The 57,283-nt window shown below is 72.4% G+C and carries 49 protein-coding genes and 1 tRNA gene (2 of these 50 only partly in view); 12 read left to right on the top strand and 38 right to left on the bottom strand.

Annotated elements, in window-relative coordinates; all coding sequences use genetic code 11:
* The 5 genes from lnt to kdd form a co-directional block, all read right to left on the bottom strand.
* On the bottom strand, nt 1–45 hold the 5' portion of the coding sequence (gene lnt, locus ABD948_RS16475; RefSeq protein ID WP_345267789.1) for an apolipoprotein N-acyltransferase. The gene continues 1,521 nt to the left of window position 1, outside the view; 45 of the gene's 1,566 nt are visible here — the first part of the coding sequence; the start codon lies at nt 43–45; its stop codon lies off the left edge, out of view.
* Nucleotides 46–454: 409 nt separating this feature from the next.
* On the bottom strand, nt 455–883 hold the full coding sequence (kal, locus tag ABD948_RS16470) for a 3-aminobutyryl-CoA ammonia lyase (protein WP_345267787.1): 429 nt from the start codon (nt 881–883) through the stop codon (nt 455–457).
* On the bottom strand, nt 880–1,662 hold the full coding sequence (gene kamE / locus ABD948_RS16465; RefSeq protein WP_345267785.1) for a lysine 5,6-aminomutase subunit beta: 783 nt from the start codon (nt 1,660–1,662) through the stop codon (nt 880–882). Before kamE ends, kal begins: the two co-directional genes overlap by 4 nt.
* A complete protein-coding gene (kamD, locus tag ABD948_RS16460; protein ID WP_345267783.1) occupies nt 1,659–3,257 on the bottom strand; it encodes a lysine 5,6-aminomutase subunit alpha in 1,599 nt (532 codons plus the stop codon). Before kamD ends, kamE begins: the two co-directional genes overlap by 4 nt.
* The gene (gene kdd, locus ABD948_RS16455) at nt 3,257–4,306 is read right to left on the bottom strand and encodes an L-erythro-3,5-diaminohexanoate dehydrogenase (protein ID WP_345267781.1); all 1,050 of its coding nucleotides are present in this window, start codon (nt 4,304–4,306) and stop codon (nt 3,257–3,259) included. The genes kamD and kdd overlap by 1 nt, the downstream gene beginning before the upstream one ends.
* A 131-nt stretch (nt 4,307–4,437) precedes the next feature.
* Between kdd and ABD948_RS16450 the strand changes: the two genes are divergently transcribed.
* On the top strand, nt 4,438–5,964 hold the full coding sequence (locus ABD948_RS16450) for a KamA family radical SAM protein (protein WP_345267779.1): 1,527 nt from the start codon (nt 4,438–4,440) through the stop codon (nt 5,962–5,964).
* Nucleotides 5,965–6,137: 173 nt separating this feature from the next.
* Complete coding sequence (locus tag ABD948_RS16445; protein WP_345267777.1) at nt 6,138–7,088, top strand: type IV toxin-antitoxin system AbiEi family antitoxin domain-containing protein; 951 nt, start codon at nt 6,138–6,140, stop codon at nt 7,086–7,088.
* 139 nt (nt 7,089–7,227) lie between these two features.
* Here ABD948_RS16445 and ABD948_RS16440 read toward each other — a convergent pair whose 3' ends face one another.
* On the bottom strand, nt 7,228–7,701 hold the full coding sequence (locus tag ABD948_RS16440; protein ID WP_345267775.1) for an Lrp/AsnC family transcriptional regulator: 474 nt from the start codon (nt 7,699–7,701) through the stop codon (nt 7,228–7,230).
* Nucleotides 7,702–7,805: 104 nt separating this feature from the next.
* On the opposite strand from ABD948_RS16440, the gene ABD948_RS16435 reads away from it, so the two are divergent.
* A complete protein-coding gene (locus ABD948_RS16435; RefSeq protein WP_345268040.1) occupies nt 7,806–8,708 on the top strand; it encodes a 5'-3' exonuclease in 903 nt (300 codons plus the stop codon).
* 4 nt (nt 8,709–8,712) lie between these two features.
* Nucleotides 8,713–9,375 carry an SDR family oxidoreductase gene (locus ABD948_RS16430; protein ID WP_345267772.1) on the top strand — a complete coding sequence of 221 codons (663 nt, stop codon included), beginning with the start codon at nt 8,713–8,715 and terminating at the stop codon, nt 9,373–9,375.
* Nucleotides 9,376–9,418: 43 nt separating this feature from the next.
* On the opposite strand, the gene ABD948_RS16425 is transcribed toward ABD948_RS16430, so the two are convergent.
* The 18 genes from ABD948_RS16425 to ABD948_RS16340 form a co-directional block, all read right to left on the bottom strand.
* Entirely contained in the window at nt 9,419–12,250 is a 2,832-nt protein-coding gene (locus tag ABD948_RS16425) for a DEAD/DEAH box helicase (RefSeq protein WP_345267769.1), read from the bottom strand.
* The gene (locus ABD948_RS16420; RefSeq protein ID WP_345267767.1) at nt 12,247–13,128 is read right to left on the bottom strand and encodes a diacylglycerol kinase; all 882 of its coding nucleotides are present in this window, start codon (nt 13,126–13,128) and stop codon (nt 12,247–12,249) included. The genes ABD948_RS16425 and ABD948_RS16420 overlap by 4 nt, the downstream gene beginning before the upstream one ends.
* 66 nt (nt 13,129–13,194) lie before the next feature.
* Entirely contained in the window at nt 13,195–13,596 is a 402-nt protein-coding gene (locus tag ABD948_RS16415) for a hypothetical protein (protein WP_345267766.1), read from the bottom strand.
* 13 nt (nt 13,597–13,609) lie between these two features.
* On the bottom strand, nt 13,610–14,434 hold the full coding sequence (gene tatC / locus ABD948_RS16410) for a twin-arginine translocase subunit TatC (protein ID WP_345267765.1): 825 nt from the start codon (nt 14,432–14,434) through the stop codon (nt 13,610–13,612).
* Between the two features lie 15 nt (nt 14,435–14,449).
* Nucleotides 14,450–14,746, bottom strand: coding sequence for a twin-arginine translocase TatA/TatE family subunit (tatA, locus tag ABD948_RS16405; protein WP_345267763.1), 297 nt, complete (start codon nt 14,744–14,746; stop codon nt 14,450–14,452).
* An 81-nt stretch (nt 14,747–14,827) separates the two neighbouring features.
* On the bottom strand, nt 14,828–15,823 hold the full coding sequence (locus ABD948_RS16400; protein WP_345267761.1) for a helix-turn-helix transcriptional regulator: 996 nt from the start codon (nt 15,821–15,823) through the stop codon (nt 14,828–14,830).
* The gene (locus ABD948_RS16395) at nt 15,820–16,830 is read right to left on the bottom strand and encodes a helix-turn-helix transcriptional regulator (protein ID WP_345267759.1); all 1,011 of its coding nucleotides are present in this window, start codon (nt 16,828–16,830) and stop codon (nt 15,820–15,822) included. The genes ABD948_RS16400 and ABD948_RS16395 overlap by 4 nt, the downstream gene beginning before the upstream one ends.
* A 21-nt stretch (nt 16,831–16,851) precedes the next feature.
* Nucleotides 16,852–17,853, bottom strand: a complete 1,002-nt coding sequence (locus ABD948_RS16390; protein WP_345267757.1) for an FKBP-type peptidyl-prolyl cis-trans isomerase — start codon at nt 17,851–17,853, stop codon at nt 16,852–16,854.
* 125 nt (nt 17,854–17,978) lie between these two features.
* Nucleotides 17,979–19,340 (bottom strand): Pup--protein ligase, encoded by a 1,362-nt coding sequence (gene pafA, locus ABD948_RS16385; protein ID WP_345267755.1) that lies wholly within the window; start codon nt 19,338–19,340, stop codon nt 17,979–17,981.
* 82 nt (nt 19,341–19,422) lie between these two features.
* Nucleotides 19,423–19,791 carry a hypothetical protein gene (locus tag ABD948_RS16380; protein ID WP_345267752.1) on the bottom strand — a complete coding sequence of 123 codons (369 nt, stop codon included), beginning with the start codon at nt 19,789–19,791 and terminating at the stop codon, nt 19,423–19,425.
* A gap of 102 nt (nt 19,792–19,893) precedes the next feature.
* Nucleotides 19,894–20,685: a proteasome subunit alpha gene (gene prcA / locus ABD948_RS16375; RefSeq protein WP_345267750.1), complete on the bottom strand. Its 792-nt coding sequence runs from the start codon at nt 20,683–20,685 to the stop codon at nt 19,894–19,896.
* A complete protein-coding gene (prcB, locus tag ABD948_RS16370; protein WP_345267748.1) occupies nt 20,685–21,551 on the bottom strand; it encodes a proteasome subunit beta in 867 nt (288 codons plus the stop codon). The genes prcA and prcB overlap by 1 nt, the downstream gene beginning before the upstream one ends.
* Nucleotides 21,552–21,555: 4 nt before the next feature.
* Nucleotides 21,556–21,753: a ubiquitin-like protein Pup gene (locus tag ABD948_RS16365; RefSeq protein WP_345267746.1), complete on the bottom strand. Its 198-nt coding sequence runs from the start codon at nt 21,751–21,753 to the stop codon at nt 21,556–21,558.
* A 75-nt stretch (nt 21,754–21,828) separates the two neighbouring features.
* Entirely contained in the window at nt 21,829–23,337 is a 1,509-nt protein-coding gene (gene dop / locus ABD948_RS16360; protein WP_345267744.1) for a depupylase/deamidase Dop, read from the bottom strand.
* 289 nt (nt 23,338–23,626) lie between these two features.
* Entirely contained in the window at nt 23,627–25,381 is a 1,755-nt protein-coding gene (arc, locus tag ABD948_RS16355) for a proteasome ATPase (RefSeq protein ID WP_345267742.1), read from the bottom strand.
* A gap of 150 nt (nt 25,382–25,531) precedes the next feature.
* Nucleotides 25,532–26,266, bottom strand: a complete 735-nt coding sequence (locus tag ABD948_RS16350) for a glutamine amidotransferase (RefSeq protein ID WP_345267740.1) — start codon at nt 26,264–26,266, stop codon at nt 25,532–25,534.
* Nucleotides 26,266–27,198, bottom strand: a complete 933-nt coding sequence (locus ABD948_RS16345; RefSeq protein ID WP_345268037.1) for a tRNA (adenine-N1)-methyltransferase — start codon at nt 27,196–27,198, stop codon at nt 26,266–26,268. Before ABD948_RS16345 ends, ABD948_RS16350 begins: the two co-directional genes overlap by 1 nt.
* 95 nt (nt 27,199–27,293) lie before the next feature.
* The gene (locus tag ABD948_RS16340; protein ID WP_345267738.1) at nt 27,294–28,439 is read right to left on the bottom strand and encodes a site-2 protease family protein; all 1,146 of its coding nucleotides are present in this window, start codon (nt 28,437–28,439) and stop codon (nt 27,294–27,296) included.
* Between the two features lie 82 nt (nt 28,440–28,521).
* Here ABD948_RS16340 and ABD948_RS16335 point away from each other — a divergent pair, with 82 nt between their 5' ends.
* Nucleotides 28,522–29,439: a RecB family exonuclease gene (locus ABD948_RS16335; RefSeq protein WP_345267736.1), complete on the top strand. Its 918-nt coding sequence runs from the start codon at nt 28,522–28,524 to the stop codon at nt 29,437–29,439.
* On the opposite strand, the gene ABD948_RS16330 is transcribed toward ABD948_RS16335, so the two are convergent.
* The 7 genes from ABD948_RS16330 to metH form a co-directional block, all read right to left on the bottom strand.
* On the bottom strand, nt 29,402–30,451 hold the full coding sequence (locus ABD948_RS16330) for an ABC transporter ATP-binding protein (protein ID WP_345267734.1): 1,050 nt from the start codon (nt 30,449–30,451) through the stop codon (nt 29,402–29,404). The two genes, ABD948_RS16335 and ABD948_RS16330, sit on opposite strands and share 38 nt — an antisense overlap.
* Nucleotides 30,448–31,497 carry an ABC transporter ATP-binding protein gene (locus ABD948_RS16325; RefSeq protein WP_345267732.1) on the bottom strand — a complete coding sequence of 350 codons (1,050 nt, stop codon included), beginning with the start codon at nt 31,495–31,497 and terminating at the stop codon, nt 30,448–30,450. The genes ABD948_RS16330 and ABD948_RS16325 overlap by 4 nt, the downstream gene beginning before the upstream one ends.
* Nucleotides 31,494–32,477 carry an ABC transporter permease gene (locus tag ABD948_RS16320; protein WP_345267730.1) on the bottom strand — a complete coding sequence of 328 codons (984 nt, stop codon included), beginning with the start codon at nt 32,475–32,477 and terminating at the stop codon, nt 31,494–31,496. Before ABD948_RS16320 ends, ABD948_RS16325 begins: the two co-directional genes overlap by 4 nt.
* A 1-nt stretch (nt 32,478) precedes the next feature.
* A complete protein-coding gene (locus ABD948_RS16315) occupies nt 32,479–33,483 on the bottom strand; it encodes an ABC transporter permease (RefSeq protein ID WP_345267728.1) in 1,005 nt (334 codons plus the stop codon).
* Nucleotides 33,484–33,495: 12 nt separating this feature from the next.
* Entirely contained in the window at nt 33,496–35,196 is a 1,701-nt protein-coding gene (locus ABD948_RS16310; RefSeq protein WP_345267726.1) for an ABC transporter substrate-binding protein, read from the bottom strand.
* A 71-nt stretch (nt 35,197–35,267) separates the two neighbouring features.
* On the bottom strand, nt 35,268–35,972 hold the full coding sequence (locus tag ABD948_RS16305; protein WP_345267724.1) for an HAD family hydrolase: 705 nt from the start codon (nt 35,970–35,972) through the stop codon (nt 35,268–35,270).
* A gap of 85 nt (nt 35,973–36,057) precedes the next feature.
* Complete coding sequence (gene metH, locus ABD948_RS16300; RefSeq protein ID WP_425576629.1) at nt 36,058–39,804, bottom strand: methionine synthase; 3,747 nt, start codon at nt 39,802–39,804, stop codon at nt 36,058–36,060.
* A gap of 214 nt (nt 39,805–40,018) precedes the next feature.
* Between metH and ABD948_RS16295 the strand changes: the two genes are divergently transcribed.
* Entirely contained in the window at nt 40,019–40,876 is an 858-nt protein-coding gene (locus tag ABD948_RS16295; protein WP_425576628.1) for a PAC2 family protein, read from the top strand.
* A 39-nt stretch (nt 40,877–40,915) separates the two neighbouring features.
* Here ABD948_RS16295 and mshC read toward each other — a convergent pair whose 3' ends face one another.
* The 4 genes from mshC to ABD948_RS16275 are packed head-to-tail and all read right to left on the bottom strand — an operon-like array spanning nt 40,916 to nt 44,325.
* Complete coding sequence (gene mshC / locus ABD948_RS16290) at nt 40,916–42,154, bottom strand: cysteine--1-D-myo-inosityl 2-amino-2-deoxy-alpha-D-glucopyranoside ligase (RefSeq protein ID WP_345267720.1); 1,239 nt, start codon at nt 42,152–42,154, stop codon at nt 40,916–40,918.
* Between the two features lie 48 nt (nt 42,155–42,202).
* A complete protein-coding gene (locus ABD948_RS16285; protein ID WP_345267718.1) occupies nt 42,203–42,985 on the bottom strand; it encodes an SCO1664 family protein in 783 nt (260 codons plus the stop codon).
* Nucleotides 42,982–43,566, bottom strand: a complete 585-nt coding sequence (locus ABD948_RS16280; protein WP_345267716.1) for a DUF3090 domain-containing protein — start codon at nt 43,564–43,566, stop codon at nt 42,982–42,984. Before ABD948_RS16280 ends, ABD948_RS16285 begins: the two co-directional genes overlap by 4 nt.
* Nucleotides 43,567–43,575: 9 nt before the next feature.
* On the bottom strand, nt 43,576–44,325 hold the full coding sequence (locus tag ABD948_RS16275; protein WP_345267714.1) for an MSMEG_4193 family putative phosphomutase: 750 nt from the start codon (nt 44,323–44,325) through the stop codon (nt 43,576–43,578).
* Nucleotides 44,326–44,388: 63 nt separating this feature from the next.
* Here ABD948_RS16275 and corA point away from each other — a divergent pair, with 63 nt between their 5' ends.
* Nucleotides 44,389–45,369 (top strand): magnesium/cobalt transporter CorA, encoded by a 981-nt coding sequence (gene corA / locus ABD948_RS16270; RefSeq protein WP_345267712.1) that lies wholly within the window; start codon nt 44,389–44,391, stop codon nt 45,367–45,369.
* Nucleotides 45,370–45,412: 43 nt separating this feature from the next.
* On the opposite strand, the gene ABD948_RS16265 is transcribed toward corA, so the two are convergent.
* Entirely contained in the window at nt 45,413–46,246 is an 834-nt protein-coding gene (locus ABD948_RS16265) for an undecaprenyl-diphosphate phosphatase (protein ID WP_345267710.1), read from the bottom strand.
* An 85-nt stretch (nt 46,247–46,331) separates the two neighbouring features.
* On the opposite strand from ABD948_RS16265, the gene ABD948_RS16260 reads away from it, so the two are divergent.
* Both ABD948_RS16260 and ABD948_RS16255 read left to right on the top strand, forming a co-directional pair.
* Entirely contained in the window at nt 46,332–47,285 is a 954-nt protein-coding gene (locus ABD948_RS16260; protein WP_345267707.1) for an aldo/keto reductase, read from the top strand.
* A gap of 4 nt (nt 47,286–47,289) precedes the next feature.
* Nucleotides 47,290–47,526, top strand: coding sequence for a DUF5703 family protein (locus tag ABD948_RS16255; RefSeq protein ID WP_345267705.1), 237 nt, complete (start codon nt 47,290–47,292; stop codon nt 47,524–47,526).
* 331 nt (nt 47,527–47,857) lie between these two features.
* Here ABD948_RS16255 and ABD948_RS16250 read toward each other — a convergent pair whose 3' ends face one another.
* Complete coding sequence (locus ABD948_RS16250) at nt 47,858–49,225, bottom strand: M20/M25/M40 family metallo-hydrolase (protein WP_345267703.1); 1,368 nt, start codon at nt 49,223–49,225, stop codon at nt 47,858–47,860.
* Nucleotides 49,226–49,305: 80 nt separating this feature from the next.
* On the opposite strand from ABD948_RS16250, the gene ABD948_RS16245 reads away from it, so the two are divergent.
* The 3 genes from ABD948_RS16245 to ABD948_RS16235 all read left to right on the top strand — a co-directional run bounded on the left by ABD948_RS16245 (nt 49,306) and on the right by ABD948_RS16235 (nt 56,697).
* A tRNA-Leu gene (locus tag ABD948_RS16245) sits at nt 49,306–49,394 on the top strand.
* A gap of 207 nt (nt 49,395–49,601) precedes the next feature.
* Complete coding sequence (locus tag ABD948_RS16240) at nt 49,602–55,808, top strand: metallophosphoesterase (protein WP_345267701.1); 6,207 nt, start codon at nt 49,602–49,604, stop codon at nt 55,806–55,808.
* 91 nt (nt 55,809–55,899) lie between these two features.
* Nucleotides 55,900–56,697: a helix-hairpin-helix domain-containing protein gene (locus ABD948_RS16235; RefSeq protein ID WP_345267699.1), complete on the top strand. Its 798-nt coding sequence runs from the start codon at nt 55,900–55,902 to the stop codon at nt 56,695–56,697.
* 3 nt (nt 56,698–56,700) lie between these two features.
* On the opposite strand, the gene ABD948_RS16230 is transcribed toward ABD948_RS16235, so the two are convergent.
* On the bottom strand, nt 56,701–57,283 hold the 3' portion of the coding sequence (locus ABD948_RS16230) for a LysR family transcriptional regulator (protein WP_345267697.1). It continues 299 nt past the right edge of the window; 583 of the gene's 882 nt are visible here — the last part of the coding sequence; the start codon falls outside the window, past its right edge; the stop codon is at nt 56,701–56,703.

Below are 57,283 nucleotides of genomic sequence, written 5' to 3'. Positions count from 1 at the left end.
GAGCAGCAGGCCGCTGAGGACCGCCAGGAGGAGGCGTCCGGGCACGTGCCCAACCTACCTGCCGGGGCACGTCCCGCAGGCGGGCGGGAGGACCGTGATCGCCGTCGGCCGTCCCCGAACCGACGGGCTGCCGGGACCGAGACGTTGTCTAGGGCGATCCTGGTCCTCCCGCACCGTCCCTCGTGGGCGCGGACCGACCTCCGTGAGCCGGGACGGACAAGTGCCTGGGTATGGCACCCTCCGGGATCCGGCCCCTCGGACGGCGGTCCGCAGGCCACGACCTGCGCGGGACGACAGGAGCCAAGTCTGCCGTGGCCAACGCAGGTGTCAACCGGCTCCTGACCTGCGCAGACGCGCGTCCTCGCAGGTCAGACGGCCACGTGCCGTTACCCCGTTGTTCAGACTTTTCTCGTCGCGCGTCGGCGTGTCGCGCATGACACGCCGAAGTTCTTCGCTATGCGCCCGGTCGGGGCGGGACGACGACGGTGCCGGTGGCCGTCGTGGCCACCAGCGGGGGCTTCACCACCCGGGCGGCACCGGGCTGCTCGGGCGTGGGGCACCCACGCGCGACCACGTGCACCGCGAGCTCCAGGGTGCGCGAGCGGGTGCCGACCCGGACCAGCTCGCAGCTGATCTCGAGCACGTCGCCAGCGCGCACCGGCTCGCGGAACTGGACGTCGTCGTAGGAGGCGAAGAGCCCCTCGTCTCCGTCGGTGACGATGCACATCTCGGTGGCGACGTCGCCGAACAGGCCCAGGCTGTAGGCGCCGTCGACCAGGTGGCCGGCGTAGTGGGCGTGGCTGTAGGGCACGTAGCGGCGGTGCACGACCCGGGCGCCGACCTCCGGCTGCCCCGGTCGAGCCGGCTGCTGGGAGGCGCTCACGCGGCCGCCCTCGCCGTCACGAGGCGGTGCACGAGGAACGAGGCCACCTCACCGGGGGTGGTACCGCGGCTGAAGACCCGGTCGACGCCGAGCTCGGCGGCCATCGACTCGTCGAACCGCGGCCCACCCACCACCAGCAGCGGGCGCTTGTCCGCCGGGTAGGACTCCCGGAAGGCCGCCGACATCTCGCGGGTGTTGAGCAGGTGGGTGTCGCGCTGCGTGACGACCTGGGAGACGAGCACCGCGTCGGCGCGCTCGGCGCGCGCCCGCTCCACCAGCGCCGGCACCGAGACCTGCGCACCCAGGTTCACCACCTTCAGCTCGCGGTAGTACTCCAGGCCCTTCTCGCCGGCGAAGCCCTTGATGTTGAGGATCGCGTCGATGCCCACCGTGTGCGCGTCGGTGCCGATGCACCCGCCCACCACCACCAGGCGTCGCCGCAGGGCGCGCTTGACCGCCGCGTTGACCTCCTTCGGGGTCATCAGCGGGTAGTCGCGCTCGACCACCTGGACCCGGTCGAGCTCGACGAGGTGGTTGACCCGTCCGTAGACCACGAAGAAGGTGAAGTCGGGGCCCATCGGCTTGGCGTGCACCACCAGGGCGGGCTCGATGCCCATCTTGGCGGCCAGCTGGGCCGCAGCGCCCTCGGCGTGCTTGCTGTGCGGCACCGGCAGGGTGAAGCTCACCTGCACCATGCCGTCGCCCGTGGTGTCGCCGTAGGGCCGCACGACACCGCTGGTGCGGGCCGAGGCCTCGGTGTCGGACTCGGTCGCGCTCATGAGGTCTCCTCCAGCAGCTCGGACGCCGGGTTGTAGTAGCCGCCCGCCTTGCGGGCGACGCCGTCGAGGCCGCGCCCGCCGTCGGCGGGCCGCTTCATCAGGCCGAAGGTGCCGTCCGCGATGGCACCGAGCAGGCCGCCCTCGCTCTCGACGATCCGGTCCAGCAGGTCGATGGACTCCCCCAGCACCTGCCGTGCGCGGGTGCCGATGACGCCGTCGGGCGCGGGGTGGAAGTCCTCGTGCAGCCGACCGGCGGACTCCAGCACGTAGCGCACGTTCTGAAGCGCCAGGTCGCGGTCGCTCAGCCACGGCGTGACGACGGCCTCGGTCATCATGCCGACCAGCAGGATCCCCTGGCCGGTGAGGGCGCCCGCGAGGTTGAAGAAGCCGTCGAGCAGGTAGCCGCGGAAGACGTCGCCGGTCATGTGCCGCGTCGGCGGCATCCACTTCAGCGGCGCGTGCGGGAACAGCTCGCGCGCCAGCAGGGCGTGCGCCAGCTCCAGGCGGAACGAGTCGGGCACCTCGGGGTCGATCTCGAAGGCGTGCCCCAGGCCCAGCTGCCAGTCCTCGAGCCCGGCCTCCTTGGCGAAGTACTCGTTGAGCAGCTGGCTCGTCGTCACGGTGTGCGCGGCCTCGACGGCGTCGGCCGTGGTCAGGTAGTTGTCCTCGCCGGTGTTGATGATGATCCCGGCCCGGGCGTGCACCTGGCGGCTGAAGCGCTGGTCGACGAAGGTGCGCACCGGGTTGATGTCGCGGAAGAGGATCCCGTACATCGAGTCGTTCAGCATCATGTCGAGGCGCTCCATGCCGGCCAGCGCCGCGATCTCGGGCATGCACAGGCCGCTGGCGTAGTTGGTCAGCCGCACGTAGCGGCCCAGCTCCTTGCTCGACTGATCGAGAGCGGCACGCATCAGCCGGAAGTTCTCCTGCGTGGCGTAGGTGCCGGCGAACCCCTCCCGGGTCGCGCCCTCGGGCACGTAGTCCAGCAGGCTCTGGCCGGTGGAGCGGATCACCGCGATGACGTCGGCGCCCTCGCGGGCCGCCTGCTGGGCCTGCGGGATGTCCTCGTGGATGTCGCCGGTCGCGACGATCAGGTAGATCCAGGGCTTGCGGGGCGCGTCCCCGTGACGCTTGATGAGCCGCTCGCGCTCGGTCCGCCGCTTGTCCATGGTGCGGATGCCGGCGCCGACCGCGCGCCGGCTCGCGGATCGGGCGCGCTGGGCGTCGCGGCCCTCGGGCAGGCGGAAGCGCACCGAGCCGGCCCCGGCCTTCTGCGCCAGGGTGGCGAGGTCCTCGGCCTCGCCGCGCAGCAGCGCGTCCCACACCGGCAGGGCGACGCCGTGGGCCAGCCCGCCGTCCTCGTGCAGGTCGGCTCGGACGACGTCGAGCAGGCGGTTGACCCAGGGCTGGCCCTCGGCGTCGGCGCCCTGCAGGCCCGCGAGGCGCAGCGTGGCGCGCTCGACCGACACGGTGGTGTGCTGCTGCGCGAGCTTGACGATGGGGCGGCCGGCCTTGCGCGCCAGGGCACGGGCGCTGCGCACGGTGGCAGGGTCGAGGTCGAGCTTGCCGCGGGGCCGGGTGCGCTTCGTCGTCATCAGTGCAACCGGCTCTCGAACAGGGCGCGGACGCCGGGGCTCTCGCGCAGCAGGGCCAGGGCGTGGTCGGCGTGGCCGGGCACGTAGCCGTTGCCCACCAGCATGGTCACGTCGGCCGCCAGTCCCTCGGCGCCCAGGGCGGCGGCCGCGAACGAGGTCGCCATGGAGAAGAAGACCACGCTGCCGCGCTCGGCCGTGGCCAGCACCGCTCCTCCCTCGCAGCCGGGCACGTCGACGCACACGATCGTGACGTCGGCCGGACCGCCGGCCTTCGCGACGGCGTCGCGCAGGGCGATCGGGTCGCGCGCGTCGGCCACGACGACCTCGTCGGCGAGGCCGGCCCCGCGCAGCAGCGCGGCCTCGGCGTCGTGCGGGACCACCCCGATGGTGTGGCCGGCCCCGGCTGCGCGGGCGGCGGCGAGGCTGAGCGACCCGGACTTGCCGGCGCCCCCGACGACGGCGACGGTGGGTCGCTCGTAGCCGGCGACGACCCGGTGGGTCAGTGCCGGGGCGCCACACACGTCCATGACCGCCAGGCTGAGCCCGGTGGGCAGGTCGTCGGGAAGCCGGGCGGCGATGGAGCGCCCGAAGAGGACGGCGTAGCCCTCGCACGGCACCTGCTCCCCCCGTCCGTCCCAGGCGGCGAGCCCGTCCTCGAGCACCAGCGGCGTCAGCGTCAGGGAGACCAGCGTGGCCACGCGGTCGCCGACCGCGAGGCCCAGCGGTGAGGCGGGGCCGACCTCCTCGACCGTCCCGACCAGCATCCCGCCGGAGCCGGTGACCGGGTTCTGCATCTTGCCGCGCTCGGCGACGATGGCGAGCACCGCAGCCCGGACCGCGGCGCCGTCGACGACACCGTCCGGCCCGGCGTGGGCGGCCGCGAGCTGGCGGTAGGAGGCGGCGTCGAGGTTGAGCCGCTCGACGCGGACGCGGACCTCGTCGGGCCACAGCTCGGGCCGGGTGTCGAGCCGGTCGGCGGCCTGGGGCAGGCGCACGACGTCGTCGAGCACCCGGTGCAGGCCGGTGGGGTCGCTGTCGCGGAGCTCCATCGTGGTTCGTCCTCCCATGTTTCGGGCGTGTGACCGAAGATCTTGCGGCGTGGGGATGTGCGCGCCGGATGTCTTGCGTCTAGTCTGGCAGAGCCGTGGCGCGGCCCACAACCGACGCGCCCGGAGCCTGCATGCAGCCCCTCCTCACCCACCTGGGAGCGACGATGAGCCTCGACACCTCGGTCCACGCACCGCTGGACGCCAGCATCGGCACCAGCACGCCCGAGGGCGCCTCCGGCCAGCCCTACGCCTACCGGCGTCCCGAGCTCGTGGAGCCCGACTGGCGGCGCTTCCCCGGCTGGGCCGGCGTCACCGCGGAGGAGTGGGCCTCGGTGCAGTGGCAGCGCGCGCACTGCATCAAGAACGTGCGCCAGCTGCGTGAGCTGATGGGTGACCTCGTCGACGACCGGTTCTACGCCGACCTCGAGCGCGACCAGGCCGAGCGCGCCACGATGTCGATGCTGGTGCCACCGCAGATGATGAACACGATGGCGCCGCACGCGGTGCCCGCCGGCCCCGGCTCGCTCACCGAGGCGCTCTACGCCGACCCCGTGCGCCACTACATGATCCCGGTGTTCAGCGACCGACGGACCGACTGGCCCAGCCACCCCCACGCCACCCGCGACTCCCTGCACGAGCACGACATGTGGGCCACCGAGGGCCTCACCCACCGCTACCCCACCAAGGTCCTCGCCGAGCTGCTGCCCACCTGCCCCCAGTACTGCGGGCACTGCACGCGGATGGACCTCGTGGGCAACTCCACGCCCGTCGTCGACAAGCTCAAGTTCGTCGCCAAGCCGAACGACCGCCTCGGCGACATGCTCGACTACCTGCGCCGCACCCCGGGGGTGCGCGACGTGGTCGTCTCGGGCGGCGACGTCGCCAACATGCCGTGGCCGCGGCTCGAGGCCTTCCTCACCTCGCTGCTCGAGGTCGAGAACATCCGCGACATCCGGCTCGCCACCAAGGCGCTCGTCGGCCTGCCCCAGCACTGGCTGCAGCCCGACGTCGTCGAGGGGGTGGGGCGCGTGGCCTCCCTCGCCAACTCGCGCGGCGTCTCGCTCGCGGTGCACACCCACGCCAACCACGCCCAGTCGGTGACCCCGCTGGTGGCGCAGGCAGCGGGCGCCCTGCTCGACGCCGGCCTGCGCGACGTGCGCAACCAGGGCGTGCTCCTCGACGGCGTCAACGCCGACCCGCACGACCTGCTCGACCTCTGCTTCGCGCTGCTCGACGGCGCCCGGATCATGCCCTACTACTTCTACATGTGCGACCTGATCCCGTTCTCGGAGCACTGGCGGGTCTCGGTCGCCCACGCCCAGCAGCTGCAGCACCACATCATGGGCTACCTGCCCGGCTTCGCGACGCCGCGCATTGTCTGCGACGTGCCGTTCGTCGGCAAGCGCTGGGTGCACCAGCTGGCCGGCTACGACACCGAGCGCGGCATCTCGCACTGGACGAAGAACTACCGGACCTCGATCGAGGCCGACGACACCGAGGCCCTCACCCGCACCTACGAGTACTACGACCCGATCCACACCCTCCCCGCTGCCGGTCAGGCCTGGTGGGCCCGGCACGGCGACCTCGACACCACCGCCCTCAAGGCCGCCGAGGTCGCCGAGGCATCGCGCCGGACGGCTGCCCTGCAGGCCTGGTGAGGTCGGGCGCTGCGGCCAACTGAGATTTCCCCGGTCGGCCGGGGACTCCCAAGCTTGTCGGCCCACGCGTTGCCCGACAAGCTGCACAACAGGCCGTCAAGTCCGGGCGGGCCGCCAGCGCCCCTGTGGATAGCCGGTTGTGACGACCCCGAACCCACCTCAGGATCCTTCACATGGATCCGGCCCTCGCCTTCCTGTGCGACCAGCACGGGGTCTTCCTGCGTCGTGAGGCCGAGGAGCTCGGCTACAACGACCCTGCCATCGCACGTGCCGTCCGCAGCGGCGAGTGGGTTCGAGTGCGCCACGGCGCGTACCACCTCGGACCAACGTGGCTGTCCGCGGACGAGCGCACCCGTTACGGCATCCTGTGCCGGGCTGCCCTGCGCCAAGCTGACACGGACGTGGTCCTGAGCCACGTGAGCGCTGCCCACGAGTGGGGCTCTCCACTCTGGGACGTCTCGCTGCGAGAGGTGGACCTCACCCGGGTCGACGGGCGTACGGGACGCCGTGCGGCCGGCGTCCACCAGCATCGCGGCGTCCTTGTCGAGGGCGACGTCGAGGAGCGCCACGGCGTCCCGGTCGTCAGCGCGACACGCACGGCACTCGAGCTGACGACAGCGCTCGATCTGGAGCACGCTCTCGTCGAGCTCGACTACCTGCTGCACCACGGGTTGACGACGCCGGAGAAGCTGCGCGCCCGGTACGCCCGGATGAGCCAGTGGCCGCACTCCCTGCGCACCGACCTCGTGCTGCGCCTGGCCGACGGGCGCTCCGAGTCCGTCGGAGAGTCACGGATGCGCTACCTCTTCTGGACTCAGCGAGTCCCGCCCCCGACCCTCAACCACGAGGTCTTCGACCCCCTGACGGGAAAGTCCTACCGTGTGGACTTCGCGTGGCCGGAACTGGGCGTCTTCGTGGAGTTCGACGGCAAGGAGAAGTACCTGCGCCACCGCCGACCCGGTGAGTCGTTGGAGGAGTACCTGCTGCGCGAGCGGGACCGGCAGAATCGCATCTGCGAGCTGACCGGCTGGACCTGCCTGCGCGTCGGCTGGTCGCACCTCGGGACACCCGTGACGACGGCGGCGCGCGTGCGCCGGGCGCTGGGACTCCTCGACGCCGCCTGATCCGCGGCGGCCGGCCGGGCGACTGGTCGGTCTGTTGTGCAGCTTGTCGCCCGACGCGTTGCCCGACAAGCTCGGGAGTACCCGGTCGACCGGGTAAATCCACGGCCACCTGCAACCGGCGCCGCGCCGCAGCGCGGCGTCACTCCCCCGTGACAGGCCGGTTCTCGTAGGGCGTGGAGAGCACGATGGTGGTGCGGGTGGAGACGTTGGCGGCGGCGCGGATGCGGGCGAGCAGGTCCTCGAGGTCGGTGGGCGTGGCGACGCGCACCTTGAGGATGTAGGACTCCTCGCCGGCGACCGACCAGCACGACTCGATCTCACCGATGGCGCGCAGGCGCTCGGGTGAGTCGTCGGGCTGGGAGGGGTCGATGGGGCGGATCGAGATGAACGCCGTCAGCGGCAGCCCGATGCCCTCGTGGTTGACCGTCGCTCCGTACCCCTGGATCAGACCGCGCTGCTCGAGGCGCTTGACCCGCTGGTGCACCGCGGAGGTGGAGAGCTCGGTGCTGCGGCCCAGGTCGGTGAAGCTCATCCGGCCGTCGCGCGCGAGCAGCTCGAGGATCCGGCGGTCGCGAGGGTCGAGGTCACCCGGCGGCGCGGAGGGCTGGCTCACGCGCCCAGGGTAGCCGCGCGCGACCCCGGCCCCGGTCCTGCCCGCGTGGCAGGATGCCGGGCGTGACCAGCCCGCAGACCGGCAGCGCCCGGCCCGACCGCCTGATGCTCCTCGACACCGCCTCGATGTACTTCCGCGCGTTCTTCGGCGTCCCCGAGATCAGTGCTCCCGACGGCACCAACGTCAACGCGGTGCGCGGGCTGATGGACTTCATCAGCCGTCTGGTGGACGAGTACCGACCCACGCACCTGGTGTGCTGCTGGGACGACGACTGGCGCCCGCAGTGGCGTGTCGACCTGGTGCCGACGTACAAGAGCCACCGTGTCGTGGAGGAGGTGCCGGCCGGGCCCGACGTCGAGGAGGTGCCGGACCCGCTCGAGCTGCAGGTGCCGATCATCCGCGAGGTGCTCGACGCGTTCGGCATCACCGTCATCGGCGCCGCCGGCTACGAGGCCGACGACGTGATCGGCACGCTCGCCACCGGTGCCGGCATGCCGGTCGACATCGTCACCGGCGACCGCGACCTCTTCCAGCTGGTCGACGACGCCGCGCAGGTGCGCGTGCTCTACATCGCCCGCGGGGTGGGCCGCCACGAGCGTGTCGACGAGGCCTGGGTGCGGGAGAAGTACGGGGTGGAGGCGGGTCAGTACGCCGACTTCGCGACGATGCGCGGCGACACCAGTGACGGCCTGCCGGGCGTGGCCGGGGTCGGTGAGAAGACGGCGGCCTCGCTGCTGGCGGCGCACGGCGACCTGGCCGGCATCATCGCCGCGGCCACCGACGACGGGTCGGAGATGGCGCCGGGCCCGCGGCGCAAGATCCTCGCGGCGCTCGACTACCTCGAGGTCGCGCCCACCGTCGTCGCCGTCGCCCGTGAGATCGACCTCGACCGGACGGCCCTCGAGCTGCCACGCACCCCGCGTGAGCCCGACCGGGTGGTCGCCCTGGCCGAGCAGTGGGGACTGGAGAGTCCCGCGGAGCGACTCACCACGACTCTCGTAGGTTGAGGGCATGACTCGTATCGCTGTCGTCGGAGGTCACGGCCAGGTGGCCCTGCACCTGCTCTCCATCCTGGGCCAGGCCGGGCACCAGCCGGTCGCGCTGGTGCGCACGGAGGACCACCGCGCCGACGTGGAGGCCCGCGGGGCCGAGCTGCGCCTGCTCGACATCGAGCAGCAGGACGCCGCCGCGTTCGCGGAGTCCTTCGCGGGCTGCGAGGCGGTGGTCTTCGCCGCCGGCGGAGGCGCCGACGGCAACATCGAGCGCAAGCGCACCGTCGACCTCGAGGGCTCCCTGAAGTCGATCGAGGGCGCCCGCCAGGCCGGCATCCGACGCTTCGTGCAGCTCTCGGCGATCAACGTCGACGAGCCGGTGGCCGACGACACCGAGCCGGTGTGGCGCGCCTACGTGGAGGCCAAGCGCGACGCCGACGCCGCCCTGCGCGCCAGCGAGCTCGACTGGACGATCATCCGTCCCGGTGCCCTCACCGACGACGAGCCCACCGGGCTCGTCGCCCTGGGCGCCGAGGTGCCGCGCGCGGAGGTCACGCGGGCCGACGTCGCCGCCGTGCTGGCGGCCGTGCTCGACGCCCCCGCCACCATCGGGCACCAGTGGAACCTGGTGGGTGGCGACGTGCCGGTGGGCCAGGCCGTCGCCGACGCCGTCGCCGGCTGACCCGCCCTGGCGCCTCCGGAACCGGGCCCGCGCCCGGTCACGCTCACTCCGCGAGCGAGCTGTACTCCACCACCCCGCGACGCAGCCGCCGGGCCGCCTCGCGTGCCGTGGCGCGCACCGGGGAGTCGCCCGCCGCGTCGGCCACCTGGCCCGCGAGGTCGACCAGCTGCTTGACCTGCCGCACGAAGTCACCGGCCGAGAGGTCGGAGTCGCCCAGCAGCTCGTCGAGGTCGTCGCCCTCGGCCCACCGGTAGGCCATCCAGCTGAACCCCGGGTCGGGTCGGCGCAGGAAGTCCAGGTGGTGGGCACGCTCGAGCTCGTCGAGGTGCTGCCAGAGCCGGGTCATCTCGGTGAGCACCTCGCGCACCCGGCCACCGGGCACGCGCGGTGCGGAGACGTCGTCGGGCCGGCGTGCCTCGTAGACGAGCACCGACAGCACGGCCGCCAGCTCGGACGCCGAGAGCCCCTCCCACAGGCCCGCGCGCAGCGACTCGGCGGCCAGCAGGTCCATCTCGGAGTAGATCCGGCGCAGGTACGCCCCGCGCGGGGTCACCTCGTCGTCGACCAGGTACTCCAGCGCGCCGAGCACCTCGCACACCCGGTCGAACTGGCGCGCCACGGTGTTGGTGCGGCGCTCGATGCGGCGCTGGAGCGTGTCGGTGTCGCGGCGCAGCTTGTGCCAGCGCTCGGCCCACCGGGCGTGGTCCTCACGATCGGCGCAGCCGTGGCAGGGGTGCGCCTTCATCTCGGCGCGCAGGCGCGCCACCTCGGCGTCCTCGGGATCGGGGGCCGCGCCCGAGCGAGCCGCCCGCGAGGGCGGTGGGTCCACCAGGCCGTGGGTGCGCTCGCGCAGCGTCGAGGCCAGGTCGCGGCGCATCTGGGGGTTGCGGCCGTTGAAGTTGCGCGGCACCCGCACGGTGGTCAGCGCCTCGACCGGCACGGGGAAGTCGATCATCGCCAGGCGCCGCGCCTGCCGCTCGGCCGTGACGACGTAGGGCCGCGGGCCTTCCTCGCTGAAGCCGGGGTCGACGACGACGGCGTAGCCGGCGAACTTGCCGGCAGGCACCTTGATGACGTCGCCGGGCTTGAGCCGGGCCAGCGAGTCGACCGCCTCCTGGCGCCGGTCGGCGCGACGGCTGCGACTGGCACCCTTCTCGAGCTCGGAGATGCGTTGGCGCAGCCCGGCGTACTCCATGAAGTCACCCAGGTGGCAGGTGGCGGCCTCGGCGTACCCGTCGAGCGCGTCCTCGGCCTTCGCCGCCTGGCGGGCCAGACCCACCACGGCCTTGTCGGCCTGGAACTGGGCGAAGGACTGCTCCAGCAGCTCGCGCGAGCGCGCGCGACCGAACTGGTGCACCAGGTTCACGGCCATGTTGTAGGAGGGGCGGAAGGAGGAGCGCAGCGGGTAGGTGCGGGTGGAGGCCAGACCGGCCACCTCGCTGGGGTTCATGCCCGGTTGCCAGAGCACGACGCCGTGTCCCTCGACGTCGAGCCCGCGGCGGCCCGCGCGCCCGGTGAGCTGGGTGTACTCCCCCGGCGTGATGTCGGCGTGGGTCTCGCCGTTCCACTTCGAGAGCTTCTCGATCACCACGGTGCGCGCGGGCATGTTGATGCCCAGCGCCAGGGTCTCGGTGGCGAAGACGACCTTGCACAGGCCGCGCAGGTACAGCTCCTCGACGATCGACTTGAACGCCGGCAGCATGCCGGCGTGGTGCGCCGCCAGCCCGCGGGTCAGCCCGTCGAGGAAGTCGTGGTAGCCCAGCACGTGCCGGTCCTCGAGCGGCAGGTCGGCGCAGCGCTCCTCGACCATCTCGTAGACGGCGTCGCGCTCCTCGGGCGTGGTGAGCCGCACGCCGGCGGACAGGCACTGCTGCACCGCCGCGTCGCAGCCCACCCGGCTGAAGATGAACACGATGGCGGGCAGCAGGCCCTCGCGGTCGAGGCGGTCGATGACGTCGGCGCGGCTGGGGATCCACACCCGGCGGCCGTTGCCCACCTGCCGCGGGCCGCCCTGTCCACCCTGGCCGCCCCGTCCACCGCGCTGGCCCCGCGGCGAGCGTCGGTCGCGGATCTTGGTGGCGGCCCAGTCGTCGCGCGCGACCTTGAGCAGCTCGCCGTTGACCGGAGCACCCTCCTTGACGAACCCCGCGGCGGCGTCGACGTCGGAGGAGGCGAACAGGTCGAGCAGGCGACGACCCACCATCACGTGCTGGTAGAGCGGCACCGGACGCCGCTCCTCCACGATCGTGGTGGTCTCGCCGCGCACGGTGGCCAGCCACTCGCCGAACTCCTCGGCGTTGGAGACCGTGGCCGAGAGCGAGACCAGCGTGACCGACTCGGGCAGGTGGATGATCACCTCCTCCCAGACGGCGCCCCGGGCACGGTCGGCGAGGTAGTGCACCTCGTCCATCACCACGTGGCTGAGGCCCGCGAGCGTCCGGGAGCCGGCGTAGAGCATGTTGCGCAGCACCTCGGTGGTCATCACCACCACCGGCGCCTCGCTGTTGACCACGTTGTCGCCGGTGAGCAGGCCGACCTGGTCGGGCCCGTGGCGCGCCACCAGGTCGGCGTACTTCTGGTTGCTCAGTGCCTTGATGGGCGTGGTGTAGAAGCACTTGGTGCCGCCGGCCAGCGCCAGGTGGACGGCGAACTCCCCCACCACGGTCTTGCCGGAGCCGGTGGGTGCGGCCACCAGCACGCCGCGGCCCTCCTCGATCTCGCGGCACGCGCGCAGCTGGAAGTCGTCGAGCGCGAACTCGTAGCCCGCGGTGAAGTCGCGCAGCACGGGGTGGCTGCGCCCGCGGCGGTAGGCGGCGTAGCGCTCGGCCGCACTGGGCTCGGGGCTGGGCTCGGGGCTGGTCTCGGAGGTGCTCACGACAGCAGGATCAGGGCTCCTGGGACGCACTCGATGGTCAGGGGCAGCGGCGCGAAGCGCTCGCCGTCGGCGTAGCCCACGATGCCGGGGGCCGCCACCGTCACGGTACGCACCCGGTGGTGCTCGTAGGCGGGATGGGTGGTGTGGGTGCCGGCGAACAGCTTGGGATAGGTGCGCACCAGCTGGCGCCGGGTGAGCGGCTTGATGACGACGACGTCGAGCAGACCGTCGTCGAGCACGGCGCCCTCGGTGATGCGCAGGCCACCCCCGAAGGAGGGCCCGTTGCCCACCGCCACGAGCGTGGCGTCGAGCCGCACCTCGCGACCGTCGAGGTCGAGCACGTAGGGCCGCGGTGCGAAGGCCGGCAGCTCGGCCAGGGTGGCCAGGTTGTAGCGCATCTGGCCCCGGGGCCAGCGCATCGTGTTGGCGCGCTCGTTGACCACGGCGTCGAACCCCGCGGCCATCACCGTGGCGAACCATCGGCCCTGGGTGCGGGCGAGGTCGAGGGTGCGGGTGACGCCGGCGACGACGCGACGGGCGGCGGCCGCGGGGTCGTTGCGGGGCAGGTCCACGTAGCGGGCGACGTCGTTGCCGGTGCCCGCGGGGATGACGCCGAGCGGCAGGCCGGTGCCCGCCACGACCTGCAGCGCCAGGTTGACCAGCCCGTCGCCGCCGCAGACCACGAGCGCGTCGACGCCGTCCGCGACGGCGTCGCGCGCCAGGTCGAGCGCCTCGTCGGCGTCGCGGCCCACCAACGCCCGCACCGAGACACCCGCCTCGCGCAGCACCGCCGAGGCCGCCACCCCGTACCGGGCGCCGCGACCCTTGCCGGCGGTCGGGTTGGTGAGCAGGGCGACGGAGCGTGGCGGCAGGGTCACGGGGTGGAGCGTAGTAGTCGGCACCGACGCCCCGACGGACGTGGCGCAGCCGGACCGGGGGCCGGTTCAGCCGCCGATGCGCAGGTGGGCGGCGTAGCGGTCCGGCGAGGCCCCCACCGCCCGGGCCAGGCGGCCCACGGCGTCGAGCAGGCGGTCCGCGGTGAAGCAGGTGCCCGGCACCAGCAGCACCAGCCGCCCGTCACGACGGCCCAGGTGCACCTGGCCGTGGCGCCACGCCTGGTGCGCCGCGTGCCGGGTCGCGTCGTCGGCCACCGGCTGGGGGAAGGCCTCGTCGACCGCGAGCAGGTCGCAGGGCAGCCGCTGCCCCCCGCTCTCGCCCAGGCAGCCCTGCACGCGGTGCTCACCGCGCAGCACCGACTCCGCGGTCCAGGTGACCGCGTCGGTGCCGAGCCAGTCCGGGAGGTCGAAGGGGTCCACCGGCTCCACCGGCGAGGGGCCGGGGCTCACCGGAGGGACGGCGTCACTGGTCGACGCCGGCCAGCAGCTCGGCGCGGCGCCGGGCGCGACGCCGGTCGTTGACCTTGGCGATCTGCTCCGAGATCAGGAACAGCAGCACCATGGGGACGGCCATGAAGGTCATCGTGAACGGGTCCGCCGAGGGGGTCGCGATGGCCGCGAAGATGAAGGTGCCCACGATGATCCACGCCCGGTGGGTGGCCAGCGCCTTGCCGCTGACGACCCCCGCGAGGTTGAGCATCACCACGAACAGCGGGATCTCGAAGGCGATGCCGAAGACCACGAGGGTGCGGCTGAAGAAGGTCAGGTAGTCGTTGAAGTCGACCAGGTTGACCACGTCGTCGGGGTTGAACCCGATCAGGATCTCCAGACCCTTGGGCAGGGTGACGTAGCCCAGCCAGACGCCGACCAGGAAGAGCGGACCGGCGACTGCGGCGAAGACGCGCGTCCACTTCTTCTCCCGCGCGTGCAGACCCGGGACGATGAAGGCCCAGATCTGGTAGAGCCACAGCGGGGAGGTCAGCACGATGGAGGCCAGCCCGCAGAGCTTCAGGTAGAGCAGCAGACCGCCACCGGCACCCGAGGTCGTGGCCTGGGTGGAGCCGTCGGGCAGCTGGTCCTGGGCGGCCAGGTAGGGCCCCTGCACCAGGTCGAGCAACGCCTCGAAGAAGACCAGCGAGATCGCGAAACCCGCGACGATGAACACCACGCACTTGAGGATGCGTGCGCGCAGCTCGCGCAGGTGGTCCGAGAGGGCCATCCGGCCGTCGGCGCCCACCGGGTGGTGGGGCTTGCCGACGAACATCCGGACGACGCCCGACAACGCCACGGGGTCGGGCCGCCGTCAGGGGGTCGTGTCGCGGCGCTGCTCGGGAGCAGGCGGTGCAGCGGGAGTGACGGGTGCCGCCGGGTCGACGGGCGCGGCCGGCAGCTCGGAGGTCGGCGGCAGGGTCGCCGTGCTCGACTCGTCCTTGTCGTCGTCGCGCAGACCCTTGGTCTCGTTCTTGAAGATCTTCAGCGCCTGGCCGGTGCCGCGTGCCAGCTCGGGCAGCTTGGACGCACCGAAGATCAGGATGACGACGGCCAGGATGACCAGCCACTCCGCCCCCTGGGGCATGCCCAGCATCGGGTTGATGTTCATGTCGGCCTCTCAGCTCGAGAACAGGTGTGATGTGACTCTGATCGAACTCCGAGGTCCATCGTACGCACGCATCCTGAGTGGTCAGGAGTAGAGGTCCAGGGCGGCGCTCGCCGTCGCCGCCAGACGGTCGGCGAGGTCGACGGGTGAGACGACGCGCGCGTGGGGCGCCAACCTCAGGAGGAGCCGGGTGACCCAGCGACGGTCGCTGATGAGCAGGTCGACCTCGACGTCGCCGTCGGGCTGGGGCCGGACCGACTCCACGGCGTAGTACTCGGTCACCCAGTGGGCGGGCGGCGCCAGGCGCAGGGTCACCTGCTCCAGCCCCTCGGCGCGGTCGAAGAAGCCGGCCGCGAGGTCGCGCGGCTCGGTCGGCTCGGTCTGCACCGGCGTGTCGAGCACGCGGGCCTCGTGCACCCGGTCGAGCCGGAAGAGCCGGGGTGCCCCGGCGCTGTGGCACCAGGCCTCGAGGTAGCCCACGCCGTCGTGGGTGCGCACCCGGTGCGGGTCCACGACCCTCTCGGAGCGCTCGTCGCGAGCCGGGACGTAGTAGGTCAGCCGCACCTGCCGGCCCCGCTCGGCGGCGTCGCGCAGCCGGTCGGCCAGGGCGGTGAGCGCGAGCTCGCCGTCCTCGGTGCCCGGGTCCACACGCCCCGCCCCCGGCCCGGCCGCCGCCGCGGCCTCCAACGCCGCCAGCGCCCGGTCGACCACCTCACGGGTCTCGGAGTCTGCGGTCTCGCGCAGCGCCCGCAGCGCCACGATGACGGCGGTCGCCTCGGTGGCGGTGAGCCGCAGGGGCCGCGCCAGGTACTCGGCGTTGGAGACCCGCACCATCCCCTCGGCCACGGCGGCACCGTCCTCGGCCTCGATGGCCTCCAGGTCCACGTCGATGAGGTCGTCGGGGTAGCCGCCGGGCAGGCCGACGAGGAACAGCACCCGCAGGTCCTTGAGCAGCTGCTCGGGGCTGACACCGAGCGTCTGCGCAGCGTCGCCGAGTCGCATCTGCCCGTGCACGTGCAGCAACGGCACCAGGGTCAGCAGGCGGGCCACCTGCTCGCGGGCGCCACCGACGCCGCTCACGGCCGCCCTCCGGCCAGCTCGCCGGTGCTGGCGGGAGCCGCGCCCAGCCCACGCAGCCGCTCGACCACCTCCGCGCGGACGCCGACGGGCTCGACCACCACCACGTCGGCGCCGAAGCCCAGGACCTCCTCGGCCAGGCCCACCGGGCGTGAGGTGAGCACCAGTCGGTCCCAGTCCGTCGAGCCGTCCGGACCGGCGACCCCGGGGTGCACCTCGTCGGCGGCGCGACGCAGCGGCCACGCGGCGCCGCTGCGCACCAGCAGGACGGCGGGCTCGCTGGAGCGACCCGGTGCCAGGCGACGCGCCACCTCCCGCGGGTCCACGGAGTCCGGCACCTCGTAGGAGCCGGCCGGGCCGTCGGCGTGGACCTTGCCCTCCACCCGTGAGAGCCGGAAGACGCGCTCGCCGTCGCGGTCGGTGTCGTGGCCCACGGCGTACCAGCGGCCCCCATAGCGGGTGACGCCCCAGGGCTGCAGGTGTCGGGTCGTGGCCTGCTGCTCGCCGGGGCGCCGGTAGTCGAAGCGCAGCGGGACCCGCTCGCAGACCGCCTGCCAGAACACCTCGAACGCCGGCTCGTCGGCGGCCAGGCGGGGCTGGGCGATGTCGAGGGCGCTGGGGTCGACGTCGAGGCCGGCGGCGGCCAGCTTGCGCACCGCCTCGGTGGTGGCCTTGGCCAGCGTGGCGTGCTCCCAGACCCGGGTGGCCAGGCCGACGACGGCCGCCTCGTCGGGCCGCAGCTCGATGGCGGGGAGGGCGAAGCTGTCGGGCAGCACCCGGTAGCCGACCTCGTCGTCGAAGTACTTGTCGGCCGTGCCCACCTCGATCGGCACGCCCAGGCTGCGCAGCTCCTCCTTGTCGCGCTCGAACATCTTCTCGAACGCGTCGGGAGTGGAGTCGGCGTACAGCAGCCGCCGGATGCGCTCCTTGCCCACGTACTGGCGCTGGACGAGCAGCATGATGAGCAGGTTGAGCAGGCGCTCGCTCTTCTCGCTCGTCATGGCGGTCATGACGCCGATCCTGCCAGGTGGCTACTGCGGAGCGGCGTCGCCCGCGCCGTCGCCACCCGCGCCACCCTGGCCACCGGCCTGGGAGGGCGCGGCACCGAGGACGTCGATGACGAAGTAGAGCGTGTCGGTGCCGGTGATGCCGGCCTGGGGGTTGCCGGCCTCGCCGTAGCCGAGGTCGGGCGGGATGGCGACGACGACGCGGCTGCCGATGCGCTGGCCCACGATCGCCTGGGTGAAGCCCGGCACGAACTGGGTGACCGGGCTGGGCTGCGGCTCGGGCTGGGTGTAGTTCTCGTCGAACGGACCGGGGCCGGTGGCGGTCTGGCCGAGGTAGTTGATCCTGACGTCGTCGCCCTCGGTGACCGGGCGGCCGTCACCCTCGGTGAGGGTCTCGACCTGGAGCTCGCCGGACGGCTCGGGGGTCTCGGTGAAGTCGAGGAACTGCGGGTCGCCCTTGCCGGAGATGATCGTGGGGAACCAGTCGGGGCCCTCGGTCACCTCGGCCTCGCGCATCACGTCGACGACGTACAGCACCGAGTCGGTGTTGCCGACACCCAGCTGGGTACCGCCCAGGCCGTCCTGGCCGAAGAAGTCGTTGCTCGTGCCGACCACGACCACCCGCGAGCCGATGGTGGTGCCGATCAGGCCCTCGAAGCGGGGGTCCTCGGCGCTGATCTGCAGCACCTGCGCACCGCCGCCGCCCTTGCCGTAGGTGGTGGAGATCTGCTGCCCGTCGAAGCCGTTGTAGCTGGCGACGTTCGCCTCGATCCAGTCCCCGTCCTCGACCTCTGCACCGTCGCCCTCCACGAGGGTCTCGGTCTCGACGCCGTCGGCGTCCATCCGCTCGGAGAACTCCACCTGGGGCGCCTTGCCGACGTCGCCGCTGATGGTGACGGCGTCGAGGCCCTCGGCCGCGGGCTCGCCCGCGGTGACGACGTCGCCACCGCAGGCGCTCAGGCCGGCGGTCAGTGCGGTGACGGCGAGGAACAGGGCCGGACGGCGCAGGCGGGAGCCTCGGAGCACGGGATCAACTTTCTTGCGGGGCGACGGCTGGTCAGCGTACGGGCGGCGTCGGGCTCGGGGCCATGCCGCCGGGTCACCCTACAAGGGGGTGCTGAGAGGCGGCTGACAGGTGGCTGGCGGGGGTGTCACATGCCGTCGATGAGGCGCTGCACCCGCTCGTCGTAGGCACGGAAGGGGTCCTTGCACAGCACGGTGCGCTGGGCCTGGTCGTTGAGCTTGAGGTGGACCCAGTCGACGGTGAAGTCGCGACGCCGCTCCTGGGCGCGACGGATGAACTCCCCGCGCAGCCGGGCCCGGGTGCTCTGCGGCGGCACGGTCTTGGCCTCGAAGATCTTCAGGTCGGTCGTGGCGCGGGCGACGGCGCCCCGCTTCTCGAGCAGGTAGTAGAGCCCGCGGTTGCGGTGGATGTCGTGGTAGGCGAGGTCCAGCTGGGCGATGCGCGGGTGTCCGAGCGGCAGCCCGTGCTTGGCGCGGTAGCGGTCGATGAGCTTCCACTTGATCACCCAGTCGAGCTCACGGTCGACGAGCCCCAGGTCGTCGGACTCGACCGCCTTCAGGCCGCGCTCCCACAGGTCGAGCGCCTGCTCGATGACCGGTGTGCTGATGCCGCGCCGGTCGACGAAGTCGCGGGCCTTGGCCAGGTACTCGCCCTGGATGTCGAGCGCGGAGGCCTCGCGGCCGTTGGCCAGGCGGACCTTGCGGCGGCCGGTGACGTCGTGGGAGATCTCGCGGATGGCGCGGATGGGGTTCTCCATCGTGAGGTCGCGCATCACCACGCCCTCCTCGATCATCCGCAGCACGAGGTCGCAGGAGGCCACCTTGAGCAGGGTGGTCGTCTCGCTCATGTTGGAGTCGCCCACGATCACGTGCAGGCGGCGGTACTTCTCGGCGTCGGCGTGCGGCTCGTCGCGGGTGTTGATGATCGGGCGGCTGCGCGTGGTGGCGCTGCTGACGCCCTCCCAGATGTGCTCGGCACGCTGGCTGACCGAGTAGGAGGCGCCGCGCGGACTCTGGGAGACCTTGCCGGCACCCACCAGGATCTGGCGGGTGACCAGGAAGGGGATGAGCACGTCGGCCAGGCGGGAGAACTCACCGTTGCGGCTGACGAGGTAGTTCTCGTGGCAGCCGTAGGAGTTGCCGGCCGAGTCGGTGTTGTTCTTGAACAGGTAGATCTCGCCCGCGATGCCCTCGTCGTGCAGCCGCTGCTCGGCGTCGAGGAGGAGCCCCTCGAGGACCCGCTCCCCCGCCTTGTCGTGGGCCACGAGCTCGCGGATGTCGTCGCACTCGGGGGTGGCGTACTCGGGGTGGCTGCCGACGTCGAGGTAGAGCCGGGCCCCGTTGCGCAGGAAGACGTTGCTGCTGCGGCCCCAGCTGACCACCTTGCGGAAGAGGTAGCGGGCCACCTCGTCGGGACTCAGCCGGCGCTGCCCCTTGAACGTGCAGGTGACCCCGTACTCGTTCTCGATCCCGAAGATGCGGCGGTCCACGTGGCGAGCCTACGGGACGCACCCCCGGTCGGGGGTGCGTCCCGTCATCACGCGGCTGCCGGAACGGCGCCGTGCGGGCCGATCAGAACTGGCCGGCCTTCTCGGCGACCTTCGGGCTCTGCTTGCCCTTCTTCAGGAAGCTGATGCCCACGCCGCCCGGGCGCGAGCCGCAGGTCTGGTAGCCGCGCGCCTCGAGGACCTGCCCGTTGCCGAGGGACTGGCGCGTGACGAGCTTGCCGGAGGTGCCGAAGATCTTGTGCACCTTGGTCTTGGTCATGCCCTTCTTGACCTTGCGGTACTCGGCCTTGGTGACGCAGCCCTTGGCGGCGGCGCTGACCGAGGCGGCTGCGGATTCGGGCGCGGCGGCACCCGCCGAGGTGGCGACGGTACCGAGCGCGGTGCTGGTCAGGGCGACGGCGGCGCTGGTGGCGAGCAGGCGACGGATCTGCATAAGGACTCCTGGGGATGTGGTCGAGCCGGACGTCACGCCGGTGCTGACGTGACAGCCGACCCTGCCCCTCCTCACCCGCACCAAACCCCCCGGGCCGGCGGGTCAGCCGGGGGGTGCCACCGGCGCGTCGTCGGAGGCGTCCGTGGCCGGCCCGTCGGGGCCGTCGGCGGCGCCGCCCGGCCCGCTGGAGGTGGCGCCCCGCTCGCCGAGCAGCGCCTGCAGGCGTGCCGGGACGATCCGGGCGAACTTGCGGGGCTGGGAGCGGGTGCGGTCCAGCACGGCCACCTCGAGGTCGTCGGTGGCGATCACGCGGTCCTCGGTCTGGGTGTGGCCCAGGGCCGCGACCGCCACCTGGAGCGCCTGCTCGAGCGTCGCGCCCTCGCGGTAGTGCTCCTTGAGGTGGGCCTCGACGGTCTCGGCGTCGCCGCCCATGACGGCGTAGCCGTGCTCGTCGCCCACCCGGCCCTCGTAGGTGAGCCGGTAGATCTGGTCCTGGGAGGCGACCTCGCCGACCTCGGCCACGAACAGCTCCACCTCGTAGGGCTTCTCGCCGCCGGAGGAGAAGATCGTGCCGAGGGTCTGTGCGTAGGCGTTGGCCAGGCCGCGGCCGGTCACGTCGCGCCGGTCGTAGGCGTAGCCGCGCATGTCGGCCAGACGCACCCCGGCGATGCGCAGGTTCTCGAACTCGTTGTAGCGCCCGACGGCCGCGAACGCGATGCGGTCGTAGATCTCGCTGACCTTGTGCAGCGCCTGCGAGGGATTCTCGGTCACGAACAGCACGCCGTCGGCGTACTGGACGGCGACCAGGGACCGGCCGCGGCCGATGCCCTTGCGCGCGAAGTCGGCCCGGTCCTTCATCAGCTGCTCGGGCGAGACGTAGAACGGGGCGCTCATCAGCGCTCACCTCCCGTGGTGGTGCCGCCGAGCAAGGGGGCGCCGGGGCCGTCGGGGCGGGTCATCCGTCCGGCGATCACCCGGTCGGCCACCTGGGCGACGTCGTCGTCGGTGAGGCGCCGGCCGCCCGCGGCGGTGATGACCCGCACCACCGGGAAGATCCGGCGGGTCAGGTCGGGGCCGCCGGTGGCCGAGTCGTCGTCGGCGGCGTCGTAGAGGGCCTGGATGGTGACCGTGACGGCCTCCTCCTCCGACAGGTCCTCGCGGTAGAGCTTCTTCAGCGAGCCCTTGGCGAACAGCGAGCCCGAGCCGACCGAGAAGAACGCGGTCTCCTCGTAGCGGCCACCCGTGACGTCGTAGCTGAAGATCCGGCCCTGGCCGGCGTCGAGGTCGAAGCCGGCGAAGAGCGGCACGACCGCGAGCCCCTGCATGGCCATGCCGAGGTTGCCGCGGATCAGGGTGGCGAGCCGGTTGGCCTTGCCGTCGAGGCTGAGCGTGCTGCCCTCGATCTTCTCGTAGTGCTCGAGCTCGACCTGGAAGAGCCGCACCATCTCCACGGCGATGCCCGCGGTGCCGGCGATGCCGACCGCGGAGAACTCATCGGCGGGGAAGACCTTCTCGATGTCGCGCTGGGCGATCACGTTGCCCATGGTGGCCCGTCGGTCACCGGAGATGACGACGCCGCCGGGGAAGGTGGCGGCCACGATCGTCGTGCCGTGGGGGGCGAGGTCACCCGCCGACGTACCGGACCCGGCCGGCCCGAGCGAGCGCGTGCTGGGCAGCAGGTCGGGCTGGTGGGCGGCGAGGAAGTCGTGGAAGGAGGAGCCCGACGCCGTGAAGGCCGCCGGGAGCCGCGCGTCGGTCACCGGGTCACTCCCCGCCCTTCTGGATGAACGACTTCACGAAGTCCTCGGCGTTGGTCTCCAGGACGTCGTCGATCTCGTCGAGGATCGCGTCGATGTCGCCGTCGAGGGCTTCCTTGCGCTCCGCGACGTCGGTCTCGGGCGCGGTCTCGACGCTCTCCTCCTCCTCGGAGGACTTGCGCGGCTGCTTCTGCTCCTGTGCCATGACCCGACCCTATCCGCACCCGGGTACACCGGGGAGCGGTCCTGCGTCGTGGCACGCCCCCGAGGGGCCGACGGGTCAGCGGGTGAGCGCGGTGAACAGCTGCTCGGCGGTGTCGCAGCGGTCGAGCAGGTCGCCCACGTGGGTGCGGCTGCCGCGCAACGGGTCGATCGTGGGCACCCGCTGCAGCGACTCGCGCCCCGGCAGGTCGAAGATCACCGAGTCCCAGGAGGCCGCGGCCACGTGCTCGGCGTACTTCTCCAGGCAGCGCCCGCGGAAGTAGGCGCGGGTGTCGTCCGGCGGGTCGTGCATGGCGGCCTCGACCGTGGGGTCGTCGAGCAGGCGCTGCATCCGCCCCATCCCCACCAGCCGGTGGTAGAGGCCCTTCTCGGGTCGGATGTCGGAGTACTGCAGGTCGATCAGCTGCAGCTTGGCGTCGCTCCACTCCAGGGAGTCGCGCTGCCGGTACTGCTCGAGCAGCTTGAGCTTGGCCACCCAGTCGAGCTCCTCGGCCAGCAGCATCGGGTCGCGCTCGAGCCGGTCGAGCACCGACTCCCAGCGTGCGAGCACGTCGAGGGTCTGCGCGTCGGCGTCGGACCCGTAGCGGTCCTCGACGAACTTGCGGGCGAGGTCGAGGTACTCCAGCTGCAGCTGGACAGCGGTGAGCCGACGGCCGTCGGTGAGCGTGACCTGGTGGGTGAGCGTGGGGTCGTGGGAGACCGCGCGCAGGGCGGCCACGGGGCCCTCCACGGAGAGCTGGCGGTCGATGAAGCGGTCCTCGATCATCGCCAGCACGAGCGCGGTGGTGCCGACCTTGAGGTAGGTGCTGATCTCGGCGAGATTGGCGTCGCCGATGATCACGTGCAGGCGCCGGTACTTCTCGGGGTCGGCGTGCGGCTCGTCGCGGGTGTTGATGATCGGCCGCTTGAGCGTGGTCTCGAGCCCCACCTCGACCTCGAAGAAGTCGGCGCGCTGGCTGATCTGGAAGCCCTTCTCGCGCCCCTCCTGGCCGATGCCGACGCGGCCGGCGCCGGTGAAGACCTGGCGGCTGACGAAGAACGGCGTGAGGTGGGTGACGATCTCGGCGAACGGCGTCGAGCGTCGCATCAGGTAGTTCTCGTGCGCGCCGTAGGAGGCGCCCTTGTTGTCGGTGTTGTTCTTGTACAGCACGATCGGCGCGCCCCCCGGCATCACCGCGGCCCGCCGGGCGGCGTCGAGCATGACCTGCTCGCCGGCCTTGTCCCAGGTGACGATGTCGAGCGGGGTGGTGACCTCGGGGGTGGAGAACTCCGGGTGCGCGTGGTCGACGTAGAGCCGCGCCCCGTTGGTGAGGATCACGTTGGCCAGGCCGAGGTCCTCGTCGGTGAGCTGGCTCGGGTCGGCGACCCGGCGCGACATGTCGAAGCCGCGCGCGTCGCGCAGCGGGGACTCCTCCTCGAAGTCCCAGCGCGCCCGCCGGGCCCGGACGGTGGCCGACGCGTAGGCGTTGACCACCTGGGAGCTGGCGACCATGGGGTTGGCCAGCGGTTGCCCCTGCACCGAGATGCCGTACTCGATCTCGGTGCCCATGACCCGGCGGACGCTCATGGCACGAGCCTACGCGTCGTCACCGACGCGCCCGTGCCGCGTGGGTCTCAGCGCTTGGAGAGCACCCGCTGGGCCAGGAAGATGATGGCCAGGACGACGAGAATGATGATGAGCCACTTCATGGGTGTTACCTCTTCTTCTCCGTTGGGCGGGCCGGTCCGGCCCGATGCGGGGACGGTACCCCCCGGTGGCCCTCGTCACGTCCGACGACACCCCCAGCGCACGGAGACGAGTCCGGTCCGGCCCACCGAGGTGGACCGGACCGGGAGTGGTCGTGCAGGTGTGGCCGCTACAGGTACTGGCCGGTGTTGCTGGCGGTCTCGATGGACCGGCCCGGCTCGGTGCCCTGCTTGCCGGTGATCAGCGTGCGGATGAAGACGATCCGCTCGCCCTTCTTGCCCGAGATCCGCGCCCAGTCGTCGGGGTTGGTGGTGTTCGGGAGGTCCTCGTTCTCCTTGAACTCGTCGACGCACGCCTGCAGCAGGTGCTGGACCCGCAGGCCCTTCTGCTGGTGGTCCAGCCAGTCCTTGATCGCCATCTTCTTGGCGCGGTCGACGATGTTCTGGATCATCGCGCCCGAGTTGAAGTCCTTGAAGTACAGGACCTCCTTGTCGCCGTTGGCGTAGGTGACCTCGAGGAACCGGTTCTCCTCGGTCTCGGTGTACATCCGCTCCACCGTCGCCTGGATCATGCCGGCCACGCAGGCGTCGCGGTCCTCGCCGAACTCGGCGAGGTCGTCGGCGTGCAGCGGCAGCGAGGGCAGCAGGTACTTGGAGAAGATGTCGCGGGCCGACTCGGCGTCGGGCCGCTCGATCTTGATCTTCACGTCGAGTCGGCCCGGCCGCAGGATCGCGGGGTCGATCATGTCCTCGCGGTTGGACGCACCGATCACCAGCACGTTCTCCAGGGTCTCGACGCCGTCGATCTCGCTGAGCAGCTGCGGGACGATGGTGTTCTCGACGTCGGAGGAGACGCCCGAGCCGCGGGTGCGGAACAGGGAGTCCATCTCGTCGAAGAAGACGATGACCGGCGTGCCCTGCGAGGCCTTCTCGCGCGCCCGCTGGAAGACCAGGCGGATGTGCCGCTCGGTCTCGCCCACGTACTTGTTGAGCAGCTCGGGGCCCTTGATGTTGAGGAAGTAGGACTTGCCCTCGGCCCCCGTGCGCGCAGCGACCTTCTTGGCCAGCGAGTTGGCGACCGCCTTGGCGATCAGCGTCTTGCCGCAGCCCGGCGGGCCGTAGAGCAGCACGCCCTTGGGCGGCTTGAGCTGGTGCTCGGTGAACAGCTCGGGGTGCAGGTAGGGCAGCTCGACGGCGTCCTGGATCTGCTCGATCTGGCCACCGAGACCACCGATGGACTCGTAGGCGATGTCGGGGACCTCCTCGAGGACGAGCTCCTCGACCTCGCTCTTGGGCACCCGCTCGTAGACGTAGCCGGCCCGTGAGTCCAGCAGCAGCGAGTCACCGGCGCGCAGGGTGATCTCGCGCAGCGGCTCGGCCAGCCGCACGACCCGCTCCTCGTCGGCGTTGGCGATGACCAGGACGCGGTCGCCGTCGGCGAGCAGCTCCTTGAACATCACGACCTCGCCGACCTGCTCGAACTCGAGCGCCTCGACGACGTTGAGCGCCTCGTTGAGCATGACCTCCTGTCCCCGCTGCAGGGCGTCGAGGTCGACGGCCGGGCTCACGGTGACGCGCAGCTTGCGGCCCCCGGTGAACACGTCGACCGAGTCGTCCTCGTGCCGGGCGAGGAAGGTGCCGAAGCCGGCAGGCGGCTGCGCCAGCCGGTCGACCTCCTCCTTGAGCTTCATGATCTGGTCGCGCGCCTCGCGGAGCGTGCCGGCCAGCCGCTCGTTCTGCGCGGTGGTGGCCGCGAGCGAGCGCTGGGTGTCTGCGAGCCGCAGCTCGAGCCCGCGGTGCGAGCCGGGCGACTCGCTCAGCCGGCGGCGGAGGTCGGCGACCTCGGCCTCGAGAAAACGCACCTGGGACTCGAGCGCGTCGCGCGAGCTCCCGGCGGGTCCTGTACCACTGTCCATGGACGACATGTGCGTCACCTCCTGCCTTGTCGACCCTACCGGTGGGGACCTCGGAGGGAAGGGCGACGCGGTCAGGAAGAGATCACGTTTTGCGGCGCCGTCCGGTCACACGGCGTTCACGGACCGTTCCGCGGACCGCTCCACGCACGGATGGGCTGCTCAGTCGCGGGTGTAGCGAGCAGCGAAGTTGGCCAGGATCCGCATCGGGTGCTCGACGGCGACCGCCTGCGCACGCGCCGTCAGCTCGGCCTCCTCGGAGGGGTCGAAGTAGCCGTAGGTGGCGTAGACCGCGATCCGGGTGAGCACGCCGGCCAGGTCGAGCTCGGGGTGGAACTGGGTGGCGTAGACGTGCTGCCCGACCCGGAAGGCCTGCACCGGGCAGGCGCGCGAGGTGGCGAGCAGCGTGGCGCCCGGCGGCACCGCGGCCAGCGCCTCCTTGTGGCCGCCGTAGGCCGCGAAGTCACGGGGCAGCCCGGCCATCAGCGGGTCCGCCTCCCCCTCCTCGGTGAGCGTCACCTCGAGCGGACCCACCGGCTCGGGGTGCTCGCGGTCGACGACGCCGCCCTGGTGGCCGCCGAGCGTGCCGATGCCGAAGCAGGCGCCCAGGAAGGGGTGGTCGGCGGCGACGACGTCGTCGAGCAGCCGGGCGATGTCGGCCTCGGCCTGCACCTGCTCGGGCGACTTGTGCTCCGCCGGCTCGGTGGTGGTGAACGCTCCCCCGCCCAGGAGGATGCCCGACCACCGGTCGACGTGGTCGGCCACCCAGGGCTCGGGACCGAGCTGGGCGCGCTCGAGGCCCTCGGCCCCGACGCCGAGGAAGCGTCGGAAGGCCGCCTCCTCCTCGAGCGCGGCCCGCTCCTCGGCACGGATGGAGAGCAGCAGGAACGGTCGCATCAGCCGTCGGTGCCGGGCGCGCCGTCGGCCTCGGGCGGGGGCGCGGGCACGCCCGGTGGGCGAGGGCCGGTGTAGTCGGGTCCGTAGGCGCCCGGGGCCGGGCGGCGCTTCTTGAGCGGCGGCCGCTGGCCCGGCGCCATCCGGCGCGCGGTGATCAGGAACGCGGTGTGGCCGTTCATCGCGTGGCTGGGTCGCACGGCCAGCCCCTCGAGGTGCCAGTCCCGCACCAGCGACTCCCACGCGTGCGGCTCGGTGAAGCCGCCGTGCAGCCGCACCGCCTCCGCGAAGCGGGAGAGCTGGGTGGTGGTGGCCACGTAGGCGCACACGATGCCGCCGGGGCGCAGGGCCTCGCCGACGGCGTCCAGGCAGTCCCAGGGGGCGAGCATGTCGAGGATGATCCGGTCGCAGCGCTCGCCCGAGGCGGGCAGCTCGGCGGCCAGGTCGCCGATCGTGAGGTGCCAGGCGGGGTGGTCGCGGCCCTCCTCGGCGCCGAAGAACTGGCGCACGTTGCGCTGCGCCACCTCGGCGAACTCCTCGCGCACCTCGTAGGAGGAGACGCGGCCGTGCGGACCGACCGCCCGCAGCAGCGAGCAGGTGAGCGCGCCGGAGCCGACGCCGGCCTCCACCACGTGGGCACCGGGGAAGATGTCGGCCATCGCCACGATCTGCGCGGAGTCCTTGGGGTAGACCACGGCGGCGCCGCGCGGCATCGAGACCACGAACTCGGAGAGCAGCGGGCGGAAGACCAGGTACTCCCCGCCGGCGCTGGAGGTGACGGTGAAGCCCTCCTCGCGGCCGATGAGCTCGTCGTGGTCGAGGTGACCCTTGTTGGAGAAGAAGCGCTTGCCGGCGACGAGCTCGAAGTTGTGCTTGCGGCCCTTGGCGTCGACCAGCCGCACCCACTCGCCCTCGCGCAGCACACCGCGGTGCACACCCGACCAGGCCTCGGGCGGGACGTCGGGGGCGTCGGGCTGGCCGGGCTGGCCGGGACGGTCGTCATTCACGCGCCGCACCGTACCGAAGGCGACTAGCGTTCGCGGAAAGCGCGATCGACGTCGGCGGCGGCGAGCACGCCGTAGATGGTGCCGTCCTCCTCGAGGAGCACGTACTCGTGCGCGGGCGTGCCCTGCAGCGCGGCCACGAGGTCCTCGCCGCGCAGGCCCACGGGCAGGGCGAGCCCCTGGGCGATGGTGCGGGCCACCGAGGAGACCGGGACCCAGGGCCGGCGGTCCTCCGGCACCGCCAGCAGCGCGCGCTCGTTGACGACGCCGAGGGGCTCCCCCGTGGCTCCCAGTGTGACCAGGCTCCCGGCCTGGGCCTCGCGGGCGCGGCGCACGGCCTCGGCCAGCGGCAGGTCGTCGGGCACCGCCAGCGTGCGGCGCGCCAGGTCACGGGCCACCAGGCCGGGCAGGCGTCGTCGCAACCGGCCCGAGGCGATGGCCGCCGAGGCGCCGACCCAGAGGAAGAGCGCGACGACGAAGGCGAGCAGGTAGTCGAGCAGGTCGGGGGGCGTGCCCAGGACGCTCTCCTGCACGAGCGGCCAGGTGAGGGCCAGCGCGGCGGTGACGCGACCGCCCCAGCCGGCGGCGATGGTGCCGCGGTGCACGTCGCCGCTGACGCGCCACACGAGCGACTTGAGCACCCGGCCGCCGTCGAGCGGCAGGCCGGGCACCAGGTTGAGCACGCCGATGAGCAGGTTGGCCACGCACAGCGCCTCGACGGCGAGTGCGAGCAGTCCCGGCGTCAGGGGTTGGCGCAGGCCGAGCGCGGCCAGGCCGATGGCCAGGGAGGTGATCGGCCCGACGACGGCGATCACGAACTCCTGGCGCGGGGTGCGCGCCTCGCCCCGGACCGAGGTCATGCCGCCCAGGAAGTGCAGGGTGATCGACTCGACCTGGAAGCCGTAGCGCCGCGCGGCGAACGCGTGCGAGGCCTCGTGCAGCAGCACGGCGAGGTAGAGCACGACGGCGAACCCCAGGCCCGCCACGTAGGCGCCCGCGCCCAAGCCGGGTTGGATCCGGTCGACGGCGGGGGCCATGACGACGGCGATCAGCGCGGCCACCACGAACCAGGTGGAGGAGACCCGCACCTCGGCGCCGGCGATGCGGCCCAGCCGCAGCGTGCCCGGCGGGCGCGGCGGCCCGGCCTGCGGGGCCGGGTCGGGGTCAGGCACGTAGCGAGGCTATCCGAGGCCCCCGCCGGCGCCGGCGGGGACTGTCGGCGCGCTGCACTACCGTGCGGCGCAGGAGGTCCGGATGAGCAGCCAGCAGGTGGTGGGCGGGGTCGGCGACGCGTCGCAGGAGGCCGCGGCGCCGGGTACCGCGCCGCTGGGCACGCTCTCCCCCAGCCGCGCCGGCGACTTCCTCTCCTGCCCGCTGCTCTACCGCTTCCGGTCGGTCGACCGCCTGCCCGAGCCCGTCTCCCTCGACGCGCTGCGCGGCACCGTGGTGCACCGGGTGCTGGAGCAGCTCTACGACCTGCCTGCGCCCCAGCGCACGCCCGAGCGCGCGGGTGCGCTCGTGCCGGGCGCCTGGGCCGAGATCCTCACTCAGGAGCCGGAGGCGCAGGAGGGCTTCGCCGACGACGCCGCGCGCGAGGCCTGGCTGGCCACCTGCGAGACCTCGGTGCGGCGCTACTTCGACCTCGAGGACCCCACCCGGCTCGAGCCCGCGGACCGCGAGCTCTACGTCGAGACGCTCCTGGAGTCCAAGCTGCTGGTGCGCGGCATCGTCGACCGGGTCGACGTCGCGGCCGACGGCGCGATCCGCGTCGTCGACTACAAGACCGGGCGTGCGCCCGGCGTCGGCTGGGAGGCCAAGGCGCTCTTCCAGCTGCGGATCTACGCCCTCGCGCTGTGGCGCGAGCGCGGCGTGCTGCCCGCCATGCTGCAGCTGCTCTACCTCGGCGACGGCCAGGTGATCCGCTACGAGCCGGACGCACAGAGCCTGATGGCCACCGAGCGCAAGCTCGAGGCCGTCTGGCGTGCGATCGCCACCGCGCACGAGACCGGCGAGTTCCTGCCGCACCGCAGCGGGCTCTGCGGCTGGTGCGCCCACCAGGCGATCTGCCCGGCCTGGGGCGGCACGCCTCCCCCGCTGCCGGACTCCCTCGTCAGCCGGCCGGTCAGCGGACCCGTCACGAGCCCTGGAGGTCCGCCACCTCCTGCGCCGTGACCTCGTGGGGCCGCACCGTGCCCGCCTCGATCTCCTCGGCCCAGTGGCACGCCACCCGGTGGCCAGGTGCCAGCAGGCGCAGCTGCGGCCGCTCGTCGTGGCAGCGGGTCTCCTGCCGGAAGGGGCAGCGCGTGTGGAAGCGGCACCCCGAGGGCGGATCGGCCGGAGAGGGCAGGTCGCCGGCCAGCATGATGCGCTCGCGGCGGGCCTCCACCCCCGGGTCCGGCACCGGGACCGCCGACATCAGCGCCTTGGTGTAGGGGTGGCGCGGAGTCGCGTACAGCGCGTCGCTGTCGGCCTGCTCCACCACGCCGCCGAGGTACATCACGGCCACCTCGTCCGAGACGTGCCGCACCACGGCCAGGTCGTGGGCGATCACCAGGTAGGTGAGCCCGAGCCGCTCCTGCAGCTCGTCGAGCAGGTTGAGCACCTGGGCCTGGATGGAGACGTCGAGGGCCGAGACCGGCTCGTCGGCGATCACCAGCTGCGGCTCGAGCGCGATCGCGCGGGCGATGCCGATGCGCTGGCGCTGCCCGCCGGAGAACTCGTGCGGGTACTTCAGGGCCGCCGAGGTGGGCAGACCCACCTGGTCGAGCAGCTCGCGCACCCGGGTGGCCTTGTCGTAGCGGATGCCGTGGGCCTTGAGGGGCTCGGTGAGGATCGTCTCCACGCTCTGGCGCGGGTTGAGGCTGGCCAGCGGGTCCTGGAAGACCATCTGCAGGTGCCGACGCATCGTGCGCAGCTTCTCGCCCTTCAGCGTGGCGACGTCGGTGCCGTCGAAGTACACCGACCCCTCGGTCACCGGCGCCAGCCGCAGGATCGCCTTGCCCAGCGTCGACTTGCCGCACCCCGACTCGCCGACGAGACCGAGCGTGCGTCCGCGGGGCACCTCGAGGTCGACGCCGTCGACGGCCTTCACGTGCCCCACGGTGCGGTCGAGCACCAGGCCGCTGCGGATCGGGTAGTGCACCTTGAGGCCCTCGACACGCAGCAGCACGTCGTCGCCGGTCATCGAGCCACCTCGCTGCGGGCGTCGGTGACCGGGTCGGTGGGCTCCAGCGGGTGGTGGCAGCGCACGTGGCGGATCCCCTCGTCGGTGAGCGCGGGCGGCTGGTCGGTGCACGCGGCGACGACCCGCTCGCAGCGCGGGGCGAAGGCGCACCCCTGCGTCCAGGGCAGCGTGCTGGTGGGCGAGCCGGGGATGGCGTGCAGCGGCTCGCCTCGCGGTGAGTCGAGCCGCGGGATGCTGCGCAGCAGGCCGCCGGTGTAGGGGTGCCGCGGCTGGCTGAAGAGCACGTCGCGCGTCGTCGACTCCACGATCCGACCGCTGTACATCACGTTGACCCGGTCGCACAGGCCGGCGACGACGCCGAGGTCGTGGGTGATCATGAGCAGCGCGGCGTCGGTCTCGGCCACCAGCTCCTTGAGCACCTCGAGCACCTGGGCCTGGATGGTCACGTCGAGCGCGGTCGTGGGCTCGTCGGCGATCAGCAGGCGCGGGTTGCACGCCAGCGCGATGGCGATGAGGACGCGCTGGCGCATGCCGCCCGAGAGCTGGTGCGGGTACTCCTTGAGCCGCCGCACGGGGTCGGGGATCCCGACCCGCTTCAACAGGTCGCCGGCACGGTCGCGCGCCTCCTTCTTCGAGACGTCGTTGTGCCGCGAGATCACCTCGGCGACCTGCACACCGACGGTCACGACGGGGTTCAGCGAGGTCATCGGGTCCTGGAAGACCATCGCGATGTCGCGGCCGCGCAGCTTCGACATGGCCGACTGCCCCAGGTCGAGCAGGTTGCGGCCGTCGTAGCGGACCTCGCCGGAGGTGCGGACCCCGCGGCGGGGCAGCAGCCCCATGACGGCCAGCGAGGTGACCGACTTGCCGCTGCCGGACTCCCCCACCAGCCCGACGTGCTCGCCCGGCTGGATGTCGAAGGTGACGCCGTCGACCGCCTGGGTGCTGCGCTGCCCGCGCAGGCCGAACTCCACGCGCAGGTCCCGCACCGCCAGCAGCGGCTCGCGGCCGGGGTGGTTGCCGGTCGTGCCGGTCGTCCGCGTCATCGTCTGCTCCTGGGGTCGAGGGCCTCGCGCAGGGCCTCGCCGAACAGCGTGAAGCCCAGGGCGGTGATGGCGATGGCCACACCGGGGTAGATCGCGAGCCGCGGGTCGACGGCGAAGCGGTCCTGCGCAGCGACCAGCATCCGACCCCACTCGGCCACCGCCGGGTTGCCCTCGCCCAGGCCGAGGTAGCTCAGGGCGGCGACCTCGATGATCGCGGTGGCCAGGTTGAGCGTCGCCTGGACGATGGTGGGGCCCAGCGAGTTGGGCAGCACGTGGCTCATCACGATGCGTCGCTTGCGGATCCCCAGCGCGGAGGCGGCGAGCACGTAGTCCGAGCGGCCCTGGGCCAGCATCGATCCGCGCAGGAGCCGCGCGAAGATGGGCACCTGCGCGACGCCGATGGCGATGATGATCGCGTAGGCGTTCTTGCCGAGCACTGCCGCGATGCTGACGGCGAGCAGCAGGCTGGGCACCGAGAGCATGATGTCGACCAGGCGCATCACCAGTGTGTCGACCGCCTTGCCGAACCGGCCGCCCACGGCGCCGAAGCCGCCGGCGAGCAGGCCCAGCGAGGCACCGACCACCAGGCCCACCGCGGTGGAGACCACGCCGTAGACCAGGGACTGGCGGGCGCCGTAGAGCAGCTGGGTGAGCATGTCGGAGCCGAAGGAGTCCAGGCCGAGGACGTGCTCGTCGGAGGGGCCGGGCACCTTGCCGGGCGTCACCTGGCCGGCCCACTCGCCGGTGCCCGGCTGGTAGGGCGCCAGCAGCGGGGCGATGATCGCGACGACCACGAAGGCCAGCACGATCAGCGCGCCGATGATCGCGGCGGGGTTGCGGCGCAGCCGCTGCACGGCCCCGCGCCACAGGCTCGTGCCGTGCTCGGTGGCGGTGGGCTCCAGCATGGTGGTGGCGGGGTCGCCCGGGCCACCGGGATCGCCAGGGCCTCCGGGGCCGGCCGGCATCATCGGGATGCTCATCTCAGCTCACCCGCACCCGTGGGTCGATGACGCCGTAGAGCAGGTCGACGGCCAGGTTGATCAGCGAGTAGATGATCGCGATGAAGATGATGTACCCCTGCAGGACCGGGTAGTCGCGTTGGCTGATGGCCGAGAACAGGTACGAGCCGATGCCGTTGAATCCGAACACCGTCTCGGTGAGCACTGCTCCCGAGAAGAGCAGACCGGTCTGCAGACCGATCGTGGTGGCCACCGGGAGCATCGCGTTGCGCAGCACGTGGCGACGCGAGATCACGCTGCGCGCCAGGCCCTTGCTCTCGGCCGTGCGCACGTAGTCCTCGTGCATCACCTCGGCCACCGAGGCGCGCGTGATCCGCACGATGATGGCGAGCGGGATCGTGCCCAGCGCGATGCCGGGCAGCACCAGGTGCATGATCGCGTCCCACGCCGCGTCGAACTCGCGTGTCAGCAGGCCGTCCAGCACGGCGAACCCGGTGACGTCGGTGGCGTCGATCCGTGGATCCAGACGACCGACGGTGGGGAAGATCCCGAGCCAGTTGGCGAAGACCAGCTTGAGCAGGATCGCCAGGAAGAACACGGGGATCGTGACGCCGAGCAGGGAGCCCGAGACGACGACCGAGTCGAGCCACCGCCCCTGGTAGCGGGCGGCCAGGTACCCGAGCGGGATGCCCAGGACGACGGCGAACAGCAGCGCGGCGAGCGCCAGCTCGATCGTGGCCGGGAACCGCTCGAGGAAGCCCTCGAGCACGGGGCGACCGTCGCGGATGGAGGAGAGGAAGTCACCGCGCAGCAGCGACCCCATGTAGGTGCCGTACTGCTGCAGCACCGGCTGGTCGAAGCCGTAGGCCTCCGTGACGCGAGCGATGCTCTCGTCGGTGGCGCGCTGGCCCAGCAGCGCACGGGCCGGGTCGCCCGGCAGGGCCCTCACCCACACGAAGAGGAGGAGTGAGAGCCCTGCCAGGAGCGGCACCATCAGCGCCAGGCGGCGCAGGGTGAAGCGGAGCACTGAGCGCCGGCGTCAGTCGCTGGGAACGGTGATGCTGTTCCAGACCTCGTCCTGCACGGGGCTGGGCTCGTAGCCCTCGACACCGGGGGCGAAGGCCAGCGACGGCACCGGGTGGGCCAGCGGCACACCGGGCAGGAACTCCATGACCTGACGGTTGATCTCCTCGTAGGCGGGGGTCTGCTCCTCCACCGTGGGCAGCTCGCGGGCCTCGCGCAGGGCCGTGAACAGCTCCGGGTTGTCGAAGCCCCACTCGTTCTGCTCGGTGCCGAAGAAGACGCCGAGGAAGTTGTCGGTGTCGTTGTAGTCGCCGGTCCAGCCGAGCAGGTGGATGCCGTGGTCGGGAGTCCCCTGGATCTTCTCCAGGTAGTCCGGGTCCCACTGGTCGGCGGTCGGCGTGATCTCCAGGCCGACGGCCTCCAGCTGCGTGCGCAGGATGTTGTAGGTGGCCTCCGGGTCCGGCATGTACGGGCGCGAGACGCCGGTCGGGTAGTTGAACTCGATGGTCGCGCCGGCGGCGCCGGCCTCCTCGAGCAGCTGCTGCGCGAGCTCGGGGTCGTACTCGTAGGTGGGCACGTCCTCGGTGTAGCCGTTGACGACCTCGGGGATGAACTCGATGGCCTTCTCGGTGCCCTCGGGCAGCGAGGCGCTGATGACCTCGTCGAGGTTGATGGCGTGCGCGATCGCCTCGCGCACCTGCGGGTCGTCGAGCGGCGGCTGCTTCTGGTTCATGCCCAGGTACAGCACGTTGAAGGCCGGGCGGTTCTCGATCGTCATGCCGGCCTCCTCGAGGGGGGCCAGGTCGGCCGGGCCCACGAGGTCGTAGCCGTCGATCTCACCGTTGGTGAGGGCGGTCGCGCGGGCGCTCGGGTCGTCGATGGCGACGACGATCGCCTCGTCGATCTTGGCGGCCTCGCCCCAGTAGTCCTCGTTGCGCTCGAGGGTGACGTTCTCGCCGCGGTTCCAGGCGCCGAGGACGAAGGGACCGGTGCCGGTCGGGCGAGCGGTCGAGTACTCGGAGTTGCGCGGGTTCTCGGCGGCGTCGTCCTGGTACTCCTCCAGGGCGGTGGGACTCTGCATCGAGAACGCCGGCAGCGACATCGCCGAGATGAAGCCGGCGAAGGGGCTCTTCAACGTGATGGTGGCGGTCGCGGGGTCGTCCGCGGAGCACGAGTCGTAGATGGCGTCGGCGGCGTTGTCGCCGGTGGCGAAGCCGCGGAAGAGCGCACCGTAGTAGTAGGTGAGGTCCTCGGTCTGGGCGCTCTCCGGCATGTTGTACCAGCGGTCGAAGTTCGCGCAGACGGCCTCGGCGTTGAACTCGGTGCCGTCGTGGAAGGTGACGCCCTCCTCGAGGGAGAACGTGTAGGTGAGGCCGTCCTCGGAGACCTCCCACTCCTTGGCCAGGAGCGGCGCGGGGTCGGCGGTGCCGGGCACCGTGCCGACCAGGCCCTCGAACATCTGGCGCGCCACGCGGAAGCTCTCGCCGTCGGAGGCGAAGAACGGGTCGAGGGTGACCGGCTCGGCGGACCCGGCGAAGACGAACTGGCCGCCACTGGCCTGGGCCTCGCCCCCGCCCTCGCCGCCACCGCCGCCGTCGCGGTTGCTCTCGGCGCAGCCGGCGAGGACGAGCGCCCCCACGGCGAGTCCGGCGATCGCGCCGGCGCGCACACGATTGATCCTGTTTCCCACGTTCCACCTCATGTCGAGCAGAGCCATCCCGGCACCGTCCCGAGGTCACGGGAGCGCCGAGCGAACAGGCGGAACATACGCGCCGTGCGGCGGCCTGGCTACGACAGATCGACCGGTCGCAGGTCGCGATCTGGCAACAATCTGAGCTCCGACGCCGTGATCTCGGCGAGGTTGTCGGCGAACACGCGCCCCTCCCCGGCCGGCACCGGCACGTGGTGGGGCACCACCAGGACGGTGCACCCCGCGGCGGCCGCGGAGGCGGCGCCGGTGGCGGAGTCCTCGATCGCCAGGCACGCGCTCGCGTCGAGCCCCAGCCTGGCCGCGGCGGTGAGGTAGGGCTCGGGGTGCGGCTTGCCGTGGGTGACGGCGTCGCCGGTCACCACCGTGGTGAAGCTCCCCTCGGGCAGGTGGGCCAGGATCGGTTCGACGAAGCGTGTGTAGGACATCGTGACCAGCGCGCACGGTACGCCGTCGGCCCGCAGCGCATCGAGCAGCTCACGGGCCCCCGGCCGCCAGGGGACCTCCTCCTGCACCCGCGCCACGACGCCGTCGAGCAGGTACTCCACGACCTCCTCGGCGCTCATCTGCAGACCCATGACCTCGCGGATGTAGCGGCCCGAGCTGAGCAGGTCGTTGCCCACCAGGTTCATCGCGTGCTCGTGGCTCCACGTGGCGCCGTGCTCGGCGGCCAGCTGGTGCTCGACCTCGATCCAGTACGGCTCGGTGTCCACGAGGGTGCCGTCCATGTCCCACAGGACCGCGGCGGGGCGGCGTCCGGGCGTCTCGGCAGGCGACGTCGTCATGGGGTCCAGTCAATCGTCCGGCGCCGGCACCGCTCGAATCGACGGCGACGTGAGCCTGCGCTCACCGGCGACCGGCGGCCCGGGCTCAGTCGTCGGGGTCGTAGCCGAGGTTCGGTGAGAGCCAGCGCTCGGCCTCGGCGAGGGTCCAGCCCTTGCGCTCGGCGTACTCGGCCACCTGGTCGCGGCCCAGCCGACCCACCACGAAGTACTGCGACTGCGGGTGGCTGAAGTACCAGCCCGAGACCGAGGCGCCCGGCCACATGGCCATCGACTCGGTGAGCGTGATGCCGGTGCTGGACTCGACGTCGAGCAGGTCCCACAGCGTGAGCTTCTCGGTGTGGTCGGGGCAGGCGGGGTAGCCGGGCGCGGGCCGGATGCCGGTGTACTTCTCGGCGATCAGGTCCTCGCTGCTCAGCTGCTCCTCGGGCACGTGGCCCCAGAACTCCGTGCGCACCCGCTGGTGCAGTCGCTCGGCGAACGCCTCGGCCAGGCGGTCGGCGAGCGACTCCAGCAGGATGGCGCTGTAGTCGTCGTGCTCGTCCTTGAACTTCTGCACGCGCTCGGGCAGCCCGATGCCCGCGGTGACGGCGAAGCCTCCCACCCAGTCCTGCAGGCCGGTCTCGCGCGGGGCCACGTAGTCGGCCAGCGAGCGGTTCGGCACACCGGCGCGGTGCTCGCCCTGCTGGCGCAGGTGGTGCAGCGTGGCACGCACCTCGGTGCGGTCCTCGTCGGTGAAGAGCACCGTGTCCTCGCCGGCGCCGGCAGCCGGGAACAGCCCGTAGACGCCCTTGGCCGTCACCCAGCGCTCGGAGACCATCAGGTCGAGCATCGCCTGCGCGTCCTCGTAGAGCTTGCGCGCGGTCTCGCCGCTGGCGGGGTTGTTGAGGATGTCGGGAAAGCGCCCCTTCATCTCCCACGCGTTGAAGAACGGCTGCCAGTCGATGTACTCGCGCAGCTCGGCGAGGTCGTAGTCCTCGAGCACGCGCACACCGGGCTGGCGCGGCTGCGGGGGCTCGTAGCCCGTCCAGTCGACCGGCGTGGCCGAGGCCTTCGCCTCCTCGTAGGGCAGCAGCTTGCGCTCGCCCTTGGCGGCGTGACGGGTGCGCAACGCGTCGTAGTCGGCCTGGATGTCGCTGAGCAGCCCGACCCGACGCTCTTCGCTGAGCAGCGCGGCGGCGGTGGGCACCGAGCGCGAGGCGTCCTTGACCCAGACGACCGGGCCGTCGTAGCGCGGGTCCACCTTGACGGCGGTGTGGGCACGCGAGGTGGTGGCGCCACCGATGAGCAGCGGGATCTCCAGACCCTGGCGCTGCATCTCGGTGGCCATCGTGACCATCTCGTCGAGCGAGGGGGTGATCAGGCCGGAGAGCCCGATGATGTCGGCGCCGTGCTCCTGCGCGGCGTCGAGGATCTTCTGGGCGGGCACCATCACGCCGAGGTCGATGACCTCGTAGTTGTTGCACTGCAGCACGACCCCGACGATGTTCTTGCCGATGTCGTGCACGTCGCCCTTGACCGTGGCCATGACGATCGTGCCGTTGGTCTCCTTGGCGGTGGCCAGCGAGGGGTTGTCGAGCTTCTCCTGCTCGATGTAGGGGATCAGGTAGGCCACGGCCTTCTTCATCACCCGGGCGGACTTCACCACCTGGGGCAGGAACATCTTGCCGGCGCCGAACAGGTCGCCGACGACGTCCATGCCCGACATCAGCGGGCCCTCGATGACCTCGATCGGGCGCCCGCCGCGCGCGGCGATCTCCTGCCGCAGCTCCTCGGTGTCGGCCTCCACGTGGGCGTCGAGGCCCTTGACGAGCGCGTGGGTGATCCGCTCCCCCACCGGCAGCGAGCGCCACTCCTCGGCGACGGCCTCGGCCTGCTCGCCCTGGCGGTTGTGCTCCTCAGCGATCTCGAGCAGCCGCTCGGCGGCGTCGGGACGGCGGTTGAGGACGACGTCCTCGATACGCTCGCGCAGCTCGGGCTCGACCTGGTCGTAGACCACGAGCGCACCGGCGTTGACGATGCCCATGTCGAGCCCGGCCTCGATCGCGTGGTAGAGGAACACCGCGTGGATGGCCTCGCGCACCGGGTTGTTGCCGCGGAAGGAGAAGCTGACGTTCGAGATGCCGCCCGAGACCTTGGCGCCGGGCAGGTTCTGCTTGATCCAGCGGGTGGCCTCGATGAAGTCCTGGCCGTAGGAGGCGTGCTCCTCGATGCCGGTGGCCACCGCGAAGACGTTCGGGTCGAAGATGATGTCCTCGGGCGGGAAGCCCACCTCGTCGACCAGGATCCGGTAGGCACGCTCGCAGATCTGCTTGCGGCGCTCGAGGTTGTCGGCCTGGCCGTCCTCGTCGAAGGCCATCACCACGGCCGCCGCGCCGTACTTGCGGCACAGCCGCGCCTGCTCGCGGAACTGGTCCTCGCCCTCCTTCATGGAGATCGAGTTGACGATCGGCTTGCCCTGGACGTTCTTCAGGCCGGCCTCGATGACCTCGAACTTCGAGGAGTCGACCATCACCGGCACCCGGCTGATGTCGGGCTCGCTGGCGACCAGCTTGAGGAAGCGGTCCATCGCGGCGACGCCGTCGATCATGCCCTCGTCCATGTTGACGTCGATGACCTGCGCGCCGTTCTCGACCTGCTGCGCGGCCACCGAGAGGGCGGCGTCGTAGTCGCCGTCCTTGATCAGGTTGCGGAACCGGGCCGAGCCGGTGATGTTGGTGCGCTCGCCGACGTTGACGAACAGGCTGGCGTCGTCGATGACGAACGGCTCGAGTCCTGAGAGCCGCATGGCGGTCGGGATCTCGGGCACCACGCGGCGCGGCTTGTCGGCCACCTCGCGGGCGATGGCGCCGATGTGCGCGGGGGTGGTGCCGCAGCAGCCGCCGACGATGTTCACGAACCCCGCCTCGGCGAACTCCGCGACGATCGCCGCGGTCTGGTCGGGCACCTCGTCGTACTCGCCGAACGCGTTGGGCAGGCCGGCGTTGGGGTAGCAGGAGACGAAGGTCTCGGCCACCCGGGAGAGCTCGGCCACGTAGGGCCGCATCTCGCTGGCGCCGAGCGCGCAGTTGAGCCCGACGGCGAGCGGTCGCACGTGGCGCACGGAGTTCCAGAACGCCTCGGTGACCTGCCCCGAGAGGGTGCGACCGGAGGCGTCGGTGATCGTGCCGGAGATGATCACGGGCCAGCGGCGCGCGTGCTCCTCGAAGACGGTCTCGATCGCGAAGATCGCGGCCTTGGCGTTGAGGGTGTCGAAGATGGTCTCGACGATCAGGAGGTCCGCGCCGCCGTCGAGCAGTCCGCGGGCGGCCTCGGCGTAGGCCTCCACGAGCTGGTCGTAGCTGATGTTGCGCGCCGCGGGGTCGTTGACGTCGGGCGAGATCGACGCGGTCCGCGTGGTGGGGCCGAGCGCGCCGGCCACGAAGCGCGGCCGCTCGGGCGTCGCGACGGCGTCGCAGGCCGCGCGGGCCAGCTGCGCGGAGGCGTAGTTGAGCTCGTAGGAGATCTCCTCCAGGCCGTAGTCGGCCATCGAGACCCGGTTGGCGCTGAAGGTGTTGGTCTCGATCAGGTCGGCGCCGGCCTCGAGGTACTCGCGGTGGATGCCGGTGATGATCTCGGGCTGGGTGAGCGTGAGCAGGTCGTTGTTGCCCTGCAGGTCGCTCGGCCAGTCCGCGAAGCGCTCACCGCGGTAGCCGGCCTCGTCGGGCCGGTCGCGCTGGATGGCGGTGCCCATGGCGCCGTCGATGACCAGGATGCGCTGCTCGAGCATCGCGGTCAGCTGCTCGGTGGCATCGGGCCGCAGCTGCGGGGGGAACTGCTCGGTCACCTGGGTCACCTCGGTCAAGATGCACTCCTCTGCTGGCCTGCGGGGGTCTGCGTCGACGGCGGCACCCTCGTCACCGTTGACGCTAGGCATGCCGTCCACGACGTGGACACCGGTTCCACATGGTGGCACCGGCGTTCAACGACCGACGAATCCCCGGGTCACTCCCGGACATGGACGCAGACGTCGACTCGGCCGACGAACTAGGGTTGACCGGGTGATCGAGATGGAGCACGTCCCGGACCTGGTGGATCCGGTGGTGATCGCCGCGTTCGAGGGCTGGAACGACGCCGCGGACGCCGCCTCGGGCGTCGTCGACCACCTGATGACCGTCTGGAACGCGCGGGTGGTCGGGGCGATCGACCCCGAGGAGTTCTACGACTTCCAGGTCAACCGGCCGATGGTCGGCACCGACGAGCACGGTCACCGCCGCATCACCTGGCCCAGCACCCAGCTCGCCGTGGCGAGCCCGCCCGACCTGGACCGCGACGTCATCCTGCTGCGCGGCATCGAGCCCAACATGCGCTGGCGCCAGTTCTGCGCCGAGCTGCTGGCTGCCTGCGACGAGCTGGGCGGCGAGCTGGTCGTCACCCTGGGCGCCCTGCTGGCCGACACCCCGCACACGCGCCCGATCCCCGTGACCGGCACCGCCACCGAGCTCGAGCTCGTGGACCGGCTGAAGCTCGAGCAGAGCACCTACGAGGGTCCCACCGGGATCGTCGGGGTCTTCCAGGACGCCTGCGTGAAGCTCGACATCCCGGCGGTCTCCTACTGGGCGGCGGTGCCGCACTACGTGGCCCAACCGCCCTGCCCCAAGGCCACGCTGGCGCTGCTGGGCCAGCTGGAGGACCTGCTCGAGGTCTCGATCCCCCTGGGCGACCTGCCCGAGGACGCGCGCGCCTGGGAGCGCGGGGTCGACGAGCTGGCCGGCGACGACGAGGACATCGCCGACTACGTGCGCTCGCTCGAGGAGGCCCGCGACACCACCGAGCTGCCCGAGGCCTCCGGCGACGCGATCGCCCGGGAGTTCGAGCGCTACCTCAAGCGCCGTGGCGACGACGGCGGCACCGCCACCGGCGCCTGAGGCTGACCCCGAGCCCGGGCGCCTGCGGCTGACCCGGCTCTACACCGCCAGGCCGAGCGCGGCGTCCAGCAGCGTGCGCATGCTCCGGGCCGCGGTGGGGTCGGTCGTGTCCGCGAGCCCCTCGGTGCCCAGGGTGGCCGCCACCCAGGCGTCGACGGCGGCGACGGCCCGGGGGGCGTCGAGGTCGTCGGCCAGGGCGCCCAGCACCACCTCGACGACGGGCTCGGCCGGTGCTCCGGCGCCCAGCGCCAGCGCCCGGCGCCAGTTGGCGAGGTCGTCGACGGCGCGCCACAGCTCGGCGTCGGTCCACTCCCAGTCCGAGCGGTAGTGGTGGCGCAGCAGCGCCAGCCGGATCGCCATGGGGTCGATGTCGCTGTTGCGCAGCGCGGAGACGAAGACCAGGTTGCCGCGCGACTTCGACATCTTCTCGCCGTCGTAGCCGACCATGCCCGCGTGCACGTAGGCCTGGGCGAACGGCTGGCCGGGGTGCAGCACCTGACCGTGACCGGCGCTCATCTCGTGGTGCGGGAACACCAGGTCCGAGCCACCCCCCTGGACGTCGAACCCGGTGCCCAGGTGCTCGCGGGCGATGGCGGAGCACTCGATGTGCCAGCCGGGACGACCGGGTCCGAAGGGGCTGGGCCAGCTCGGCTCACCCTCGCGCTCGGCGCGCCACAGGACGACGTCGAGGGGGTCCTCCTTGCCGGCACGGTCGGGGTCGCCGCCGCGCTCGGCCGAGAGTCGCAGCATGGTCTCGCGGTCGTAGCCCGACTCCTGCCCGAAGGCGGCGTCCGCGGTGGCGCGGAAGTACACGTCGCCCTCGAGCGTGTAGGTGGCGCCGGCGTCGACCAGGTCGGAGATCATCGCCAGGGCCAGCGGGATCGACTCGACGGCGCCCACCAGGTGCGCCGGTGGCAGCACCCGCAGCGCCTCCATGTCGGTGCGGAACAGCTCGGTCTCGCGCTCGGCCAGCTCGACCCAGTCGACCTTGACCTTGGTGGCCCGCTCGAGCAGCGGGTCGTCGACGTCGGTGACGTTCTGGACGAAGGAGACCTCGTGGCCGGCGTTGCGCCAGGCCCGGTGCAGCAGGTCGAAGCCCACGTAGGTGGCGGCGTGACCCAGGTGGGTGGCGTCGTAGGGCGTGATGCCGCAGACGTAGAGCCGCGCGGCGCCGGTCGGGGCGGTGACCACGCGGTCGTCGCGCGCCGTGTCGTGCACCCGCACCTCGGGGCCGACGACGGGCAGGGTGGGGACCTCCGGAGCCGACCAGGAACGCATGGGGCGGAGCCTAACGCCGCCGCTCCCGCGACGACGCGGACGGGCAGGTCAGAAGGGCGGCCAGGGGATCTGCGGCCACTCGCCCCGCGGCACCGGCAGGCAGCCCATCGAGAGCAGCCGCGCGCAGCGGCGGTCGAGCGCGGTGATCTCGAGGTCGGTCAGGTGCTCGGCGAGCTGCCGCCCGAGCTGTCCGGCCAGGCCGGCCCGGACGCGCTCGATCCCGGCGACCTCCTCGTCCTCGAGCGCCCGGCCTCCCCAGCCCCACAGCACCGTGCGCAGCTTGTGCTCGTGGTGCAGCGTGACGCCGTGGTCGACGCCGTGGCGGTGTCCACCGGGCATCTCCAGCACGTGCCCGCCCTTGCGGTCGGCGTTGTTAACGACGACGTCGAAGACCGCCATCCGGCGCAGGGCCGTGGTGTCCTCGTGCACGAGGCTGATGTCGCGGTCGCGGTCGTCGAGGGCGTCGAAGACGTGCAGGTAGCCCGGGGGCACCGTGCCCTCCGGCACGAGCGTGACCGCCTCGACGTCGGGGTCGACCTCCTGCCACAGCTGCACCATGCCGCGCCCGTGCGGGCCCTCGCGCAGCCAGGTGAGCGGCACGACGTCCCAGCCCATGACCTCCGAGACCAGGTAGGAGGCCACCTCGCGGTCGGCGAGCGTGCCGTCGGGGAAGTCCCAGAGCGGGCGCTCACCGCGCTCGGGCTTGTAGACGACCTTGTACTCACGGTGCTCACCGTGCTCGTCGGTGATCGAGCCCAGGAAGGTGGCGTTGGAGGCCGGCATGATCCGGCCCTGCAGCTCGAGCTCGCCCTGCGGCGGCGTCGCGCTCACGACTCGATCGGGTCCCGGCGACGGAAACCGTTGGCGCGCACGCACAGGTGCCCCTGCGGGTCGACGGGGTTGCCGCAGAAGGGGCAGCTGGGCCGTCCGGCCTCCACCACCTGCTCGGCGCGCTGCACGAAGGCGCGTGCGACGGCGGGAGGGATCCGCACCAGCAGCACCTCCTCGGGCTCGGGCTCCTCGAAGTCCTGGTCGACCTGGTCGGGCGCCACCACGGCCGCCTCCGTGAACGGGAACACCTCGACCACGATGCGCTGGTCGTCGGGGTCCCACGAGAGCGTCATGGTGCCGGCGCGGAACTCCTCCTCGATGGGCTGCTCGAGAGGGTCGTTGTCGGCCGAGCCCAGCGGGGCGACGGCGGGCACCACCGGGTCGTTGCCGGCAGCGGCCATCACCTCGTCGAGCAGCTCGTCCATCCGCTCGGCGAGCGCGAGCACCTGCTGCTTCTCCAGCGAGACGCTGGTGATGCGGGTGCCGCTGCGGGCCTGGAGGAAGAACGTGCGCGCACCGGGCTCGCCGACGGTGCCGGCGACGAAGCGCTCGGGCGGGTCGAAACCATGGACGACGGGCATGCTCGGAGCCTAGAGCCCCGCCCCAGCCGGTCCGGCGCCGCCGCCCACCGGTGCGTCGTCGTCACCCGCTGCGCGGGCGCGGGACCGGCTGCCGGTGGCCCGCTTGCGCGCCTTCGGGGGCGGCGGGTTGAGCCACTCCAGCGATCCCTCGTGGGTGTTGCTGGCCACGACGTAGGGGCGGGTGCCGGTGTAGCGCACCACCGAGATCGAGGCGGGGTCCACGAACAGGCGCTGGAAGAGGTCGAGGTGCATGCCGAGGGCGTCGGCGAGGATCGACTTGATGATGTCGCCGTGGCTGACGGCGACCCAGACCGCCCCGGCGCCGTGCTCGGCGTCGATCTCGGCGTCGCGACGGCGCACCGCGGCCACCGCACGGGCCTGCATGGCCGGCAGGGACTCACCGCCGGGGAAGGCGGCCGCCGAGGGCTGGGTCTGCACGACCTTCCAGAGCGGTTCCTTGGCCAGGTCCTTGAGCGCGCGCCCCTGCCACTCCCCGTAGTCGCACTCGCTCAGCCCCTTCTCGGAGGCAATGCGCAGCGGCTCCTCCCGGGCGGCGACCAGCGCCTTGGCGGTCTGCTTGCACCGCTCCATCGGGCTGCTCACGATCGCGGCGAGCCGCACGGCGGCCAGCCGCTCGCCGGCGCGCCGGGCCTGTGCTGCGCCGACGTCGTCGAGGCGGACGCCGGGCAGCCGACCGGCCAGCACCCCGGAGGCGTTGGCGGTGGTGCGGCCGTGACGGACGAGCACGAGGGTGGCCATGACCGGGAGCGTAGTGGCGCACGCCTGGCCGCCGGCGGTCTCGCTGCGGTCTACGGTGTGCGCGTGATCGTCGACAGCGCCGTCTACCGCGGCGGCGAGCGGGTGCTGGTGGACTGCACCACCCACGACTACACGGCCCTGCGCGAGGCCGCGGCCCGCGAGGGCGGGTTCGTGTGGGTGGGGCTGCACTCCCCCACCCCCGAGGAGATCGACGCCGTCGCGAGCACCTTCGGCCTGCACCCCCTGGCGGTCGAGGACGCACTGACCGCCCACCAGCGCCCGAAGCTGGACCGGTACGGCGACTGCCTGTTCCTGGTGCTGAAGACGCTCTGGTACGTGGACGCCGAGGACGCCGTGGAGACCGGCGAGGTGAGCCTGTTCGTCGGCCCCGACTTCGTCGTGACCGTGCGCCACGGCAGCGGCGCGGCGCTCAAGGCCGCCCGGCGCTACCTGGAGCAGCGCTCCTCGGTGCTGAGCCACGGGCCCTCCTCGGTGCTCTACGCGGTGTGCGACACCGTGGTGGACGGCTACGTGGAGGTGGTCGAGGAGCTGCAGGTCGACGTCGACGAGGTGGAGGCCTCGGTCTTCTCGCCGCAGCGCACCGACGACTCGGTGCGCATCTACACGCTCAAGCGCGAGATCGCCGAGGTGCGGCGCGCCGTCCTGCCCCTGCGCGAGCCGATCCGCCGGTTCTCGGCCGGCGTCGTCGACGGCATCGACAACGACGCCGCGCCGTTCTTCCGCGATGTCGGGGACCACCTCGCGCAGGCGGCCGACGTCGTCGACACGCTCGACTCCCTGCTCTCGACGGCCTTCGAGGCCCACCTGGCACGCATCTCGGTGCAGCAGAACGACGACATGCGCCGCATCTCCGCCGGCGTCGCGCTCGTGGCCGGCCCGACCCTGATCGCCGGCGTGTACGGCATGAACTTCGACGACATGCCCGAGCTGCACTGGACCTTCGGCTACCCGATGGCGCTGGTGCTGATGGCGTGCGTCTCCGGCGGGCTGTGGCGGCTCTTCAAGAAGTCCGGCTGGCTCTGACCGCGCTCCCGGCCGAGGGGCGGGTGGGTCAGGGGTCAGGCGGTCAGGGGGTCAGGACGCCGAAGGCCAGGAGCGCCATCGTGCCGAGGCCGAGGAGGACCCGGTAGATCACGAACGGGGTGTAGGAGTTGCTCGAGACGTAGCGCAGCAGCCAGGCGATGGCGGCGTAGCCGACCACGAACGAGACGACGGTGGCGACCACCGTGGGCGCCCAGCCGTAGGGGTTGTCGCCCCCGGGCACGTCCTTGAGCTTGTAGACACCGGCGCCGACCACCGCGGGGATGGCCAGCAGGAAGGCGTAGCGGGTGGCGGCGGCCCGGTCGTAACCGAGCGCACGGCCCATCGAGAGCGTTGCTCCCGAGCGCGAGACGCCGGGGATCAGGGCCATCGCCTGGGCCAGGCCCATGAGGACCGCGTCGCGCAGCGTCAGCTGCTTGATCTCCTTGGTGGTGGCGCCGAACCGGTCGGCCGCGCCCAGCACCAGGCCCATCACGACCAGCATCGTCGCCACGATCCACAGGTTGCGGAACACGCTGTCGATGGCGTCCTCGAAGAACAGCCCGAGCACCACGATCGGCAGCGAGCCCAGGATGATGTACCAGCCCATCCGCGCGTCGAGGTGGCCGCGGAGCTCCGGGCGCACCAGCGAGCGGGTCCACGTGGAGATGATCCGCCAGATGTCCTTACGGAAGTAGATGAGCACCGCCAGCTCGGTGCCGATCTGCACCACCGCGGTGAACGCCGCGCCGGGGTCCTCCCAACCGAACAGTTCCGGGAAGATCCGCAGGTGCGCGCTGCTGGAGATCGGGAGGAACTCGGTCAGGCCCTGGATGACGCCCAGCACCACGGCCTGGAGGAAGTCGAGCACGGGCTGCATCGTACGGAGCGATCCTGAGTGCCGGCGCATCCGCACCGCGTGCCGCTGACGCGTCGGCCGAGGTGCGACGGCTAGGTTTCCCTCCATGCAGCAGCGGCACCTGGGTCACACGGGCCTGAAGGTCTCCCGCCTCGGGCTCGGCACCATGACGTGGGGTCGCGACACCGACGAGCACGAGGCCCGCGACCAGCTGGTGGCCTTCCTGGAGGCCGGCGGACGGCTGGTCGACACCGCCGCCCCGTACTCCGACGGCGACTCCGAGCGGTTGCTGGGCTCGCTGATCGGCGAGGTCGCGGCTCGGGACGACCTCGTGCTCGCCACCAAGGCAGGTATCGGCCGCCGCGGATCCGAGCGCGTCACCGACACCTCGCGCGGTGCGCTGCTGCGCTCGCTGGACGCCTCGCTGCGCCGGCTCGGCGTCGAGCAGGTCGACCTGTGGCAGGTGCACGTGTGGTCGGACGCGACTCCGCTGGACGAGACGCTCTCGGCCCTCGACCTCGCCGTCACCTCGGGCCGCGCCGCCTACGTCGGCGTCTCGAACTACACGGGCTGGCAGACCGCGCAGGCCGCCACCTGGCAGCAGGCCGTCCCCGGGCGCGTGCGGCTCGCCTCCACCCAGGTGGAGTATTCGCTGCTCAACCGGGCGATCGAGCACGAGGTGCTGCCCGCCTGCCAGGCGCTCGGGCTCGGCGTCCTGCCGTGGTCGCCGCTGGGTCGCGGCGTGCTCACCGGCAAGTACCGCACCGGCACCCCCTCGGACTCCCGCGGCGCCTCACGCGGCTTCGCGGGCTTCGTGGAGCGCTACCTCGACGACCGGTCGGCTGGCATCGTGGGGGCGGTCGCCCGTGCCGCCGAGGGCCTGGGCTGGACGCCGCTGGAGGTGGCGCTGGTCTGGGTGCGCGACCGGCCGGGCGTCACCGCACCGATCGTCGGCGCCCGCACCGCCGCCCAGCTGCGAGCGGCCCTGGCCACCGAGGGCAAGACACTGCCCCCGGAGATCGTGGCCGCCCTCGACGACGTCTCAGGAGAGGAGACCTGACCAGATGACCCGCGCCCCCGGCACCACCGGCACGCTGCGCCGCCTGCACCACCGAGGCGTCGAGTGGGAGTTCGACAAGGTCGTCTTCCCGCGCGACTTCTCGCGCAACGTGGTGACCAAGCTGCTCGTCGAGCGCGCCGAGCACGGCGGCTGGGAGCTCGACCGCGTGCGCATCACCGCCGACGGCACCCGCCGCGTCGTCCTGCGTCGCAAGATCATCCGGGCTGTCCGGACGGCGTAGCGGGCTGCCGAGTCGTCGCTTCCGCGCGCCCAGGTGAGGCCGAGTCGTCGCTTGCGCGCCTGCAGGCAAGGCCGAGTCGTCGCTTGCGCGCTTGTAGGTGAGGCCGGGTCGTCGATCGCGCGCTCACAAGAGCCGACTCGACCCCCCACCCGCGCGCGCCAGCGCCGGCTGGGCGGGGTTCGGCTCCGTCGGCTCGGGCTCGTTCCTCGCCCGCGACTCCTGCGCCTGGTGCTCGTGCCCGTGAGTCAGGGGGTCTCGACGCGCTCCGCGCGGGTTCGCGAGCTCACCCGCGGTCGCTTGCTCGACCACCGATGACCAGGTGTTCGCGAGCTCACACCTGGTCGAGGAACCGGTCGAAGACGCGGGCGCCGAACTCGAGGGCGTCCACGGGCACCCGCTCGTCGACGCCGTGAAAGAGCGCGGTGAAGTCCAGGTCGGCGGGCAGGCGCAGCGGGGCGAACCCGTAGGAGCGCAGGCCGAGCCTGCGGAAGTGCTTGGCGTCGGTGCCGCCGCTCATCGTGTACGGCGCGACGAGACCCTCGGGGTCCTCGGCGAGGATCGAGCGAGTCATCGCGGCCACCAGGTCGCCGTCGTAGGGGGTCTCCCAGGGCTGCTGGTGGCTGAGGAACTCCCACTCGATGCCCTCGCCGCACAGCTCGCGCAGGGTCTGGAAGAACTCGTCCTCGTAGCCGGGCAGGAAGCGACCGTCGACGTGGGCGGTGGCCTCGGTGGGGATGACGTTGACCTTGTACCCGGCGCCCAGCTGGGTGGGATTGACCGAGTTGCGGATCACCGCGCCCAGCATCCGCACCGCTCCCCCGAACTCCTCGACGAGCTCCTGGGCGTTCTCGGGCGTGGCCTCGGTGCCCGCGAGGTCGCCGACGGTGGCCAGCAGCGCCTCCATCGTGGGCGTCAGCCGCACCGGCCACTCGTAGGCGCCGATCCGCGCGACGGCGGCAGAGAGCCGGGTGATGGCGTTCTCGTGGTTGATCATCGAGCCGTGGCCGGCACGGCCGCGCGCCGTCAGCTTCATCCAGGCCATGCCCTTCTCGGCCGCCTCGACGAGGTACAGCCGGCGACCGCGGACCGTGGTGGAGAACCCGCCCACCTCGCCGACGGCGTCGGTGCAGCCCTCGAGCTCGTCACGGTGGTCGCGCACCAGCACCTCGGCGCCGTGGTGCCCACCGGCCTCCTCGTCGGCGGTGAAGCAGAGCACCACGGGGCGGTCCGGCACGGCACCCGCGCGCGCCCGCGCGCGCACCGAGGAGAGCAGCATCGCGTCGAAGTCCTTCATGTCGACGGCGCCGCGACCCCACACGTAGCCGTCCTGCACCTCGCCCGAGAACGGGTGCACGGACCAGTCCTCGGCGGCGGCCGGGACGACGTCGAGGTGCCCGTGCAGCAGCAGGCGGTCGGTGCGCGAGGAGTCCGCACCGCCCCAGTGGGCCACCACCGAGGTGCGACCGGGCGTGCCCTCGTAGAGCCTGCTCTCGATGCCGACCTCGTCGAGCAGGGCGGCCACGTGCTCGGCGGCCTTCCGCTCCCCCGGCCCCTCGCGGTCGCCGTAGTTGGTGGTGTCGATGCGGATCAGGTCGCGGCACAGCTCGACCACCTCGGCCGCCGGGTCGTAGCCGGGGTCGTACCCCGCTGCGTCGGTCGTGCGGGCGTCGGTCTCGGGGGTGCTCGCCGCGTCGCTCATGGGGCCATCCAAGCATCGTGCCGGGCGCCGTCCCGATGTGAACTCCAGGTGTCTGCTCTGCTAGCGTTCCGGTCGCACTCGTCCGGGTGGCGGAATTGGCAGACGCGCTAGCTTGAGGTGCTAGTGCCCGTATTAGGGCGTGGGGGTTCAAGTCCCCCCTCGGACACCATCTGCAAGCAGCACCACGAGCCCCGGGTCCCTCGACCCGGGGCTCGTGTGCGTCCCGGAGTGCTCCGCACGGGCGAGGTCGGCTCGAGCGTGCGGGCAGACAGGTGGACCGCCCCAGGCCGCCTGCAGGCCACCGGCTGTTCGCCGGTGTTCATCTTTACCTTGCGACGGTGCGGGCGCCCCCGAGAGATTCACGAGGTACTCGCCCATGCCCTGGTCGCCCCTGTCGCGCGCCACCGCCGGTTCGCTGGCTGCCCTGCTCGTCTCCGCCACGCTGAGCCTGGCCGGCACGGCGCCCGCCAAAGCCGTCGCCCCTGGCGAACCACCCGCACCGGGCCTGTTCGTCTCCGAGATCAACGGCGACAACACCGGCACCGACTGGTTCGAGTACGTCGAGCTGCACAACCCTACGGACGAGGCGATCGACCTGGGTGCCGCCGGGATCGAGCTCTCCTACTTCTGGGTCGACAGCACCGGCAAGGACCGCGACACCCGCCTGGCCGTGGGTGGTCCCGCAGCCTCGCTGCCGCTCCCGCAGACCCAGGCCGTCGTCCCCGCGGGCGGCACGCTGCTCGTGTGGCTGCGCAACAGCACCCACCTGGCCAAGACCGAGGCCGAGTTCCGCGACTTCTACGACCTCGGCGACGAGGTGCCACTGGTGCACGCCAGCGGTCAGGACGGCTTCGCCAACTCAGGGAGCCGCAGCATCCGCGTCATGGCCGCCGACGGCACCGAGCTCACCCGCTCCGAGGTACCGCCGCGCGCCACGGCCGTGGCCAACGGCGCCGTCCACTTCCGGGCGCCCGGGCAGACCGGTGCGCCGGCACCGGTCTGGTACGACAGCGCCGCCGAGCCGACCGTGCTCGTCACGCCCGGCACGGTCGACGCCGGGCAGCTGGAGACGGCCCCGGACGAGGAGCCGACCGGGACCCCGACGGAGGAACCGACCGACGTCCCCTCGGAGGAGCCCACCGAGCAGCCCACCGAACAGCCCACCGAGCAGCCCACCGAGCAGCCCACCGAGCAGCCCACCGAGGAGCCCACCGAGGAGCCGGTCCTGCGGCCGAGTGCCCAGGACCTCTTCATCTCCGAGATCCACCCGGACAACGGCACCCCGGGCAACACCCCGGACGACTTCGAGTTCGTGGAGGTGACCAACACGACCGACGCCGACCTGGACCTGGGCGCGCTCGGCATCGGCATGTCGTACACGACCTCGGGCACGCCCACCGACGCCAACCTCGCGGCAGCCCTGCGGTTCGCCGTCTCCGACGGCAACCCGGCCACCCCGGTCACCCCGGGCCCGCTCGACGTCGTCGTGCGGGCCGGTGGCAGCACGGTGCTGTGGCTCGACTACACCGCCACCGGCGTCGACACCTACGCCCGCACCGAGGCCGACTTCCGTGCCTTCTTCCCGGCGCTCCCCGCCTCCACCCAGGTCGTGCGGGTGGAGGGCCAGGGGGGCATCGCCAACGGTGGCTTGCGCGGCCTCGGCCTCGTCGACGCCAGCGACCCGGCGGCGCTCGGCGTGGTCAGCTGGTCCTACCTGCCGGCCCGCTCCCCCGCGAGGCCCTCGATCTCGACCCACTTCCGCGTCCCGCCCGTGACCGCGCCCGACAGCACGGCCACCGACCGGTTCGCCGCACCGGTCCTGGCCGACGGCGAGCCGACCCCGGGCACGACCAGCGCCGAGCAGGTCGACCTCGACGAGGCGCCCCCCACCGAGGAGCCCACCGAGGAGCCCACCGAGGACCCCACCGAGGACCCCGCCGGTCCTCGCGTCCCGGAGCAGGGGCCGGCCCCCGCCACGGATCCGACGCTGGACGCGGCCGTCCTCCAGGTCACCGAGGTGGCCCCCGACACCGCCAACGTCGGCGGCGGCGACGCCTACGAGTTCATCGAGGTCTACAACGCCTCCGACGCGCCGGTCTCCTTCGACGACTACACGATCAACTACCTCTACACCGACGCCAGCGAGCTGGTCACCAACTCGCTCCTGTGGCCGGCCACGCCCGCCGACCCGGTGCTCGCGCCCGGTCGCACGCTGGTGCTGTGGGTGAAGACCGCCGCGAACGCCGGGCTGACCGCTGCCGACTTCAACAGCCACTTCGGCTCGCGCCTGACGGCGGGCGTCGACCTGGTCGAGATGCAGGTCGCCGGCATGTCCAACGGCGGGCTGCGCGGACTCCAGGTGATGACCAACACGGGCCACGAGACCAGCACCGCCTACTACCTCGACGACGCCGACACCGTGGCCGACCAGCCGCTGCAGTACCGCTGGACCCCCGGCACGGCGCGCCAGACCAAGGTCGGCGTCGGCACGGCGACCCCCGGCTACGCCGCTCCCGAGCAGGTGCCGACCGGACTCGTCGCCACGCCGGCCGACGAGCAGGCGCCCGTCGTCACCGACCTCAGCGGCACCGACGACGCGCCCAGCACCGACGGCCTCGCGATCGAGCTGCAGGTCGAGGACGACGTGCAGCTCGTGCGGACCGTCGAGCTGACCCTCGAGACCGACCAGGACGCCCCCAGCAGCCGCTACCTGCGCTTCGGTGCACCGGGCCGCTACTCCTACGCTGTCCCGGCCGTGGACCTCTACGGCAAGCGCTGGGTCGAGTACACCGTCCGCGCCTCCGACGGCACCAACCAGGGCTCCCTCGGTCCGGTCCGGGTGCAGCTGGCAGCCGAGCAGCCCGACCCGCTGCGGCTCAACGTCGAGGAGGGCGAGTTCGTCGGCGGCACCACCCGACTGGCCGCCACCTCCGACGCCGACGCCGCAGGCCTGGCTCTCGCCGTCGACGGCGAGCCGGTCGCCCCGACCGTCCCGAGCCTGGAGGACGAGCCGGTCTTCGCCTTCGAGGCGACCGCCACCGACGCGTTCTTCCGCAACGGCGTACGGATGGGCGAGGAGGTGCTGACGGTCTTCGACGAGGGCTACTACGACCGCGTCGAGACCGTCACCGCACAGGTCCCGATCCGGGCCGTGCGCCGCGGTGAGCCGGTCACGGTCGGCATCTACGCCGGCACCAAGGCGTGGCCGGAGCCCGACCCGAACGAGAACAACGACGACTTCTCGGCGCTCAACCTGCGCCTGGCACTTCCCGACGGCCGGGTGCTGCGCCCGGTCAGCTGCGCGGGCTCCGGTGAGGGTCAGGAGGAGCGTGCGGTCCAGTGCCCCGACCCGACCACCCGGGTCGGCTTCAACGACGCCAACCTCGTCTACCTGGACGCGACCTTCGAGATCCCGGACGACGCCTTCGACTCCCTCGCCCACGAGTGGGACACCACCGTCGTCGAGGACGGCGAGCACCGGGTGTCGGCGAGCGCCGGGGAGGCGAGCGTCGAGCGCGCGGTGCGGGTGGACAACACCCCCCCGGTGATCGTCTCCACCGTCGACGACGGCGCCTCGCTGCGCGGTCCGATCACCCTCGAGGCGGCCGCGAGCGACACGGGCTCCGGACTCGCGGAGGGCGACCTGCAGGCCACCCTGGACGGCCAGCCGGTGACGCTGCCCCACGAGACCAGCTCGGCCACGCTGACGCCGGGTGAGCACGTGCTGGAGCTGGTCGCCCTCGACCGCGTGGGCAACCGGTCCCAGACGCGGATCACCTTCACGACCCCCGACGAGGAGCCGACGGCGGGCCTCGTCAGCCCCGAGGACCACAGCACGGTGACCCGTGGCGACGTGCCGCTCAGCGCCGTCGTGGACTCGCCGGAGGGTGACGACCTGGAGGTGCGCTTCCGCGAGGGGCACACCTTCTCCCCCGCCGACACCGAGGTCGGCGCGTTCGAGGGCAGCACCGGCGTCGCCCGCGGCACCGACCGCTCCGACCGGGTGACCCTCGGTGAGGAGGCACTCGCGCAGATGGCCGGCACCGACGGCGTCGCGCACGAGGTGTCGTCCGCGACGGCGCTCCCCTACCAGCTGTTCACCGTCGAGGTCCCCGCCGACGCCGGCGCCGACGCCCGCGCGCGGCTGAGCTGGACGGGGTCGGCCAACGCCGGTGCCAAGGTCCTGCTCTACGTGCGGCGGGCCGACGGCGGGGCCTGGCAGGAGGTGGCGCGTCGCGTCACCGACGGCCCGGAGATGTTCACCCTCGGGGCACTCGTCCCGACCGCGGACCACGTCGTGGACGGCGAGATCACCGTGCTGGTGCAGCACTCGGAGGGCTTCGCCGGCGCGGTGCAGTCGACCCGGGCCGACACCCCCGAGCCGTTCCACCCCGGCGCGACGCCGCGCTCGCAGTACGACTTCACGATCGGTTGGGAGTCGGACACGCAGTACTACAACGAGACCCAGGACTGGTACAAGCACCAGCTGGCGATCAACGAGTTCCTGCTCGACCAGCGCGAGGAGCTGGACCTGCAGTACGTCATCCACACCGGCGACATCGTCAACGTCGCCAGCGAGGAGCGCCAGTGGCTCAACGCCGACCCGGCGTACCGGATGTTCGATGAGGCGCGCCTGCCGTACGGGGTCCTGGCCGGCAACCACGACGTGGGTCAGCAGAGCAACGACTTCAGCGACTACAGCCGCTGGTTCGGTGAGTCCCGCTTCGCTGGCAACCCCTGGTACGGGGGCTCGCACCAGGACAACCGGGGTCACTACGACCTGGTCAGTGCCGGCGGCATCGACTTCCTGATGCTCTACATGAGCTGGGCACCCGGCGACGAGCAGATCGCCTGGATGAACGAGGTGATCCGCGCCCACCCCGAGCGCAAGGTGTGGATCAACGTCCACGAGTTCATGCTGACCACGGGCGGGCTCGGACCGATCCCCCAGCGGATCATGGACGAGGTGGTGGCCACGAACCCGAACGTCTTCGCGGTCTCCTCGGGGCACTACCACGACGCCTTCACCCGCACCGACGACTTCGACGACGACGGCGACGGCGTCGCCGACCGGACCGTCTACTCCATGCTCTTCGACTACCAGGGGCTCCCGGAGGGCGGTCAGGGCTACCTGCGCCTGGCGCACTTCGACAACGAGGGCGAGCGGATCGTCATGCGGACCTACTCGCCGTCGAAGAGGCAGTTCAACTCCGACGACCCGTCGCTGGACCTCATCCACCAGGAGTTCGAGATCCCCTACGCGGCGGTCGGGATCGACCCGGCGGTCAAGACGCTGGCCACCGACTCGTTCCGCGCCGACGTGCTGACCTCGCGCGACATCGCCGTCACCGACGCCGTCGCCTCGGGCACCCTGGTCGAGGCGACGTGGCGCGACGTCGCCGAGGGCGAGCACGGCTGGTACGTCGAGGTGGGCGGCCCCTTCGGTGGCCGTGCGCTCTCCGAGGTGCGCACCTTCACCGCCGTGGCTCCCGCCGGCCCGGCGCCGTTCCATTCCGCGCCGACGCCATCCCTGTCCGGCGAGACCGCCGTCGGCCAGACCCTGGTCGCCGAGCCCGGCCTCTGGGCCCCGGCCGACCCCGAGGTCCTGCTCACCTACCGCTGGACCGCCGACGGCGTCCCGATCGAGGACGCCGACGGCACGACGCTGACGCTGGGAGCGGACCTGCTCGGCGCCGAGATCGCGGTCCAGGTGACCGGCACCCAGGCGGGCTACGCGACGACGACGCGCACCTCGCAGCCGACCGCGCCGGTGGCCGCCGGCGCGCTGGAGGGCACGGACCCGGTCGTGACGGGCACGCCCGTGGTGGGGGCGACGCTGAGCGCCGAGAGCGGCACCTGGACCCCGGGTGCGGAGCTCAGCTACGCCTGGCTCGCCGACGGCGAGGAGATCGAGGGGGCCGACGGCCCGAGCCTGGCGCTGGGTCCCCAGACGCTCGGTCGCGAGATCTCGGTGCGCGTCACCGGCACCCTGGCGGGCTACGAGAGCGAGACGCGCACCTCCGCGCCCACCGCACCGGTGGCTGGTGCCGCGCTCGAGCCGGGCACGCCCCGCGTGCGGGGCACGGCCCGGGTCGGCGAGCGGTTGCGGGTCGAGCCGGGCAGCTGGTCGCCCGGCGTGGCACTCTCCTTCCAGTGGCTGCGCGACGGAGTCCCGGTGGTCCGGGCCACCGGTCGCACCTACGAGGTCACCCGGCGTGACCTGCGCTCACGACTCACCGTCCGGGTCAGCGGCGAGCGCGCCGGCAGCGAGCCGGCCGCGGCCACCTCCGCGCCGGTCATCGCGCGGCCCGGCGTGCTCCAGGCGCGCCGCCCCGTCATCCGCGGAGCAGCGCGGGTGGGTCGCACGGTCCGGGTCGTGACGGGCCGCTGGTCGCCCGCACCGGTGCGGCTGCGCTACCGCTGGATCGTCGGCGGGCGTGCCGTGCCGGGCGCGCAGGGTGCCGCGCTCCGCCTGCGGCCCGGCATGCGGGGCGACCGGGTCGTCGTCCGCGTCGTCGGCAGCAAGCCCGGCTACCGCACCGAGGTGCGGCTGAGCCGGGCACGGGTCGTCCGCGCCCGCTGACGGCGTCGCAGGCGCCCGGACCGGTCTCCGGACGGGCGCCTGCGCGCCTCGGCGCGACGGCGCGGCAGACCCGGGTCATGATGGGCCGGTGATGATCAGGCCGGCGGAGCTGACCGCCATCAGGGCGGGCGAGATCGACCTGGCGTTCCGGCGCTGGGACCGTCCGCGGGTCAAGGTCGGCACGGCGCTGCGCACCGCCGTCGGTCTGGTCGAGGTGACCTCGGTGGAGCAGGTGGCGCTCTCCGCGCTCCGCGCCGAGGACGCCCGTCGCGCCGGCGCCGCCAGCCTGGCCGCGCTGCGGGCGGCGCTCACCGCGCGCGAGGACCATGCGGCACGCGCAATCTTCCGCGTCGGGCTGCGGCACGCGGGAGCCGACCCGCGCGAGGCGCTGCGCGAGCAGGTGCCCGACGCCGCCGAGACCGAGCAGCTGCTGGCCTGGATGGACCGCCTCGACGCCGCCTCGCCCGCCGGACCCTGGACGCGCGCCACCCTGGCGATCATCGACCGCTCGCCGGGAGTCCGTGCCCCGGAGCTGGCCGCCGAGCTGGGCCGTGAGACGCAGCCCTGGAAGGCCGACGTGCGCAAGCTCAAGGAGAAGGGACTGACCGAGTCCCTGGCCATCGGCTACCGCCTCTCGCCGCGAGGCGAGGCCGTCGTCGACGCCGAGCGCGACGCCGACGCGCCACCGCGGAGGAGGGCGCCGCGGCCCACCGGGCACCCGCTGCCCCGCACGATCGGTGCTCCTGCCACGAGAACCCTGCGCGCGGAGGGCGTCGAGACCCTCGAGCAGCTCGCGGGATGGTCGCCCGAGCGGTTGGCTGCCCTGCACGGTGTCGGGCCGGTGGCCCTGATGCGGCTCCAGGAGGCACTGGCCGCCCTGGGCACCTGACCCTCAGCCGCCCACGGTGGGCGTCTCCCGGCGAGCCACGGCGAGGAATCGCGTGGCGGCCGGGCTGAGGCTTCGCCCGCCGTGCCAGGCCAGGCCGACGCTGCGCGAGGCACCGCGGTCACCGATGGCGAGGCCGACGCTGCCGGACTGGCCGGCGAAGGCCTCGGGCACCACGGCGACGCCGAGACCTGCTGCGACCAGCCCCTCGATGGTGGCGAGGTCCTGGCTCTCGAAGGAGACCGGAGGGCGGACCCCGGCAGCGGTGAGCAGGTCGTCGACCAGGTGGCGATGACCGTAGCCCCGGGGCGTGGTCACCAGCTCCTCGTCCGCCAGCTCGGCGAGCCGCACACGCGCGCGCCCGGCCAAGGGGTGCCGCGGCGGGACGACCACCACCAGGCGCTCGCGCTGCAGCGGGTGCCACACGAGGGGAGCACCGACACCGAAGGAGGTGATGGCGACGTCGACCGCCCCCGCCTCGAGGTCGGCGAGGATGACGTGGGCCGGCTCCTGGCGCAGCAGCACCCGCAGGCGCGGGGCGCGCGCGTGCACCTCGCGCAGCAGCCCCGGCACGAGCGAGGTGGCGAGC

Origin of the sequence: Nocardioides nanhaiensis (assembly GCF_039542785.1) — a bacterium.
In the GTDB taxonomy this organism is placed as follows: domain Bacteria; phylum Actinomycetota; class Actinomycetes; order Propionibacteriales; family Nocardioidaceae; genus Nocardioides; species Nocardioides nanhaiensis.
Note: the sequence above shows the minus strand (reverse complement) of the source record. Positions and strands in the feature narration are given on the sequence as shown.

Excerpts from the sequence above, each read along its gene's own strand:
- ABD948_RS16295 (WP_425576628.1), top strand. The coding sequence starts at position 40,019 with ATGGAGCACGTCCCGGACCTGGTGGATCCGGTGGTGATCGCCGCGTTC.
- ABD948_RS16325 (WP_345267732.1), bottom strand. The coding sequence starts at position 31,497 with ATGACGCGGACGACCGGCACGACCGGCAACCACCCCGGCCGCGAGCCG.
- kamE (WP_345267785.1), bottom strand. The coding sequence starts at position 1,662 with ATGAGCGCGACCGAGTCCGACACCGAGGCCTCGGCCCGCACCAGCGGT.
- ABD948_RS16330 (WP_345267734.1), bottom strand. The coding sequence starts at position 30,451 with ATGACCGGCGACGACGTGCTGCTGCGTGTCGAGGGCCTCAAGGTGCAC.
- dop (WP_345267744.1), bottom strand. The coding sequence starts at position 23,337 with ATGAGCGTCCGCCGGGTCATGGGCACCGAGATCGAGTACGGCATCTCG.
- ABD948_RS16430 (WP_345267772.1), top strand. The coding sequence starts at position 8,713 with ATGACTCGTATCGCTGTCGTCGGAGGTCACGGCCAGGTGGCCCTGCAC.
- ABD948_RS16310 (WP_345267726.1), bottom strand. The coding sequence starts at position 35,196 with ATGGCTCTGCTCGACATGAGGTGGAACGTGGGAAACAGGATCAATCGT.
- ABD948_RS16280 (WP_345267716.1), bottom strand. The coding sequence starts at position 43,566 with ATGCCCGTCGTCCATGGTTTCGACCCGCCCGAGCGCTTCGTCGCCGGC.
- ABD948_RS16450 (WP_345267779.1), top strand. The coding sequence starts at position 4,438 with ATGCAGCCCCTCCTCACCCACCTGGGAGCGACGATGAGCCTCGACACC.
- ABD948_RS16335 (WP_345267736.1), top strand. The coding sequence starts at position 28,522 with ATGAGCAGCCAGCAGGTGGTGGGCGGGGTCGGCGACGCGTCGCAGGAG.
- ABD948_RS16305 (WP_345267724.1), bottom strand. The coding sequence starts at position 35,972 with ATGACGACGTCGCCTGCCGAGACGCCCGGACGCCGCCCCGCCGCGGTC.
- kamD (WP_345267783.1), bottom strand. The coding sequence starts at position 3,257 with ATGACGACGAAGCGCACCCGGCCCCGCGGCAAGCTCGACCTCGACCCT.
- ABD948_RS16435 (WP_345268040.1), top strand. The coding sequence starts at position 7,806 with ATGCTCCTCGACACCGCCTCGATGTACTTCCGCGCGTTCTTCGGCGTC.
- ABD948_RS16350 (WP_345267740.1), bottom strand. The coding sequence starts at position 26,266 with ATGCGACCGTTCCTGCTGCTCTCCATCCGTGCCGAGGAGCGGGCCGCG.
- ABD948_RS16250 (WP_345267703.1), bottom strand. The coding sequence starts at position 49,225 with ATGAGCGACGCGGCGAGCACCCCCGAGACCGACGCCCGCACGACCGAC.
- tatA (WP_345267763.1), bottom strand. The coding sequence starts at position 14,746 with ATGAACATCAACCCGATGCTGGGCATGCCCCAGGGGGCGGAGTGGCTG.
- arc (WP_345267742.1), bottom strand. The coding sequence starts at position 25,381 with ATGTCGTCCATGGACAGTGGTACAGGACCCGCCGGGAGCTCGCGCGAC.
- ABD948_RS16445 (WP_345267777.1), top strand. The coding sequence starts at position 6,138 with ATGGATCCGGCCCTCGCCTTCCTGTGCGACCAGCACGGGGTCTTCCTG.
- ABD948_RS16240 (WP_345267701.1), top strand. The coding sequence starts at position 49,602 with ATGCCCTGGTCGCCCCTGTCGCGCGCCACCGCCGGTTCGCTGGCTGCC.
- kdd (WP_345267781.1), bottom strand. The coding sequence starts at position 4,306 with ATGGAGCTCCGCGACAGCGACCCCACCGGCCTGCACCGGGTGCTCGAC.
- ABD948_RS16235 (WP_345267699.1), top strand. The coding sequence starts at position 55,900 with ATGATCAGGCCGGCGGAGCTGACCGCCATCAGGGCGGGCGAGATCGAC.
- prcA (WP_345267750.1), bottom strand. The coding sequence starts at position 20,685 with ATGAGCGCCCCGTTCTACGTCTCGCCCGAGCAGCTGATGAAGGACCGG.
- ABD948_RS16275 (WP_345267714.1), bottom strand. The coding sequence starts at position 44,325 with ATGGCCACCCTCGTGCTCGTCCGTCACGGCCGCACCACCGCCAACGCC.
- ABD948_RS16255 (WP_345267705.1), top strand. The coding sequence starts at position 47,290 with ATGACCCGCGCCCCCGGCACCACCGGCACGCTGCGCCGCCTGCACCAC.
- mshC (WP_345267720.1), bottom strand. The coding sequence starts at position 42,154 with ATGCGTTCCTGGTCGGCTCCGGAGGTCCCCACCCTGCCCGTCGTCGGC.
- ABD948_RS16260 (WP_345267707.1), top strand. The coding sequence starts at position 46,332 with ATGCAGCAGCGGCACCTGGGTCACACGGGCCTGAAGGTCTCCCGCCTC.
- ABD948_RS16395 (WP_345267759.1), bottom strand. The coding sequence starts at position 16,830 with ATGACCGCCATGACGAGCGAGAAGAGCGAGCGCCTGCTCAACCTGCTC.
- ABD948_RS16320 (WP_345267730.1), bottom strand. The coding sequence starts at position 32,477 with ATGAGCATCCCGATGATGCCGGCCGGCCCCGGAGGCCCTGGCGATCCC.
- ABD948_RS16365 (WP_345267746.1), bottom strand. The coding sequence starts at position 21,753 with ATGGCACAGGAGCAGAAGCAGCCGCGCAAGTCCTCCGAGGAGGAGGAG.
- ABD948_RS16265 (WP_345267710.1), bottom strand. The coding sequence starts at position 46,246 with ATGCAGCCCGTGCTCGACTTCCTCCAGGCCGTGGTGCTGGGCGTCATC.
- ABD948_RS16380 (WP_345267752.1), bottom strand. The coding sequence starts at position 19,791 with ATGCAGATCCGTCGCCTGCTCGCCACCAGCGCCGCCGTCGCCCTGACC.